Genomic DNA, 57,671 nt, shown 5'->3' on the forward strand with positions numbered 1-57,671 from the left:
GATGTGCTTGCTCAAGCAATGCTTCTAGGTCTTCAATCGTCACCATATTCTCATATGGGTAGTTCGACACGCCTGTACGACGTAAGTAAGTTACGTGCGCACCACAACCCAGCATTTCACCCAAATCATCAGTGATCGTACGAATGTAAGTACCTTTTGAACAATGTACTTCCATTTCTACTTCATGCCCTTCAAAACGGAGCAATTCAATAGAATAAACAGTGATCTTACGTGACTCACGAGGTACTTCAATGCCTTCACGTGCATATTCATACAAAGGACGACCTTGGTATTTTAATGCTGAAAACATTGATGGAATTTGATCCGTTGTACCACGAAATTTCGCAATACAACGCTCTAGCTGACCGCGATCCACTTTTACTTCACGAGTTTGAACCACTTCACCATCAGAGTCTGATGTATTCGTACGCTCACCTAGTTTAGCGACAACACGGTATCGTTTATCAGAGTCTAAAAGAAACTGAGAAAACTTCGTTGCTTCACCTAAACAAATAGGAAGCATACCTGTTGCTAGAGGATCAAGTGCACCTGTATGGCCTGCTTTTTCAGCAAAGTAAATGCGTTTAACTTTTTGCAGAGTATCGTTTGAAGTAATACCTGTTGGTTTATCAATTAAGATAACACCATTAACCGGACGACCCTTACGACGGCGAGCCATTACTCTTCACCTTCATCTGATTCGGTACGGCCTGATTCTGCCATTTTACGCTTATCTGTATTAACAACATCAGTTACTAAGTTAGACATACGCATACCTTCAACAAGTGTGTTGTCGTAAGTAAAACGAATTTCAGGAGTTAGACGTAAACGAATGCGCTTGCCAAGCATCATACGTAATGATGGCTCGTGCTCTTTTAGAGCGGCTAAGCTTGATTCTGGAGTTTGATCACCAACACAGAAGAAAGTCACGAATACTTTTGCATAAGCTAAGTCACGTGATACTTCTACATCAGAAATCGTCACCATACCGATACGTGAATCACGAACTTCACGTTGTAGCATAACTGCTAGTTCTTTTTGTAATTGTTGCGACACACGCTGTGTGCGGCTAAATTCTTTTGACATATCTTTTCTCTCTTAGAAAGATGGGGGGCTTGGTAATTACCAGCCCCCCATGGTGTATTCAACAACCGATTACTACTTACCTTTAAAAGATAACGTTAGTAATTATAGTCAATTAGTCAAGAGTACGTTTGATCTCAACGATTTCGAATACTTCGATTTGGTCACCAACGCGTACGTCGTTGTAGTTCTTAACGCCGATACCACACTCGTAACCATTCTTAACTTCAGCTACGTCATCTTTAAAGCGACGTAGTGACTCTAGCTCACCTTCGTAAATTACTACGTTATCACGTAGTACACGGATTGGGTTGCTACGCTTAATCGTACCTTCAGTAACCATACAACCAGCGATTGCACCAAGTTTAGGCGACTTAAATACGTCACGAACTTGAGCAAGACCAATGATTTCTTGTTTAAACTCAGGAGCAAGCATACCGCCCATTGCAGCTTTAACTTCATCGATCAATTGGTAGATGATTGAGTAGTAACGAAGATCTAGGTTTTCGTTTTCAACAGTACGACGAGCTGTTGCATCAGCACGAACGTTGAAACCAAGGATGATTGCATTAGACGCTGCTGCAAGAGTTGCATCAGTTTCAGTAATACCACCAACACCAGAACCTACGATGTTAACTTTAACTTCGTCAGTAGACAGTTTAAGTAGTGAATCAGCAATCGCTTCAACAGAACCTTGAACGTCAGCTTTAAGTACTACGTTTAACTCAGCTACTTCACCCGCTTCCATGTTAGCAAACATGTTTTCAAGCTTAGCTTTTTGTTGACGTGCTAGTTTAACATCACGGAATTTACCTTGACGGTAGTTTGCAACTTCACGAGCTTTACGCTCATCACGAACTACTGTTGCTTCGTCGCCTGATGCAGGTACACCTGAAAGACCAAGGATCTCAACAGGGATAGATGGGCCAGCTGATTCAATATCTTTACCGTTTTCATCGCGCATAGCACGAACACGGCCGTATTCTTGACCACAAAGAACGATATCGCCTTTGTTAAGAGTACCAGATTGAACAAGAACTGTTGCTACAGGACCGCGACCTTTATCAAGACGAGATTCAACAACAACGCCTGACGCCATGCCTTCTCTTACCGCTGTAAGTTCTAGAACTTCAGACTGAAGAAGAATTGCTTCTAGAAGACCGTCAATGTTAGTACCTTGCTTAGCTGAGATATGAACAAAGATATTCTCTCCGCCCCACTCCTCAGGAATAACGTCATATTGAGCAAGCTCATTTTTAACGTTATCTGGGTTAGCACCTTCTTTATCGATCTTGTTTACAGCAACAATCAGAGGTACACCAGCCGCTTTTGCGTGTTGGATAGCTTCGATTGTTTGTGGCATAACACCATCATCTGCAGCAACTACAAGAACAACGATATCTGTCGCTTGAGCACCACGAGCACGCATAGCGGTAAACGCTGCGTGTCCAGGAGTATCAAGGAAAGTGATCATACCGTTGTCAGTTTCAACGTGGTATGCACCGATGTGTTGTGTAATACCACCCGCTTCAGCGTCAGCAACGTGCGCACGACGAATGTAGTCAAGTGTAGAAGTTTTACCATGGTCAACGTGACCCATGATAGTAACTACTGGAGCACGACCTTCAGCTTCAGCGCTGTTGTCACGATCAGATAGTACAGCTTCTTCTAATTCATTTTCTTTACGAAGAATAACTTTGTGACCCATTTCTTCTGCTACAAGTTGTGCAGTTTCTTGGTCAATCACTTGGTTGATAGTCGCCATAGCGCCCATCTTCATCATAACTTTGATTACTTCTGTTGCTTTAACAGACATTTTGCTTGCTAGTTCAGAAACAACGATTGTTTCACCGATAGCAACGTCTTGCTTAGCAACTGTCGCTGACTTATCAAAGCCATGCTGCATTGAAGTAGGTTTGTTAACTTGTGCTTTCTTATTACGACCACCGCGTTGGTTACGACCACCACGAGGAGCAGCAGCTTCTGCAGGTTTTGCTTTTTTCTTACGACGACGAGGTTGTTGCTCTTCTTTACGATCAGCTGCATCTTCAGCTTCACGTGCATGAGAAGAAGTAGTTACATGGTAATCAGCGTCTTTTTCAGCAGCTGATTTCTTTTGCTCTTCTTCTTTCCAACGAGCTTCATTTTCTTCAGCCAGTTTACGAGCTTCTTCTACTAATTTTGCCGCTTCAGCTTCTGCTTTACGAGTCGCTTCTAGTTCCTGACGAGCTTTAAGCTCCTCAGCTTCTTTTTTCGCTTGTTCGTTTTTCTTAGTCATTTCTTTTTTAGCCTTATCAGCTTCAGCACGTTTCGCTTTCTCTTCAGCTTCACGTTTTGCATTGGCTTCCGCCTCAGCTTCACGTTTTGCCTGCTCTTCCGCTTCACGTTGTGCTTTTTGTTCAAGTTCGCGAACTGCAGCTTCCTCTGCATCGCGTTTGGCTTGTTCTTCAGCTTCTGCTTTCAGTTGCTCAGCTTTTTTCTCTTCTTCAAGTGCGCTTGCTTTTACATAAGTACGCTTTTTACGAACTTCTACTTGCACATCTTTACTTTTACCGCCGCTACCCGCAACACTTAATGTGCTACGAGTTTTACGTTGAAGAGTTAGACGCGTAGGCGATGCACTATCATCAGCACTACCATGCTCTTTCTTTAAGTGTACTAACAAAGATTGTTTTTCACCTTCAGAAACAGAGTCTCCGTCTTTTTTATTAATACCAGCATCCGAAAATTGCTGAAGTAAGCGGTCAACTGGAGTTCCAATTTCTTCACTAAGTGCTTTTACCGTAAGCTTTGTCATACCGCTTCTCCTTGCTTGCTATTATTATTCTTCGTCACTAAACCAACAGATGTTACGAGCAGCCATGATTAACTCACCAGCACGCTCTTCTGTTAGATTTTCAATATCAGACAGTTCATCAACACCTTGGTCTGCAAGGTCTTCAAGTGTAATAACACCTTTAGCTGCAAGTTTGAAAGCAAGCTCACGCTCTAAGCCTTCAAGAGCAAGTAGGTCTTCAGCTGGCTCAACACCATCTAATGATTCTTCTTGAGCTAGAGCTAATGTTGTTAACGCTTCTTTCGCACGAGTACGTAGAGCATCAACAGTATCTTCATCTAACTCTTCAATTTCTAGAAGCTCATTTACAGGTACGTAAGCGATTTCTTCTAGAGTTGTGAAACCTTCTTCAACTAATAGTTGAGCAAAGTCTGCATCGATATCTAAATGCTTAACGAATGCATCAATAGAACCTTGCGCTTCTTCTTGGTGCTTTTTGTTAAGATCAGCAACTGTCATTACGTTTAGTTCCCAACCAGTCAGTTGAGATGCTAGACGTACGTTTTGACCACTACGGCCAATTGCTTGTGCTAAGTTATCAGCTTCAACAGCGATATCCATTGTGTTGTTGTCTTCATCAACAATGATAGAGGCAACTTCTGCTGGAGCCATTGCATTGATAACAAATTGCGCAGGATTATCATCCCAAAGCACGATATCAATACGCTCACCACCAAGCTCACCAGATACAGCTTGTACACGTGCACCACGCATACCAACACACGCACCAACAGGATCAATACGTTTGTCGTTAGTTTTAACTGCGATCTTAGCACGAGAACCAGGATCACGAGCTGCACCTTTTAATTCAATTAGCTCTTCACCAATTTCAGGTACTTCTACGCGGAACAATTCAGTTAGCATTACGCCTTTTGAACGTGTCATGAATAATTGGAAACCACGTGCTTCAGGTTTAACGGCATATAGCAGACCACGAACACGGTCACCTGGACGGAAGTTTTCACGAGGAAGTTGATCTTCACGTAAAATTACCGCTTCAGCGTTGTTACCAAGATCAACGATGATTGCATCGCGGTTTACTTTTTTAACGATACCAGTGATTAGCTCACCTTCGTTATCAATAAACTGCTCAACGATCATTGCACGCTCAGCTTCACGTACTTTTTGTACGATAACTTGTTTCGCTGTTTGAGTTGTAATACGGTCAAATGTTACTGACTCGATATCATCTTCAATGTAACCACCAACTTCGATAGTTTCATCTTCAAACTGTGCTGCTTCAATAGAAATTTCAAGCGTTGGGTTTTCAACGTTTTCTACTGCAACCCAACGACGGAATGTTTCGAAGTCACCTGTTTTGCGATCGATCGCAACACGTACTTCAATTTCCATTTCAGATTTTTTCTTTGTTGCTGTTGCAAGCGCGATTTCTAATGCTTCAAAAATTCGCTCACGAGGAACAGCTTTTTCATTTGATACTGCTTCTACAACAGCTAAGATTTCTTTGTTCATTTTAGCCTCTTCAAGCCTTAAAATTTAGGAACTAAGTTCGCCTTTGAAATGTTGCTTAACGCAAATTCTTCATTGTTACCATCAACTGTAACCGTAACAATCTCACCGTTAACTTCAAGGATGTCACCTTTCCATTTACGACGGTTATTCATCGGCATCTTTAATACAAGGCTGACCTCGTGACCAACAAATTGTTGATAATGTGCTGCTTTAAACAGTGGACGTTCAAGACCTGGAGACGAAACCTCTAGGTTATATGCTACTGTAATTGGATCTTCTACATCCATTACTGCACTGATTTGACGACTGGCTTCTGCACAGTCTTCCACAAAGATGCCATTTTCATGGTCGATGAATACACGTAGTGTTGAGTGTTCACCCGCACGTACGAATTCTAAACCAACCAATTCATAACCTAAAGCACCAACAGGAGCCTCAAGCATTTCTGTTAGTTGTCTTTCTAATCCTGTCATTGATATCCCCTGAAAACAAAAAAAGGGCTCAAGGCCCAATTCTTAAAAAACAGTCTGTTTCAGATAGCAAAAAACCCCGTAATTGCGGGGTTTAATACTGCTGGACCCTGAATGCCACTTGCGTGACTTACTTAAATAATAGCAATAACTCTTATTTAAGTAATTGGTTGCGGGAGCCGGATTTGAACCGACGACCTTCGGGTTATGAGCCCGACGAGCTACCAAGCTGCTCCATCCCGCGTCCGAAAAGAACAAAGAAATTATAGTTTCTTTATGCTTTTATTACAAGAATCAGATTCTCGTCTGAATATGGTGCCGAGAGAGGGACTTGAACCCTCACACCATAAGGCACTAGCACCTCATGCTAGCGTGTCTACCAATTTCACCATCTCGGCTAAATTCTTTTAAAGAGGAACGTCGCTGTCTTCAGTTGCAGGAACATCGCTCGCGTTATCAGTTACTTGCTCTGTCGCTTGTTGATCTAGTTTAAGATCAAAACCTTCAGATTTATGCGTTGACATGTTGCCTAACGCTAAACTGATAACAAAAAATACTGTTGCACAAATTGCAGTCATTCGGGTTAAAAAGTTTCCAGAGCCACTAGAGCCAAATACAGTATTTGATGCCCCAGCCCCAAATGAAGCTCCCATATCTGCGCCTTTACCGTGTTGTACCAATACTAGGCCAATTACACCGACTGCGGCAATCAGATAAATCACAAGTAGAATCGTATGCATTCCGTCACCCATGTATCTAATTAATGTACCGGTAGCCTATTGGCAACACCAGCGCCCTCTCAATTAAGAGGCCGAAGGATATTAACCAAACTAGGCTACTATGACAAGTTAAAATTAACAAAAAACGTTCAATTTCATTTAATTGCTCAAATTAGCAGCTTTCTTTCACTGCATCCGCAATTTGCTGCGCATATTGTGTCACTAATTCCGCATCTTCACCTTCAACCATAACGCGAATTAAAGGCTCTGTACCTGACTTACGTAATAATACGCGGCCATTATCACCTAATTTAGCTTCCACATCAGCTTGAGCGGCTTTTACTGCTTCCGATTCAAGAGGATCATTATCTCCCACAAATCGAACATTTACTAAAATTTGTGGGAACATACTCATGCCATCACACAATTCTTTTAATGACATTTTACTACCAACAATAGATGCTATAACTTGAAGCGCTGCAACAATCGCATCACCCGAAGTTACTTTATCTAAAAGGATAACATGACCTGAATTCTCAGCACCAATTAGCCAATTGTTTTCTAAGAGTTTTTCCATTACGTAGCGGTCACCAACATCTGAACGAACAAATGGAATACCAAGATTACGTAAAGCAACCTCCATACCCATATTTGTCATCAATGTACCAACCACGCCACCTTTTAACTCACCACGACGTAGCGCGTCACGAGCGATGATATACGCAATCTGATCACCATCTACTTTTTCACCAAACTCATCAACCATGATGATACGGTCACCATCACCATCAAATGCCACACCAAAATCCGCTTTTTCTTCAACAACTTTAGCTTGAAGAGCACGAACATCAGTAGCTCCTACTTCATGATTAATATTGGTTCCGTTTGGCTCACAACCGATGGTTATGATCTCTGCACCTAGTTCTTTAAATACATTAGGAGCAATATGGTATGTTGCACCATTTGCACAATCGATAACGATTTTTAAACCAGCAAGACTTAATTCTTTAGGGAATGTACTTTTACAGAATTCAATGTAACGACCCGCGGCATCATTAAGACGAGAGGCTTTACCAAGTAAAGCGGATTCAACACATGTCATGGGCTTATCAAGCTCTGCTTCAATCGCCATTTCAACGTCATCAGGAAGTTTTGTTCCTTCTGATGAGAAGAATTTAATACCATTATCGTAGTATGGATTGTGAGAAGCTGAAATAACAATACCCGCTTCAGCACGGAATGTTTGTGTTAAATAAGCAACAGCAGGAGTTGGCATTGGACCTGTAAATTTTGCTTTTAAACCAGCTGCTGCTAAACCCGCTTCTAATGCTGACTCTAACATGTAACCAGAAATACGCGTATCTTTACCGATAATCACTTTTTTAGTGCCTTGTTGTGCAAGCACTTTTCCGGCAGCCCAGCCAAGCTTCATAACAAAATCAGGTGTGATAGGTGCTTGCCCTACTAATCCTCGAACGCCATCGGTTCCGAAATATTTACGTTCAGCCATGTTGTACTCCATGTTTTTTTTAATAATTTATTTAAATTGAACAATTCTTTAATGAGAAGATTGTTCTAAAGTTGCTTGGCAAACCTTTACGATATCCATCGTTTGTTCAAAATCATGAACACGAATAATTTGTGCCCCTTTCATGGCAGCAATCGTTGCACAAGCCAAGCTACCAGATACTGCCATTTTCGGCTCTACATCTAGTAACTTAAAAACCATCGATTTTCTCGACATTCCAGCGAGAAGCGGTAAACCGAATTGATGAAAACGCTCTAGCTCAGCAAGAAGCTGGTAATTATGCGCCAAGGTTTTACCAAAACCAAATCCAGGATCGAGAATTAACTTATCTTTTGCGATACCAACCGATTGGCATGCATCTATTCTTTCACTTAAAAAACTCGATATGTCGGTAAATAAGTCTTGATAAGAAGGATTAGTTTGCATAGTTCGAGGTTGCCCTTGCATATGCATTAAACAAACAGGAACATTTGCTTTTGCTGCGACTTCCAAGGCATTCGGCTCTTGTAGCGCTCGAACATCATTAATTAAATCAGCACCGGCTTTTACTGCCTCTTCCATAACAACAGCCTTACTCGTGTCGATTGATATCCATGTATCAAAACGTTGATGAACCGCTTCAATAATCGGTAATACACGGTCTAACTCTTGTTGCAATGAAACTTCTGGAGCACCTGGTCGCGTTGACTCACCGCCAATATCAATAAAACTTACTCCAGAATTGACCATTTTTTCGGCTTGCTTAAGCGCAGCATCTAAATGGGTAAACTGGCCACCGTCAGAAAAAGAGTCAGGTGTTACGTTAAGTATTCCCATGACATGAGAGCGATCTAATAAAAGGGATTTATTTTTACTTATTAGTTTCATTACTCTACACCTTTAATAAATACAAAAACCCCGAGCATAACTCGGGGTTTCATTTATCTTATTTCATCTTACTTTTCAGATGATTCAGAATCGTTTTTTGTTTCATCAGTTGAAGTTGGTTGCTCTTTTGTTTCTTCAACCTTCTCTTCTGCTTTTGATTCTGTTTCTTCTTTTTCTACTGGTGCTTCAGTCTTCGCTTGAGGTTGTGGGTTATTATCACCCCAACCCTGTGGTTCACGAATATCAGCTTTACGATCCATTAGATCATCAATCTGACCTGCATCAATGGTTTCAAACTTCATCAACGCATCTTTCATTGCATGCATGATATCCATGTTATCTTCAAGGATCTGTCTTGCACGAGCATAGTTACGATCAATGATAGTACGGATCTCTGCATCAATTAATTGCAGTGTTTCTGGAGAAACATGCTTAGATTGATGAGAACCACCGTGACCAGAGAACGGGTCGCCTTGATCTTCTGCATAAAGTAGAGGACCTAGAGCATCAGAGAAGCCCCATTGCGTTACCATTTTACGAGCAATATCTGTTGCTCGTTCAATATCGTTCGACGCACCAGTTGATACTTTATCAACACCGTAAATCAATTCTTCAGCTAAACGACCACCATATAAACTCGAAATCATCGATTCTAAATGTTGGCGGTTCATACTGATACGATCTTGCTCTGGTAAATACATAGTTACACCCAACGCTCGACCACGTGGAATGATAGATACTTTGTATACTGGATCATGTTCAGGAACTAAACGACCAACAATCGCATGGCCTGCTTCATGATATGCTGTTGATTCTTTAGTTTCTTCAGACATAACCATTGATTTACGCTCTGCGCCCATCATGATTTTATCTTTCGCTAATTCAAACTCAACCATTGAAACAACACGCTTATTGCCGCGCGCCGCAAACAAAGCCGCTTCGTTTACTAAGTTAGCTAGATCTGCACCAGAGAAGCCAGGAGTACCACGAGCAATCAACGATGGTTCTACGCCAGCACCTAGTGGTACTTTACGCATATGAACTTGAAGGATCTGCTCACGACCACGGATATCAGGTAGACCCACAACAACTTGACGGTCAAAACGACCTGGACGTAGTAATGCTGCATCAAGTACGTCTGGACGGTTAGTCGCAGCAATTACAATGATGCCTTCGTTACCTTCAAAGCCATCCATTTCAACTAGCATTTGGTTCAATGTTTGCTCACGCTCATCATTGCCACCACCAACACCAGCACCACGTTGGCGACCTACAGCATCGATTTCATCAATGAAGATAATGCAAGGTGATGATTTTTTCGCTTGTTCAAACATATCACGAACACGTGACGCACCAACACCAACAAACATCTCAACAAAATCAGAACCAGAAATTGAGAAGAAAGGTACTTTTGCTTCACCGGCGATCGCTTTTGCAATCAAAGTTTTACCTGTACCTGGAGGACCAACCAATAAAACACCCGTTGGAATTTTACCACCCAGTTTTTGGAAACGGCTTGGCTCACGTAAGTAATCAACTAACTCTTTTACGTCTTCTTTTGCTTCATCACAGCCAGCAACATCATCAAATGTTGTTTTGATTTGCTCTTCTGTCATCATCTTGGCTTTGCTCTTGCCAAAGGACATCGCTCCTTTGCCACCGCCGCCTTGCATTTGACGCATGAAGAAGATCCAAACACCAATAAGAAGAATCATTGGGAACCACGAGATGAAGATAGACTCAAGTAAGCTCTGCTCTTCTGGTGGTGTACCTTTAACGATTACATTTTGGTTAATTAGGTCATCAAGCAACTTAGGATCTTGGAATACTGGCATATATGTTACGTAACGAGTGCCGTCACGCTTCATTACCTTAATCTCACGATTATTAAAGGTTGCTTCTTGTACTTGACTATTACCTACTTCTTTAACAAAAGTCGTATAGTCAATTGAACGACCAGAGCTATCACCTGGTCCAAAACTCTGGAATACCGACATTAAAACAACAGCGATAACCAGCCATAATATTAGATTTTTTGCCATGTCACTCAAGGTGTTAACCCCGCGTTAACTAAATAGATGAAAGACAGAGTACTACAGTTTATATTCTGTATCTACTACGTAAAACTTATCCTTTGTAACCAGTCGCTACAATATATACTTCACGTGAACGAGCACGTGATGAATCAGGCTTTCTGATTTTTACTACTTTGAACATATTACGCACTTCTTGCAAGTACTGATCAAAGCCTTCGCCTTGGAATACTTTTACAGTAAAGCTACCATTTGGTGCAAGAACTTGACGACACATATCCAAAGCTAACTCAACTAAGTACATAGCACGAGGCTGATCTACCGCTAAGTTACCACTCATGTTTGGCGCCATATCAGACATTACTACATCAACCATATCAGGTTGAATTCGTTCTAATAGTGCATCCAATACTGCTTCTTCCCTAAAGTCCCCCTGTAAAAAACTTACGCCAGCAATAGAGTCCATTGGCAAGATATCACAAGCGATTACTTGCCCTTCATCACCAACTTGCTCTACTGCATATTGTGACCAGCCACCTGGAGCTGCACCAAGGTCAACTACCGTCATACCAGATTTTAAAAGCTTGTCTTTATTTTGAATTTCTTCAATTTTAAAAATAGCACGAGAGCGATAACCCCTTTTTTGAGCCTCAAGAACGTATTTATCATCAAAATGTTCTTTTAACCAGCGACCAGAGCTCGCTGAAACTTTATTCTTACTCATGCATTACCTAAAAATACTTAATTAAAATTAGAAGACTGCAACAAAAAATAGTCTTCCTGCTTAGATGGCGTTAGAATAGGCTGTTTTCAACCCTTAATATAGAAAAAATCGGGTATATATGAACCTAAGCACAAAACAGAAGCAATACCTTAAAGGTCTTGCTCACAACCTAAAACCCGTTGTATTGATGGGTGCAAATGGTCTAACAGAAGCTGTAGTAGCTGAGATTGAAATTGCACTTAATCATCACGAGTTAATTAAAGTTAAAATCGCTTCTGAAGACCGTGATACTAAACAACTGATTGTTGAAGCAATTATCCGTGAAACAGAAGCTGAAAAAGTTCAAGTTATCGGTAAAACACTTGTTTTATACCGTCCTAGCGAAGATCGTAAAATCGAAATTCCTAGAAAATAATTTCTTTCGTTTAGTCTAAAGAAATTAAAAAGGCCGTAGTAGTTATCTTTAAAGTAGAGTTAACTATGCGGCCTTTATGTTTCATACAAATAATAAATCTTAAATGTAATCTACAGCGTCAATCTCGAACTCTTTCGTACCACCAGGAGTTTGAATGTTTACTTCATCCCCTTCCATTTTACCAATCAAGCCACGAGCAATCGGTGAATTTACAGAAATTCGGCCTTCTTTAATGTTAGCTTCATCATCAGCAACGATTTGGTATTTCACTTCTTCGTCTGTATTCACATCAATTAAAGTCACTGTTGTACCAAAAATAACTTTACCAGTGTTTGTCATTTTAGTTACATCAATAACCTGCGCTACAGATAACTTATATTCAATATCACGGATCTGAGCTTCACAAATACCTTGTTCTTCACGCGCTGCGTGATATTCAGCATTTTCTTTTAAATCGCCTAGCTCACGAGCTTCACCGATCGCTTTTGAAATCAAAGGACGACGCTTTAATAATACTTCTAATTCATCACGCAGTAGCTTTTCGCCACGTACCGTCATTGGTACCTTATCCATATTTATATACCTCTAGAGCTGAAATCAGAAATTCAGCAAATAAAAATCCCACCAAAGGCTCTCAATAAACAGACTATTGAGCGTAGACCTTAAGTGTTTCTGTTAAATATTAATTTCCTCTAGTTTAAACAAAGAAAGTTTTTTTATCACCTATCTATTGTTTGTTTCTGCGAATTGTTTTCAAAAATGACGAGTACGCAAATTAAGAAGTCCGTCTCAAATATTGAATATCAACAATTTAAACCATGTAAATTTAAATAAAATGAGAAGATGCTCACATAAAGATTCAAAACAAAAATCAAAAAAACATAAATTTACATTTACTGCAAAAATCAGACAAACTTTCTTCCATTTACGTAACCAACTGAAAAATAACGATCAACATCACACAAAAATAATAAAAAACGCTGTTCAATTGCACTTTTTAGATTGTTTTACTAACCTTTTTGTGCCTTTACACATGAAAATAGTCTTATTGAAACAGTGAAGGTAACTGACGGTAATTCTTAGACATAAGAAGTTATAAACAGTTCGTTTCATTTAAAATGGAAATTAATCTCCTCCACCCTTATAGGAATTAGAATAATGATGAACAAAAAAGTATTAGCTCTAGCAGTAGCAGCAATTACTTCAGCTGGTGCAGTAAACGCAGCAGAACTTTATAAAGATGAAGCACAATCTATCGAAATGGGCGGCCGTGCAGAAGCACGTCTAGCTATGAAAGATGGTGACGCAGCAGATAACACTCGTGTACGTCTAAACTTTAAAGGTACTACTCAAATTTCTGACGGCCTATACGGTGTTGGTTTCTGGGAAGGTGAATTCACAACTAACGATGCTGTAAATCCAAACGGCAACCTTGAAAACCGTTACACATACGCTGGTATCGGCGGTAACTTCGGTGAAGTAACTTACGGTAAAAACGATGGTGCTCTAGGTGTTATCACTGACTTCACTGATATCATGGCTTACCACGGTAACTCTGCAGCATACAAACTAGCAGTAGCTGACCGTGAAGACAACGCAATTGCTTACAAAGGTCAATTTGGCGATTTCGCATTCAAAGCAAACTACCGTTTTGATGATGCTGCAGCTAACCAAGAAAGCAACGACGGCTTCTCTACTTCTGGTATCTACGCATTCGGTGACTCTGGTTTCAAACTAGGTGCTGGTTACGCTGATCAAGGTACAGACAACGAAGCAATGGTTGCTGGTTCGATGACTATGGGCGACTTCTACTTCGCTGGTACATTCACTACAGGTGAAGTTGTTGACCTAGACTACACAGGTTTCGAAGTAGCTGGTGCTTACACAATGGGTAAAACTGTATTCACAGCGACATACAACAACGCTGACCACGATACAAACGCTCTAACTGTTGCTAACAACAAAAACGCTGACAACTTTGCTGTTGATGCTACTTACTTCTTCAACGCAAACTTCCGTACTTACATCTCTTACAACCTGAACCTTCTTGATGACGATGCATCAAAAGGTATCACTAAAGCGATGACAGAAGACGAAGTTGCTCTAGGTATGCGTTACGACTTCTAATCAGTCTTAACCCTTACTTAAAAATAAAGCGCTCACCTCGGTGGGCGTTTTTTATTTGTGACTCCTTCTGAAATTTTTCTAATTCATTACACATCATTATCAACAGACGTTAAGATATCTCATTATTTTCAAATTGAGCTCATCATGTTTTTTTCTCGTTACTCCCTTATCGCACTCAGTCTTATTTCTTTTTCAAGTATTGCTGATATCAAAGAGACACTTTCATCTCTCCCTTCTGGTAGCAGAACCGCTATTACAGTCGAAAATCTACAATCAAATAAGATAGAGTTTCAACAAAAGCAAGATGAACTATTACCACCGGCAAGTACCTTAAAAATTGCCACGGCATTAGCGGCTCGTTTAGCTTTAGGGACTGAATTCACTTTTACAACAACATTATATAAAGCGGATAAAGATGTTGTTTTGACTTTCTCTGGTGATCCTTCCCTGTCACGAAAGCAACTTTCTGAACTATTTAATGATAGTGAACTAAAAGCCATTCAAGGTAATTTATGGCTCGATGGGAGTATCTTTACTGGATATGAGCGAGCTGTCGGCTGGCCTTGGGATATTTTAGGCGTCTGTTATAGCGCACCATCAAGTGCATTAAGTATTGATGAAAACTGCGTTCAAGCTTCAATCACCACTCATGAGGATGGAAGTACCAGAGTCTTTGTACCTATTCATCAACCTATCTCGTTTTCTAGCTATGCTAAAAGTGTGAGTAGAGAAGAACAAAAATCGACGTTCTGCGACTTAGAGTTAACCACTCAAGGTAACCATTATGAGCTAAATGGCTGTTTAGTTAAGCGCAATAAGCCTCTGCCATTGAAATTTGCGGTGCAAGATACAAGAGATTTCACAAAAAGAACCGTATCTAAAATCCTAGCTGAGCATAATATTAAACTTAATGGTGAAATTCGCTTTGGTGCACCAAATACTGAATTAACCAACTTAAATGTATTAGCACAACATAACTCTAAACCATTAATGGAATTGTTGGACCACATGCTCAAAAAGTCTGATAACCATTATGCTGATAACTTAACTAAGATGTTAGGCCATTTAAATTACCAGCAACCAGGTAGCTTCACTAATGGTACAGCTGCAATTAAAGACATCTTATTAAAACAAGCGAATATTGATTTAAGTAATGCCATATTAGTTGATGGTTCTGGCTTATCACGTAATAACCGTATGACCGCTAATCAAATGAAAAGCATTCTTCAATTCATTCATCAATACGATAAAGAGTTAGGTTTAATTAAACTATTACCAACCTCTGGAGTTGATGGGACCCTAAAATATCGTAATAGCATGCGTAAAGAGCCAATTAAAGGCAGCATGAAATCCAAGAGTGGCTCACTGTTTGGTAGCTACAATATGGCAGGATTTGTTGGTTTAAATAATAAAGAGCCTCAATTATTCGTTCAATTTGTTGCAGATTATCACCCTATTGCAGCAAAAGAAGGAGCAACTCCAGTTGAGCGACCAATAGATACCTTTGAGAAAAGCTTTTACCAAGAATTAATTGAATTATCAAAAGACTAAAGCTTTCTAGCAATCGTAGGAAACAAATAAAAAATCCCGAAGAACTCTCATTCTTCGGGATTTTTATCATTACTTAACTAATATTATGACTTAGTCTATTTCGCGATTAAGCGTATTTAGCTGCCACTTTTGCATGAAGCTCTTGAACAGAGTTAACCGTTTTACGGTCATCCGCTTCATGAGCTAAACAGCTAGCAAATGCTGCATTTAGCGTTGTTGTGTAGTTTACTTTCTCAGCCAGTGCACCACGACGTAATACTTTAGAGTCTTCAATCGCTTGACGACCTGCTGCAGTATTAACGATGTAGGTGTACTCACCATTCTTGATACGGTCAAGAATATGAGGACGGCCTTCGTGTACCTTGTTTACTAGACGTGGGTTAATACCTGCTTCGCCAAGAATAACCGCAGTACCGTGAGTTGCGTCCAACTGGTAACCCAATTTAACAAGATGTTTAGCTAAATCAACAACTCGTTTCTTATCGCCTTCACGAACTGAAAGCAATGCACGGCCGCCTTCTGGATATTCTTTACTACAACCTAGTTCAGCTTTAGCAAATGCTTCAGCAAACGTTGCACCCACCCCCATAACTTCACCTGTTGAGCGCATTTCAGGGCCTAACAGTGGGTCAACACCAGGAAACTTGTTGAACGGTAACACCACTTCTTTAACTGAGTAGTATGGTGGGATAATCTCTTTAGTAAAACCTTGAGACTCTAACGATTGCCCCGCCATTACACGCGCTGCAATCTTAGCTAATGGAGCACCAGTTGCTTTCGATACGAATGGAACCGTACGAGCAGCTCGAGGGTTAACTTCGATTAGATATACTTTGTTATCTTTAACAGCAAACTGTGTATTCATTAAGCCACGTACACCTAGCTCGAATGCCAGCTTACGTACTTGATCACGCATTACATCTTGGATTTCTTCGCTCAAGGTGTAAGCAGGAAGAGAACATGCAGAATCACCAGAGTGAACACCCGCTTGTTCGATGTGTTCCATGATACCGCCGATAACCACTTGCTCACCATCGCAAATCGCATCCACATCCACTTCAATTGCATCATCAAGGAAGCTATCAAGAAGTACTGGAGATTCATTTGAAACACTTACTGCTTCATTGAAGTAACGACGTAAATCTTGCTCGTCATATACGATTTCCATCGCACGACCACCAAGAACATAAGAAGGACGTACGACTAGTGGGAAGCCGATTTCTTTTGATTTATCAATCGCCTGCTCCATCGTAGTAACCGTTGCATTTTCTGGTTGAAGAAGCTCTAAACGGTCTACTGCAACTTGAAAGCGTTCACGGTCTTCTGCACGGTCAATAGCATCAGGGCTTGTACCAATAATTGGAACACCTGCCGCTTCAAGAGCACGAGCCAGTTTAAGTGGCGTTTGACCACCGTACTGAACAATCACACCTTTTGGCTTTTCAACACGAGCAATCGCTAATACATCTTCCAGAGTTACTGGTTCAAAGTATAGACGGTCAGATGTATCGTAATCTGTAGAAACGGTTTCAGGGTTACAGTTAACCATGATAGTTTCGTAGCCATCTTCACGTAGTGCTAATGATGCATGTACACAACAGTAATCAAACTCAATACCTTGCCCGATACGGTTTGGACCACCACCTAAGATCATGATCTTATCTTTGTCTGTTGGGTTTGCTTCACACTCTTCATCATAAGATGAGTACATGTAAGCCGTATCTGATGAGAACTCAGCAGCACACGTATCCACGCGCTTGTATACAGGGTGGATATCATGTTGGTCACGCAGGCGACGAATTTCACTCTCACCAACACCTAATAGTTTAGAAAGACGCGCATCAGCAAAACCTTTACGCTTCAGTTTACGAAGTGCATCTGCAGTTAAGTTAGCAAAACCGCCCGCTTTAACCGCTTCTTCTTCTTTTACTAAATCTTCAATTTGAACTAGGAACCAACGGTCAACATTCGTTAGATTAAACACACCATCAACAGACATACCCGCACGGAACGCATCAGCGATATACCAAATACGCTCAGCACCTGCATCCTTCAGTTCATGACGAATTTTTGTTAATGCATCAGGAGCATCTAAATCAACCATCTCATCAAAACCAGTCGCACCTACTTCTAGGCCACGAAGTGCTTTTTGTAGAGATTCTTGTTGGTTACGGCCGATAGCCATCACTTCACCAACTGATTTCATCTGTGTTGTTAGGCGATCGTTAGCCCCTGCGAATTTTTCGAAGTTAAAGCGAGGGATCTTAGTCACAACGTAGTCAATCGTTGGTTCAAATGACGCAGGCGTTGCACCACCAGTAATGTCATTCATTAACTCGTCAAGCGTAAAGCCGATTGCCAGTTTTGCAGCAATTTTTGCAATTGGGAAACCTGTTGCTTTAGACGCAAGTGCAGATGAACGAGATACACGGGGGTTCATTTCAATGATAACCATACGGCCATCTTTCGGGTTAATACCGAATTGAACGTTTGAGCCACCCGTTTCAACACCAATCTCACGTAATACTGCTAGAGAAGCATTACGCATTAATTGGTATTCTTTATCGGTTAACGTTTGTGCCGGCGCTACTGTGATTGAGTCACCCGTGTGAATACCCATCGCGTCAAAGTTTTCAATTGCACATACGATGATACAGTTGTCGTTCTTATCTCGAACCACTTCCATCTCGTACTCTTTCCAACCAATTAGTGATTCATCGATTAGAAGCTCATTGGTTGGAGAAAGATCCAAACCACGGCGACAGATTTCTTCAAATTCTTCTTTGTTATAAGCGATACCACCACCAGTACCACCCATTGTAAATGACGGACGAATGATACATGGGAAACCAACCATATCTAACACTTGATATGCTTCATCCATTGTTTTTGCAGTATCAGCACGAGGACATTCAAGACCAATTGATTTCATTGCTTTATCGAAACGAGAACGGTCTTCCGCTTTATCAATTGCATCAGCCGTTGCACCAATCATTTCAACACCGAATTCAGCAAGAACACCGTGCTTTTCTAAATCAAGCGCACAGTTTAATGCTGTTTGACCACCCATTGTTGGTAATACCGCATCTGGACGCTCTTTTTCGATGATGTTACGAACCACTTCCCAATGAATTGGTTCAATATAAGTTGCATCAGCCATATCTGGGTCAGTCATGATTGTTGCAGGGTTAGAGTTCACAAGAATAACGCGATAACCTTCTTCACGAAGAGCTTTACACGCTTGTGCACCAGAGTAGTCAAATTCACATGCTTGGCCGATTACGATTGGGCCTGCACCTAAAATTAGAACGCTTTTAATGTCAGTACGTTTTGGCATTTTATTACTACTCCGAATTAAGCTTTATGCTGCTGAATCAATTCAATGAAATGGTCAAACAATGGCGCTGCATCATGTGGACCAGGGCTTGCTTCAGGGTGACCTTGGAAGCTAAAGGCAGGCTTATCTGTACGATGAATACCTTGTAGCGTGCCATCAAATAATGATTTGTGTGTTGCACGTAGGTTTGTTGGAAGTGTTTCTTCATCCGCAGCAAAACCGTGGTTCTGTGCAGTGATCATAACAACATCACGATCTAAGTCTTTTACTGGGTGGTTAGCACCATGGTGACCAAACTTCATTTTTACCGTTTGTGCACCAGAAGCTAGAGCTAGAATTTGGTGACCAAGACAGATACCAAAAATTGGTAAGCCTTTTTCTAAAAATACTTTTGTTGCTTCAATTGCATATGTACATGGTGCAGGGTCACCAGGGCCATTTGATAGAAATACACCATCAGGGTTCATTGCGAGAACGTCTTCTGCTGGAGTTTGTGCTGGAACAACCGTTAGGCGACAACCGCGGTCTACTAACATACGTAAAATATTACGTTTAGCGCCGAAATCGTAAGCAACAACGTGGAATGGTAATTCACTGTCTGCTTTTTCTTCTGGCAAACCGCCAGTCAATGTCCAAGAACATTGCTTCCATTGGTAAGCTTCAGAAGTCGTTACTTCTTTTGCTAAATCCATGCCTTTAAGACCTGGAAACTCTTTTGCTTGAGCAAGCGCAAATGCTTCATCTAAATTAGTGCCCGCTACGATACAACCGTTTTGAGCACCTTTTTCACGAAGAATACGAGTCAATTTACGAGTATCAATATCAGCGATGCCGACGATATTTTGAGATTTAAGATATTCAGAAAGAGTTTGTTCACTGCGGAAGTTTGAAGCTAGGAGAGGGAGATCGCGAATTACAAGGCCTTGAGCGTGGATTGAAGAAGATTCTTCGTCTTCGGAATTGATTCCGGTATTGCCAATGTGGGGATAAGTGAGAGTAACGATTTGTTGAGAATAGGAAGGATCAGTGAGAATTTCTTGATACCCCGTCATCGAGGTATTAAAAACGACTTCACCAACGGCCGAGCCATCTGCTCCAATCGATTGACCGTGGAACACTGTCCCATCTTCTAGGACTAACAGCGCTGATTTACTCAAGACAACCTCCAAACATAATAATCATTCATTTCACATCAATATATATGCAAAACTATTTTTTTAAAACCCAAAAAACAAACTACAAGCTCGATTTTTGACAAATTGGCGAAATTCTAGAGATGTATAGATTAACTGTCAACCAAAAACACATTATTAAATAACTTTTTTGGCTAACTCAAGGTGAAATTCAAAATACAAGGCTAAAAACAGAACTTTCAAAGCTAAAATTGATGCTTTTTTATCCATAATGGATTTTTGCATCATAAAAGTGTTTTTTATAATGAGAAATTTAAATACAAGATCAAAGCAAACGATAAACAATAAAGAAAACACTCAAAAACAAGACACTCAGGTAAAATTAGCACCCAGAACCACAAAATAATAAATGTTATTTGTGTGGTTTATTTTAAAACAAGAAGAAGTTGTATTTATAAGAACAGAGTAAATAAAGATATACCGAGCATTACTCGTGAATAACAAGTGATTATAATAAATTAAAGACAATAATGAATATCATCAACCCAAATGATTAGTTATAAAATGATTTAGTTAAAAAAAAGCCCGAATCACATTGATTCGGGCTTAATAATAATTAAATCTGATCCAAATTTAATACATCATGCATAGTGTAAAAACCGGGTTCTTTTTTATGAAGCCAGTGAGAAGCCCTTACGGCACCATTTGCAAAGGTCATACGATCAGTAGCTTTGTGAGTTATTTCAACTCTCTCACCAATATCAGCAAACATAGCAGTATGCTCGCCGACAATATCACCAGCACGAATGGTAGCAAAACCAATTTCATCTTTGGTTCTTTCACCTGTAATGCCTTCTCTAGCATATACAGCCACATCTTCTAATTTGTTCCCCATGGCTCCAGCTATCGCCTCTCCCATTCCAATTGCTGTACCTGATGGTGCATCGACTTTATAACGGTGGTGAGCTTCAACAATTTCGATATCGCAATAATCACCCATGACTTTTGCTGCTTTTTCTAGCAGTTTAAAGACAAGGTTTACACCAACACTGTAATTTGGAGCCATAACTACTGGAATTTCTTTCGATGCTTGGTCAATAATTTCTTTACCAGGTTCGCTAAAACCAGTAGTACCAATAACAATCGCTTTATTATATTCTTGGCAAAGTTCTATGTTTTTTAATGTTGAAATAGGAAGTGTAAAATCAATAATGACATCAAAGTCATCGGTCACTTTAGCTAAATCATCAACAATAAGAATGCCTGATTTACCTAACCCAGCCATTTCACCAACATCAACCCCAATAAGGCTAGACTCTGGACGCTCACTCGCTGCTGCAAGTACAGCAAACTGAGAACCATTTACTGCTTTAATTAAGTTGCGACCCATTCTTCCTGCTGCGCCAGCAATTGCTACTCTTACCATTTTGATCTCCGCTTCTTTAAATTCGCATCCTTGCACTTTATCTTAAATTCTTATTCACGACTATGTGAAGTATTAAGATACCGTTTTGATTTGCAATTCTTTTGGTACTTCAAAAAACATATTTTCTTCACGACCTGTTAACTCTTCAACGGTCATGCCACCAAATGCTTTTACTTGTTCAATAATTTGATTAACCAATTCTTCAGGAGCTGAAGCTCCAGCAGTAACGCCAACTTTAGCTTGGTCTGTTAACCATTCTTCTTTAAGATCTTCAGGACAATCAATTAAATAACTCGTTGTCCCTAGTTTTTCAGATAATTCGCGTAAGCGGTTTGAATTTGAAGAGTTTTTAGAACCGACGACAATCATCACATCCACTTGGCTTGCCATATCACGCACCGCATCTTGACGATTTTGTGTTGCATAACAAATATCGTCTTTACGTGGCCCTTGAATGTCAGGAAATACTCGACGTAATTCATCAATCACATCAGCGGTTTCATCAACAGATAATGTTGTTTGGCTTACATAGTGAAGATTCGATGGATCTTTTACATTTAATTTAATTACGTCATCAGGTGTTTCAACTAAATACATTCCAGCAGAATCACTTGCATACTGCCCCATTGTACCTTCGACTTCTGGATGTCCTGCGTGGCCAATTAATACAACTTCAATATTTTTCTTACTTGCACGAGCCACTTCCATATGCACTTTTGTCACTAATGGACAAGTTGCATCAAACACAGTTAATGCACGTTCTTTCGCTTCTTTACGAACGGCTTGTGAGACACCATGAGCTGAAAAAATAACAATATTATCGTCAGGTACTTCATGCAATTCTTCAACAAAAATAGCACCGCGTTGTTTTAATCCTTCAACAACAAACCGGTTATGTACTACCTCATGACGAACATAAATAGGTGCTTCATATAACTCTAAAGCGCGTTCAACAATGCTAATGGCACGATCTACACCTGCACAAAAGCCACGAGGATTAGCTAATACTATTTTCATTTTTTATCTCTTTATTGTGTTGGATTAACCAACCGCTACAATCTCTACGTCAAAGATAACATCTTGACCTGCTAATGGGTGATTAAAATCAACCGTCACTGAGTCGCCAGCAATCTCTGTAATAATGCCTGGGATATCCATTCCATCAGGACCACTGAAAGCCATAATAGTACCGACTTCAGCCGCAGCATCACCAACAAAACGATTACGATCCATATGATGTATATTATCAGGATTTGGTAAACCAAATGCATCTTCAGCACATAATTCAATGCTTTTAGCTTGCTCGGCTTCTAAACCAAGTAAACATTTCTCAAAATTTTCACTTAAGCTACCATCACCCATAGTAAATTTTGCAGGTTTACCTGAACTGTGTGTACTATCCGCAACAGAGCCATCTTTTAATTTTATGGTGAAATGTAGGGTAACTTCACTGTTATTTTCTATTTTCATTTCAATCTTTCCTTGAAAAAAAACGCCACTCGACTGCTCGGGTAGCGTTCATTAATTATGCTTATGAGTTTTATTGCTCTTTTTTACCAGAGCGGAGGCCATCTAAAATGATCAACCCCGCACCGATGCATATGGCAGCATCTGCTAAATTGAATGCTGGCCAATGATAATTACCCCAATAAAAGTCAAGGTAATCAACAACAAAACCATGAACTAAGCGATCAAAAACATTACCAATTGCACCACCAATGATCAGTGCATAAGCAATATTATTTAATTTATCTTTTTGTGGTGCTTTACGCATCCAATAAACTAACAAACCACATACGCTAATAGCAATGCCAGTAAAAAACCAACGTTGCCAACCAGCTTGATCACTTAAAAAGCTAAATGCAGCACCATAGTTATGAACGTAAAGAAAGTTGAAGAAAGGCAATACTTCAATACGGTTTGCCCAACCATAACCCATCTCTTTCATCACAAATAATTTGATGCTGATGTCTGCCATAAAGATGATCCCCGCTAGCCATAGCCAGCGGAGTCCTGATTCTTTAAGCAGCGGTAATGTTTTCTTATCGCTAGTCATTATGCAAATTTACGCTCTTCGCCTTCGCCGTCAATGTTAGATACACAACGACCACATACTTCTTCGTGACCCTCGATAGTACCAACATCAGCAACATGGTGCCAACAACGCTCACACTTCGCAGCTTCAGAAGCAACAACGTCAACAAACAGACCATCTAATTCTGTTGCTTTCGCTGATTCTGTTTTTTCGCTAAATGGTTTAACCGTTGCCGCTGAAGTTAGAAGAACAAAACGTAGTTCGTCTTCTAATTTGTTGATTTTAGCAATTAATGCGTCATCAGCGTATAGCGTTACTTCTGCTTGAAGTGCACCACCAATCACTTTCTCACCGCGAGCCGCTTCAAGCAATTTATTCACAGAAGCACGAACCGCTTGGATTTCAGTCCAGAATTCATTATTGAACTCTTCGCCTTCAGTAAGATCAAACAGGCCTTGGTACCATTCACCTGTAAATACGAATTTCTCGCGCTCACCAGGCATTTCATTCCAGATTTCATCAGCGGTAAATGACATAATTGGAGCCATCCAACGAACCAATGCTTCTACAATGTAGTAAAGTGCAGTTTGACAACTACGTTGAGCGTGACCGCCCTTCTTCGCTGTGTATTGACGATCTTTAATTACATCTAAGTAGAAAGAACCCATTTCGATTGAACAGAAGTGCATCAAACGTTGAGTTACTTCATGTAGGTTGTATTCATCGTAAGATTTGATGATCTCTTGTTGCGCAGCAAATGCACGACCTACAGCCCAACGATCTAACGCTACCATTTCTTCTGCAGGAACAATATCTGTTGCAGGGTTAAAACCACTTAAGTTTGCTAAGAAGAAACGAGCTGTGTTACGAATACGACGGTATGCATCAGCTGAACGTTTTAGAATTTCATCAGAAACCGCAACTTCGTTAGTGTAATCAGTAGAGGCTACCCATAGACGAAGAATATCAGCACCTAGTTTGTTTGTTACATCTTTAGGTGCAACAACGTTACCAATAGATTTAGACATCTTACGACCGTTACCATCCACCACGAAACCGTGTGTTAGTACTTGACGGTAAGGTGCTTTACCTTTCATTGCTACTGATGAGATCAACGACGATTGGAACCAACCACGGTGTTGATCTGAACCTTCTAGGTAAAGATCTGCGCTGTGCGTTCTTTCTTCTTCTGGGAAGTTGTATTCTTCACGAGAATCAACAACTGAGAAGTGAGTAACACCTGAATCAAACCATACGTCTAAAGTATCTAGAACTTTTTCGTAGTTTGCAGCATCTTCTTCACCCATAAGCTCAGCGGCATCAACATCCCACCATGCTTGAATGCCTTTTTCTTCAACTAGTTTCGCTACTTTCTCAATTAGCTCTAGTGAATCAGGGTGTAATTCAGCTGTTTCTTTATGTACAAATAGAGCAATTGGCACGCCCCAAGTACGTTGACGAGAGATACACCACTCAGGACGACCTTCGATCATGCCTTCGATACGGTTTTGACCCCACTCTGGCATCCACTCAACACTCTTCACTTCTTCTAGCGCTTTTGCACGAAGACCCGCTTGATCCATTGAGATGAACCATTGTGGTGTTGCACGGAAGATGATTGGCGTTTTGTGTCTCCAACAATGTGGGTAGCTGTGTTCGTACGCATGATGATGCAGTAATGCACCTTTTTCTTTCAATACTTCAAGTACTGAATCGTTCGCTTTGAATACATGCTGACCAGCAAACAGTTCAGTATCAGGAAGGTATACACCATTTGAACCTACTGGGTTTGCGATTTCTAAATCGTATTTTTTACCAACCACGAAGTCTTCTTGACCATGGCCAGGTGCTGTATGAACAATACCTGTACCTGAATCAGTTGTTACGTGTTCACCTAAAATTGCAGGAACCGTAAAGTTGTAGAATGGGTGGTTAAATTGAAGAAGCTCTAAATCAGAACCTTTAGCAAAACCTAGGTTATGGTAATGTTCGATGTTTGCACGATCTAATACTGACTTAGCCAGTTCAGATGCAAGGATCAGACGTTGTGCTTTTTGCTCACCGTGTGCTTCTACTTGTACTAATACGTATTCAAGATCTGCGTGTAATGCCACAGCACGGTTTGCAGGAAGAGTCCAAGGTGTTGTTGTCCAGATAACAACAGATAATTCACCTTCACCTTGATGACCTTCAGGCGTACTGAATTTCGCTAATGTCGCGGCTTCGTCTGCTGCAACAAAACGTACGTCAATTGATGGAGATACTTTATCTTGGTATTCAACTTCAGCTTCTGCTAGCGCCGAACCACAATCTGTACACCAGTGAACAGGTTTGAAACCTTTCAATAAGTGGCCTTGGTCAGCAATTTTACCTAAAGAACGAATAATGTTTGCTTCAGTACCAAAATCCATAGTGCGATAAGGTTTATCCCACTCACCCATAACGCCTAAACGTTTGAAGCTTTCTTTTTGACCTTCAACTTGGCCTGCCGCATATTTACGACATTCTTCACGGAATTCAGCAGCTGAGATCTTTTGACCCGGCTTACCTTTTTTCTTTTCTACCATTAATTCAATTGGTAGACCGTGACAGTCCCAGCCTGGAACATATGGCGCATCGAAACCAGAAAGTGTTTTCGACTTAATAATAATGTCTTTAAGAATCTTGTTTAGTGCGTGACCAATATGAATGTCACCATTTGCATAAGGAGGGCCGTCGTGTAATACGAACGATTTCTTACCTTTTTTCGCTTTACGGATTTCACCGTAAAGATCTTCATCATACCAACGCTTAAGCATTTCTGGCTCACGATTAGCCAAGTTACCACGCATTGGGAATCCTGTTTCTGGCAGGTTCAAGGTATCTTTATAGTCACTCATTGATTCTTAATTCCGTTACTTGGGCGAAATGAAATGTTATCTATTTTCAGACAGCCACACCCGCGCTGCCTGAGAATCTAATTCTATTTGTTGTTTTAGAGCGTCAAAAGACTCAAATTTATGCTCGTCTCTTAATTTATAAAGCAATTCAACATCCAACTGTTGGCCATAAAGGTTTCCTTTATAGTCAAAGAAGTGAACTTCAAGTTGTTGACGAGCGCCATTTACCGTTGGGCGATGACCTATATTGGCAACACCACCTAATTGTTTCCCTTCGCTATCTTTAGCTTGCACAACATACACGCCAGAGACAGGAGAAACACAACGTTTTAATGGGATATTCGCTGTAGGAAAACCTATGGTTCGTCCTAACTTTCGACCGTGGGATACACGGCCAGTAATACTATAATGTCGCCCTAGCATGGTTGCGACATCATCGAGTTTATTATGTAAAAGTGCAGAACGTATTGCAGTACTGCTTACTCGTTGTTGCTGTAGGCAAAAACTTTGTGTGTTCACCACTTCAAAGCCATATTTTTTACCTGCTTCTTGCAACATGGTAAAATCTCCCTTGCGGTGTTTACCAAAACAGAAATCATCACCAACAACCAGAAACTTAACACCCAATAGCCTCACCAACAAGTCTTCGACAAACTCATCAGCACTTTGTTCTGCAAATTTCTGGTTAAAATTAATACATAATAAACGTTCTATTTCTAGCTTTTTAAGTTGAACAAATTTATCTCGTAAACGAGTTAATCGTGCCGGAGCCTTTTCTTTTGCAAAAAACTCCATAGGTTGAGGCTCAAAAGTCATTACGACAGACGGTAAGCCTAGCTCTTTAGCTTTAGACTTAACTTGTTGTAATACTTGCTGATGTCCTAAATGAACACCATCAAAATTACCTATCGTCATTACGCAGCCTTTATGGTCTGGCGTAATATTGTGAATACCTCGGATTAATTCCATTATCTCAATATCAATTTATTCGCTTAAAAAAACTGACGAATTATATACTAATGTACTCATTCAAACCACTGAACAAAAGCAATTCTTAATTTAGACCGATGCTCTTAAATGACGAGGACGCAATCCAAATACCACCGCAGTGATCAAGTAAGAAGTCGCACCTAAACCGATAAAGGCAAATAACATCATTACTCGCTTAGCCAAATCCCACTCTAACCAAATACTCATGCTTGGCATTAACCACAGTAAGATTGATACCATCACACCGCCTGACACAATTAACTTCAATACAAAAAATACCGTCTCTTTTGATAATTTATATACATTTGCTAAATGCAGTCCTCGATATAAGAGAACCATGTTAACTAATGCGGACAATGCTGTCGCCATAGCAAGACCAACATATCCATAAAAATAAGCAAAAATAGCATTAAAGAACATGTTCGTTATCATAGCTATAATGCCGTAACGTACTGGTGTTTTAGTATCTTGACGAGCGTAGTAACCAGGGGCTAATACCTTAATTAACATAAAGTTCAATAAACCAGATGCGTAAGCCAATAAAGACAGAGATGCTTGGTGTACATCATTTGGAGAAAACTCACCACGCATAAACAAAACCATAAGCATTGGTTTAGCCAATACCATCAAACCAAGCATGGCGGGAATGCCAAGTAAAATCACCATTCTCACCCCCCAATCCATGGTCTGTGAAAAACCATCACCTTCCGCATCAACATGTTTACGCGATAATGCTGGTAATATTACGGTTGCAATAGCAATACCAAATAACCCTAATGGAAACTCTAACAAACGATCTGAATAATATAGCCAACTGATCGAACCCGTGGCTAAAAAGCTAGCAATAAAGGTATCAAACAATAAGTTAATTTGGCTTACTGATACACCAAATAATGCTGGGATCATTAAGGTTCTTATTTTAACTACTCCAGGATCATTCCACCCCCATTGTGGGCGAACCAGCATCTTTGCTTTATATAAGAAAGGCAATTGAAACAAAAATTGAATTAAACCACCTAAAAAGACACCTATTGCTAAACCAATTTCTGGCTGCTCCAAATTAGGAGAGACAAAATATGCACACGCAATAATAGCTATATTAAGGAAAACAGGTGTAAAAGAAGAAACGGCAAACTTACCAAGAGTGTTTAAAATTGCGCCCGACAAGGCTACGAATGTAATAAACCATAAATAAGGAAAGGTAATTTTTAAAAGAAAGCTGGCCAACTCAAATTTAGGTGCTGCTGGACCATCATTTAACCAATCCATAAACCAACCTGCACCAAACAATGCAGTGACAACGCCCGAACCAATAATACCAAAGAAGGTAACTATGGTAACAAGAACCCCAAGCGTTCCCGAGGCTTTTGCGATTAATTCTCGCGTCTTATCATCGTCTCCACTGGCATGATATTCAGTTAAAACAGGGACAAATGCTTGAGAAAAAGCACCCTCTGCAAATAGACGACGTAAAAAGTTGGGGATCTTATTTGCAAAGAAAAAAACATCAGCCGATGCTCCTGCGCCCATAAGATTTGCAACCACGACATCACGGACTAAACCGAGAACTCGAGACACTAAAGTCATTATACTGACGATTAAGCCAGAACGTAAAAGTCGTTTACTCACAAAAAAAACCTCATAAAGATGGTAATGATGACCATAAAGAGCTTACTAACTGGAAAAAATGCTGTTAGAATGCACGTCATCTTAACCGTGTTTTGCCAGTTTCATCAAACTTTTGTTTGAGACAGCTTGGTTTTTACACAAATCATTTGACATTTGGGTTCAAAGGGTGCATATTTCCCGACCTTAAATTGTCACCGAACTACGTTTTTGGGAGTTAGACCCTTGGCAAATAGTAAATCTGCTAAGAAGCGCGCAACTCAAGCTGAAAGACGTCGCCAGCACAACGCTAGCCGTCGTTCAATGATGCGCACTTACATGAAAAAAACTATCGCAGCTATCGAAGCTGGCGATAAAGAAGCTGCAACTGCTGCATTAGCAACTGCAACTCCACTTCTAGACCGCATGGCGACTAAAGGCCTTATTCATAAGAATAAAGCTGCACGTCATAAAGCGCGTTTCACTGCTGCAATCAAAGCTCTTTAATAGAAATTTGATTCTCAGTTAGAAATAAGAAAAAACCGACTTAGGTCGGTTTTTTTATATCTGCAATTTGAAGAAAAAAGAAAAAGTCCTGCTTTCCCTTCTCTCTCCCTATCTATAATTTACTTTTGACAATATAAATCGTGTAGTAACTGAATTACAGATCTTACTTCTTGACTATTTAATGAGTAAAAGACCGTTTGAGATTCTTTTCTTGTTGATACTAACTCATCACGACGTAACCATCCTAAATGTTGCGACAGTGCAGATTGGCTTAATTCTAATTTCTCTGCAATTTGCCCTACCGATAATTCGCCATCCAATAGCAAGCATAAAATGAACAATCTACGTTCGTTAGCCATCGCTTTTAATAATGTCACTGCTTGTGGTGCATTATCTTCCATCATTTGTAAGTCCATATGGATACCTATCATCTAATTTAGCTCTGGCTAATTTAGCTTGTTACTTACTGTAATTGCAAATTAAAAATCAAATAAATGAGAGAAGTCTGCTTCACAAATACTTTTTACGGCTGGATGCTGTATCATCCTTTCTGCAAAAATGACGTAATACTCTTCTTTAAGATCTCTTACATCAGCAATCTTATGTAGTGATAAATCAGAGTCCGCTTCATTCATATATACTGAAGGAGCTAAAAAAACGGCATTATTTTCCCGAGCAAATGCTTTCATTAATGCAACATCATCAAATTCTCCTAAAATATTTGGAGTCACACCTTGTTGATCACACCATTGAACCACTTTTCTTCCCATTGAAGTACGGCTACCTGGAATTAACACTTTATGTTTTTCCAATACTTCAGGAAAGGTCACCCCTTTAAGCTCTTTTGAACAAAAGAAGCTCATTTCACATTCACCCAACTTCTTACTGAATAACCCTGAATTTTGGCTTGAATCTACAGGACAGTCTGAAAGGATCATATCCAATTTATGTTGAGATAATTGTTCTAGTAATAGTTCGTGTGTTGATTCAAAACAACGTAAGTGAATAGATGCATCTTCAGGAACGGTTGTTGAAAGCACCTTACTAACCAACCTTTTAGAAAGCGCATCAGCAACACCAACATCAAACAGTACGTTTGCTTGCTGACTATAATTTACGATATCTAGCATTTCATAACTTAAACCAAACATACGATCTGCGTATTTATAAATAAGTTGACCTAGCTCTGTAGGTTCAATATTACGTCCATTACGCTTAGTTAGCTTTCCATCAAGCCTATCTTCTAGTGCTTTAATCTGACCCGTTACCGTTTGAGGGGTCAGAAATAATGCCTCAGCCGCTTTAGTTACAGAGCCTTGTTTACATACCATCCAGAAGTAATACAAATGGTTATAGTTTAAATGAGACATTACGATTCCTTTTATTACTCATGTTCTGAATTACTGCAATAATCGTTAATACTGTTTTGCTCTAAGCAAGATACGTCATTTATTACAGTAATAGCAAATACTTCGTAAAAAACACAACAAATAGCAAAATAACTCGATTTTTCCGCATCCAGATTCTTCAAAGCGTCATACAAACGCAACATAGAACAAAATAATCCCAAAAAATAATTTATATTCCATTTTCTAATAACGCATGTAAACCATTAAATATCAAAAACTTAAAATCAACAAAAATCACGCATTCACTCAAACAATCGAATATGACGCATTTATTACAGTTTTATCTTCCACTGTAATATTTCTGAAATATTCGTTATCTACTATCGCAGCAGATTAAATAAACCGACAACATAATTTCTCGGTACGGAGCTTTACTATGAATACCCAATCAATTTCTGCAGCAACAATGAGCAATACCTCGCGCATGCTGCGTTGGGCAAACTTAGCATTTATGCTTTACCTTCTTCTTTTAGCGGTTTCGATGGTTGGCACAGGCTTTAAATGGTCTGTAGGTGAAGAAGCTAAAGTTCTTTTTGAATTTGCTGCTCACCCAATTGCTGGCTTAATGATCGGCTTAGTTGCAACGGCATTAATTCAATCATCTTCAACAGTAACATCAATCATTGTTGGATTAGTTGCTGGTGGTTTACCTGTTGAAACTGCAATCCCTATGGTTATGGGTGCAAACATTGGTACAACCGTTACGAATACACTAGTAAGTCTTGGTCATGCTCGTTGTAAAAACGAATTTAGACGTGCTTTTGCTTGTGCGACAGTTCATGACTTCTTTAACCTACTGGCGGTAACTATTTTCTTACCACTAGAGATGATGTTTGGTATTTTCCAAAAACTATCCGCATGGTTAGTATCTCCACTATTAAACGCTGGTGATATGAGCATGAAAGGTTTTGATTTTATCAAGCCAATTACAAAGCCGGTAATCAGTGCGATTCAAGAGCCACTATCAAACTTTGGTAGCATGACTGGTGGTCTACTAATGATTGCTCTTGGTATTACTATTTTGTTCATCGCAATTACCTTGATGGGCAAACTAATGAAGAGCCTAATGGTTGGTCGTGCAAAAGAACTACTTAAAAGCGCAATCGGTCGCGGCCCTCTACACGGTATTGCATCAGGTACTGCGGTTACGGTTCTTGTTCAATCATCATCAACAACAACAAGTCTAATGGTTCCACTGGTTGGTACTGGTGTGCTTAAAGTTCGTGATGTGTATCCTTTTACTCTAGGCGCTAATATCGGTACTTGTGTAACAGCTTTACTAGCAGCGACAGCGGTATCTGGTGAATACGCAGTATTTGCACTACAAATTGCATTAGTTCACCTATGTTTTAATGTTATCGCAACATTGGTTATCTTCGGTACTCCGTTCCTACGTGAGTTACCAATTAAAGGTGCTGAGTGGATTGCTGAAATGGCTAACCGTAACAAAAGCGTTGTTGCTGGATATTTAGGTTTTGTATTTATTATCCTGCCAGGTAGTGTATTAGCACTAACGGTTTAAGACTAAAAACACGAATAAAAAAAGCCCCGAAGTTATGCTTCGGGGCTTTTTTATTATATCTAATACATAATATTAAACAGAGAAAGGATACTTAATTGCCTCGTGACTTTCGTAACCAATCACTTCAAAATCATCCATTGTTACCCATGTTTCTAAATCTTCTAATGACTTAATCTCTGGGTTTATTTTAAAGATCGGCGCTTGTAGCGGGTCACGTTTTAACTGCACATTTTGCATTAACTCAAGTTGGTCTTCATAAATATGCGCATTCACAATCTTATGATATGCCTTACCAGCTTTGTGCCCTGTAATTTGCGCCACGATAGCTAATAGAAAATAGACTTGAACCATATTGAAGTTTAGACCTAGAGGCACATCACAAGAGCGTTGAGTACTATTTAGGTATAACGTATCACCTAATAATGAAAAATGGTGTGAGTACATACACGGACGCAAACAACCCATATCAAACTCACCAGGGTTATAGAAATTTAAAATTTCGCCACGATCATCAATTCCCTGACTTAAATCATCAATAATTTTTTTCAGTTGATCGACAAACTCACCATTTGGTTTTGCCCATGAACGACCTTGCACACCATATACTCGGCCCATGTCATCATCACCTTTACGATGAGGGTTATTTAACCAAGCATCATTTAAGTTCGCATTCGCATCCCATGTTTTAGTACCAATCTTACGGAAGTCTTCTGCGTTATCGTAACCACGAATATAGCCAATCATTTCAGCTACTGCCGCTTTCCAAAAACTCTTACGCGTTGTAACAAGAGGAAATACACCATTTTCTACATCATAAGTTAAATCCGCATTAATCACCGTTAAACAACGCTTTCCTGTGCGCTCGTTTTCAATCCAAGTCCCTTCATCAACGATGCGTTGGCATAAATCTAAATACTGCTTCACAGGCCTGCTCTCTTAAAATTAGTTAAAAAAATGGCCTCAAACGAGAGGCCATTACTATAAATCGTCATTAACGCTATTCTAGCTTATTTTGCTTTCTGTTTCGATTTCTTTGATTTAGCCTCATTTTGCTCTATATCAGCCGCAAAAAGATTACGTTTAAATGCCCAAAGCATCATTAATAAGCCACCAATCACCATTGGTAATGACAAAATTTGTCCCATTGAAATCCAATCACCAAATAAGCCTAACTGTGCATCTGGTTGGCGTACATACTCGACCAAGAATCGGAATGTACCATATCCAAATAAGAATAAACCTGAAACTGCACCTAATGGACGAGGCTTACGAATAAACCAGTTTAGAATGAAGAATAAAACAACACCTTCAAGGGCAAATTCATATAGTTGCGAAGGATGGCGAGGGAAAGGTCCACCCGTTGGGAATACCATAGCCCAAGGCACATCGGTAACACGTCCCCACAACTCACCATTCATAAAGTTACCTAAACGGCCTGCACCCAAGCCAAATGGGACTAATGGCGCAACGAAATCTGCAATCGTAAAGAAGCTACGGTTATTCTTATATCCATACCAAAGCATCGCTGAGATAACACCCAATAAACCGCCATGGAAGGACATACCACCTGTCCATACTTCAAATAAGTACAGTGGGTTATCTAAGAAGTAGCCGAAATTATAAAACAGCACATAACCAACACGGCCACCGATCACTACACCTAAAAACCCTGCAAACAATAGATCGCTAACCTGATCTCGTGTCCAACCACTATTTGGCTTATCTGCACGCTTATTAGCAAGCCATAATGCAAACATAAAACCAAATAAATACATTAATCCATACCAACGAACTGCTAGCGGACCGATCTCAATTAATACAGGATCTATATGTGGGAAGTTCAAATACCCCTGACTCATGACTACTCTCTTCTATCCTAAAAACATTTTGCTGCCAATAAATACTAGAAATACGGCAAAGATTTTTTTTAACGTTGATGTCGGCAAATGCGATGTTAACTTTGCGCCAATTCTGGTGGTCAAAATAGACGTAACACCAATACCACATAATGCAGGTAAATAAACATACCCTAAACTCATTGAAGGCAAGTTAGTTACTTGTACTCCATGAAGAATAAAACCTATCATTCCAGCAAGTGCTATCAAGGTTCCGCATAAAGAAGAACTGCCAATGGCTTTTCTCATTTCTACGCCATGAAAACTTAAATAAGGTACTGTTAATGAACCACCACCAATTCCAGCTAAGCTTGATACAACACCAATAACCCCACCAGAAGCAACAATTTTAAGCGGAGATGGCATGGTTCTCGTTGCTGTAAACTTAAGTGCTAATAACATTTGTAAAGCAAGCAAGAGCACAATTATACCGAATACCTTTGGTAAATATTGGCTTGGAATTAATTCGGCAACGTAGCTGCCAAAAAAACCACCAGCAATAACCCCAGGAGCTAAACTACGAATAAGCGCTACTTCGACATTACCTAAACGCAAATGGTTCAATGCTGATGAACTTGAGGTTAAAATAATCGTTGCAAGTGAAGTACCTAATGCCATTTGCATTACGATAGAGTGATCAATTCCTGCTTGAGGTAATAACCACAATAAAGCGGGAACAACTAACAAACCACCACCAATTCCAAGTAATCCAGCCATTACGCCAACGATACTACCTAGCAAAAGATATAAAACAAAAAGCGAACCAAAATCCACTGTCATTACCTGCCTGCTCGAATAAACCCTGAGAGTTCTTTCTCTTCAAAGAAGCTAATCATATCAGTTAAAATTTGCTCTGCATCATCGTGATGTAAAAGAGTCGCAACTAATTGTTCAACTTCTTGCTGCGATACCTGTCTAATAATGTATTTTACTTTGGCTACGTTAGAGGTATTCATGCTTAAACTTTGATAGCCCAAGCCAAGCAGTAATAAGCAACCAATTGGATCCCCCGCAAGCTCCCCACAAACACTAACAGGTAATTTATATTGATTTGCTGTATCAATAATTTGCTTTAAAGCAAGTAACACTGCGGGATGATAAGACTCATAGACATGTGAAACTCGTGCGTTATTTCGATCTACCGCTAAAAGGTATTGAGTTAAATCATTAGTACCAACAGAAATAAAATCCACTAATCCAACAACTCTTGGTAACAAATAGAGCATAGAAGGCACTTCTATCATCATACCTATACGAGGTTGTGAAAAGTCTCCTTCAGATTCACCAAGTACTTCTTCATAGGCTTGATTAATGAGCTTTCTTGCTTGCTTTAATTCGGGTAAGCCTGAAATCATAGGTAACATAATGGATAAATTACCATTACCTATATTTGCTCTTACCATCGCTTTTAATTGCAAAAGAAAGATATCAGGATGATCTAAAGTAAAACGAATACCGCGCCAGCCTAAAAATGGATTTTCTTCTTCAATAGGCAAATAAGGCAATGGTTTATCACCACCAATATCTAACGTCCTCATAATGACTGGCTTTTTCGGATACGTTTCTAAAATAGTTTTGTATTGTAGATATTGTTCTTCTTCCGATGGGAATCGTTGTTGTAATAAAAAAGGAATTTCAGTTCGATACAACCCAACACCATCAACGCCCTGATTAACGGCAATACTCGTATCTGCACTTAACCCTGCATTCAAATAAATTTTCATTTGATGCTCATCACGTGTAAATGTAGGTTTATCAAGATCCTGAGTGATTAATTCAGAAAGGGCTAACTCCTCATTTTGTAGTTCTGTATATTCTTGAATTAGCGCTTCTGTCGGCTTGATATATAAAGCGCCACTATAGCCATCAACAATCGCTAATTTTTGATGATAGTGAGTTGGGTTAAACTCCACCCCCATAATGGCAGGGATACCAAGTGCTCTTGATAAAATGGCTGCGTGAGAGTTTGCCGCACCTTCAAGCGAAATAACGGCTTTTAATTTATCTTGAGGAACACTCGCTAACATAGAAGCGGTCAGCTGAGTCGTAACTAAAATCACGGGATGAGCTAAATCCAGATCTAACTTACCTTCATAATTTAAAAAATAAAGTAATCTCTGCCCTAGCTCACGAACATCATTCGCTCGTTCACTGAGGTATGAATCACTCATTTTTTCAAAACGCCCTGCATATGACTCAATAACTTGACGCAATGCCCACTCGGCAGAATCACCTTGGTTGATCTGTTTTTTCAGATCCCCCTTCAACATAGGATCATTTAATAAGTGAGTGAAAAGATCAAAAATAGCCAAAGTCTCGGTATTTAGTTCTTGTTCAAAGCGTTTTTTAGCTCGGCGGAAATCCTTTAAAGCTAGCTCAACAGCAGTACCTAAACGATCTTGCTCTTGCTCTGTATCAAGACATGAACTTGGTAGAATGGATTCTATTCTTGGTTGAGCATCATCAAACCATAATGGAGCAATAGCCACACCATTTGATGCTGAAATACCTTTGAATTGTTTTTGTTCAATCGATTGAGGTTGTAATTGAATCGACCAACTTTCATGAGCTTTAGCATGAGCAAGTACAACTGCAAGTTGCGCAGATAAGGTGACTAAAAAGGATTCTTCAACTTCAGTAAACTGACGTTTTTCCTTTTGTTGTACAACAAGCACACCAAGGTTTTGGCGTCGGTAAATAATTGGGGTTGCTAGGAAGGAGTTAAACTTATATTCAGCAATGCTAGGAATGTATTTATATGAAGGGTGTACAGAAGCATTCGCTAAGTTTAGCGGTTCACAACTACGCGCAACCAATCCAACTAAACCTTCATCAATCCCCAATGAAACGGTTTTTGGTTTCGCTTTTAGTCCTTCTGTCGCCATTAATTCTAAGCGCAGGTTATCATTACTCATCAAATAGACTGAGCAACACTCTGTATGCATAGAGTGACGAGTATTTTTCACGAGCAACGCTAAAGCATCATCAAGAGACTCCGCTTTAGCTACGTGATCAACTATATCCCTGAGTTGAGTAAGCATGCTTGCCAATCCTTAAGGTTATATAAGGTATCGACCGCTTAACCTTTTTTACCTTTCCTTTTAAATTTTCGTTCCTTAAACGGCATAGCGATCACCGCGAACTCTTTTAGTGCTCGACGATAAACATCACGCTTAAATGAAACCACTTGTCTTACAGGGTACCAGTAGCTTACCCATCGCCACCCATCAAATTCAGGCGAGCGATCTCTTTGCATATTAACCTTGGATTCATCACATTCTAAGCGTAACAAAAACCATTTTTGTTTTTGTCCGATACAAACAGGTTTAGAGTCCCATCTAACTAGACGTTTCGGTAATTTATATCGTAGCCAATGACGGCTGCTTGCTAAAATACGAACATCATTTTTTGTCAGACCTACCTCTTCGTATAATTCACGGTACATGGCTTGTTCTGGAGTCTCTCCATCATCAATACCACCTTGCGGAAATTGCCACGAATGCTGTCCGTATCGCTTCGCCCAGAATACTTGACCATGGCTATTACATATCACTATCCCGACGTTCGGGCGGAAACCATCGCCATCTATCACTGGATGACCTCATCATAAACTTATATTGACTCTGATTTTTTCACAGATCGGCTCTTTGAGCAAACAGGATCACGCTTTCTTGTCACGTTTTACCAAAATAACCTAATTTTCTGAATAACTTTTAATCACTGCTTAACTTATCAACACAACAATGAGATATAAGCCACATTTATTCACCTTTTCTGTGTATAACTTTGTGTAGAAGCTAAAAATAAATCACAAACGGTAAAAGTTAGCTCTTTAAACACAAAATAAAAACAAAGGCAGTAAATAAACAAAAAACAATAAAACCAATAAGTTAAACAAAAGATCTTTGCTTTGATCTTTTGTATTAAAAAGTGATTGGATAATATAAACACAGATCGGTTAAAGATCCACCAACAACCTAATTACCCACAATTAAGGCCATCTGATTAAGTATAAGAACTAAAAGTCAATGAGTTATTCAAAATTAAAGCACTGTATATGGATCCAGAAAAATAAGTAACGGATAAAATATATACACCATTGTGGATAACTTACTAAGATCCAAATTAGGTCAAAAAATAATGTTGATAATATGATAATCTATTCATTCAATCATGTTGAAGAGTCTTTATGAGCTTACCACCACCAAATACTATTGATGAATTATTACAACGAGCAGAAAGCATTGCAGGCTATACGCTATCTGAGTTGGCAGAGCAGGCCGGTATCCCTGTGCCTGAAAATTTAAAGCGAGATAAAGGCTGGGTTGGTCAATTATTAGAATGGCATTTAGGAGCTTCAGCTGGCAGTAAACCTTTACCTGATTTCATCGATCTTAGTGTAGAACTAAAAACCATTCCAATCAGCTACACAGGTAAACCATTAGAAACAACTTTTGTTTGTGTCGCTCCATTAACAGGCGTACACAGCTTACAGTGGGAAGAGTCTCATGTTCGTCATAAACTGGCTCATGTATTATGGATCCCTGTAGAAGGCGAGCGAGAGATCCCTGTCGGTGATCGTCATGTCGGATATCCAGTTTTATGGCAACCTTCTTTGGAAGAAGAACGACAATTAAAACAAGATTGGGAAGAGTTGATGGATTTAATTGTGCTCGGTAAGGTTGAGTCAATTACAGCAAAACATGGCGAAGTTCTTCAATTAAGACCTAAAGCAGCAAACAGCCAAGCATTAACTGAGGCTTATGGTGAAAATGGGCAACCGATAAAAACGCTACCTCGCGGTTTTTATTTAAAAACTCAATTTACTCATTCTATATTAACTTCATTCTTCAGCTAAAAAAATAGGCCTACCTAATTCAAGGTAAGCCTATTTTTTCAATCAAAAGCTCGGTTAGCTATAGCTTCTCGGCTCTGAAATTAAATTATGTTTATTCAATAAACGATACATAGTTGCTCGTGAAACACCCAGCTCTTTTGCCGCTGAAGATACTTGACCATCATGAGATTCTAATACCATCAATAATGCATCTCGCTCAGAGTTTTCACGGATAACACGTAAACTACGTTTAGTTTCACTGCGTTGTGGTAAATCTAAATGTTCAAGATCAATTGTCATGCTATCGGCAAGTAATACAGCACGTTTCACTTGGTTTACCAATTCACGAACATTACCTGGCCATTGATAATGTAGCATAGTTTGTAATGCTTCTTCAGAGAACGTTCTTGCTTGTGTATTGTATTCTTTTGCATAACGCTGTAAGAAATGCTCTGCTAAAACCGAGATATCTGAACTTCTCTCTTTTAAAGACGGAACATGAATACGTAATACATTTAAACGATAATACAACTCTTCTTTAAAGCTGCCTTCTTCAATCGCTTTTTCTAAATCAATGTGGCTTGCAACAATTACACGAACATCTAAATCAACAAAACCTTTTTCAGTCTCAATATTACCTTCTTGTAGGAATCGTAATAAATGCTGCTGCTGACTAGCTGGCAAATCATTAATATCATTTAAAAATAATGTACCACCATTGGCTTGGAATAATTTTGATTCTTCCGGTGACGAAGAATGAGAACCAAACAGCTCCTGCTCAATCTTGCTTTCAGATAACGAACCACAATTTAATGAAACAAATGGACCTTTATTACGGCCTGATGATTCATGAACTGCTTTTGCTACCGCATCTTTACCTACACCGCTTTCACCAGAAATAAGAATAGAAACATCTGTTGGAGCAACACGGCGAATTTGATCTCGTAAACGTTTCACCGCAGGTGCTTCACCTAAAATACCTAGATCCGATTTATTACCCATATTAGGCCATACTTTACGCTCTAGCTTAAGCATACCTAGCTGGTGACCAATCGTACTTAATAATTGAGCATCTGGAATCGGTGCAGTGAAGAAATCAATACAGAAGTTTACAATGAACTGGCAAATAGTATCTGAACTTAGCTGAGACTCACGGATGAAAGCCATCCAACGAACTTGCTTATTGTTATTTACTAATGTTGCAATGCCATTAAGACTAAAATCATCTTGGCTTAAATCAACAATACCAATACATGGCCCAATCTCGTCAAACAGAGCTTGAGCTGCTCGAAGATCATAGCAACGATGACAACGCCAACCTACTTGTTCTAAAACGGCTAACCAAGGTTCATAGCTGCCACCAACAACAACTAAAGAGCCTGGAACCGAATCCATACGAAATTGAGTACCCATAACACTACCTCTAAATTCTTATTTCTAAACCAACTAAAAATGTTTCTTAGATGCAACTATACAGGTTTTAAGACCTTATCTCGTCTCACAAATGAGATGCGCGTCATCCTTTTAACAAAAAAAATACATCTCGAGCATAATAAATAAATGACAGTTAACATATTAAAGAAATAGTTGAATCAAATATGAGATTGGAGAAGATTTATTGCATAAAAAAAAAGGTTTTTATTACTTTTTAACCGTTACATGACTATTAATTTGAATTGTAAAAATTAAGTCAATTGATAAAAAAGTGTAGTTATTTTCTCATTTTTAGTGCTTTGAGTAAGATAAATAAAAAAAGAGCGGCTATTTAGCCGCTCTTTCATCATCTTTATTTATTCTTTATTACGCTTGTGGACGCATTGATGGGAATAAAATAACGTCACGAATTGTGTGCGTGTTAGTTAATAGCATAACTAAACGGTCAATACCAATACCCTGACCAGCTGTTGGTGGTAAACCATGCTCAAGAGCTGTGATGTAGTCTGCATCGTAGTACATAGCTTCATCATCACCAGATTCTTTAGCATTAACTTGCGCTTTAAAACGCTCGTCTTGATCTTGTGCATCATTCAGCTCAGAGAAACCATTCGCAACTTCACGACCACCAATGAAAAATTCAAAACGGTCTGTAATGAAATCATTGTCATCGTTACGACGTGCTAATGGAGAAATATCAGCTGGGTATTCTGTAATGAATGTTGGTTGCATTAACTTAGGTTCAGCAGTTTCACCGAAGATTTCTTCAAGAAGCTGACCACATGTCCAGAAGCTTTCAACTTCAACATGTACAGATTTAGCAATAGATACCATTAGATCGCGATCTTTAACGCCTTCGTATGTTAGCGCTTGGATCTCAGCGTGATCTGGGTTGTATTGTTTGATCGCATCTAACATGCTCATACGAGCGTATTTGCCACCAAAATCAACCGTGTGTTCACCGTAAGGCATTTTGTCACTACCTAAAACAGATGTTGCTACTGTAGATAGCATTTCTTCTGTAAGGTCCATTAGATCGTTGTAATCTGCGTACGCCATGTAGAATTCCATCATTGTGAATTCTGGGTTATGACGTGGAGATAGACCTTCGTTACGGAAGTTACGGTTAATTTCGAATACACGTTCAAAACCACCAACAACTAAACGTTTTAAGTAAAGCTCTGGAGCGATACGTAGGTACATATCAACATCAAGTGCATTATGATGTGTTACGAATGGACGAGCAGAAGCACCACCTGGGATAACGTGCATCATAGGAGTTTCAACTTCCATGAAGCCTTTATCAACCATGAAGTTACGGATAGCAGCAACCACTTTAGAACGAACGATAAATGCATGACGTGAGTCATCATTTACGATTAGATCTACGTAACGTTGACGGTAACGCATCTCTTGGTCTGTTAAACCATGGAATTTTTCTGGTAATGGACGTAATGCTTTTGTTAGCAGTACATACTCTTCCATGTTCACGTAAAGGTCACCTTTACCTGACTTATGAAGTGCACCTTTAACACCGATGATGTCACCGATATCCAAACCTTGGTATTTGTCTTTTAGTTCTTTTTGAACTTCTTTTGCTGCGTAAGCTTGGATCTTACCAGACACTTCTTGAATCAATAAGAAAGGACCACGCTTAGCCATAACACGGCCAGCAATTGCAACAACGTGGTTCAGTTCTTCTAGCTCTTCTTTGGTCTTTTCACCAAATTCAGCTTGAAGATCACCCGCTAGGCTATCACGACGGAAGTCATTTGGGTGGCCATTAGCTTTACATGCTTGACGAATATGGTCTAATTTACCACGACGTTCAGCAATCAGTTTGTTTTCATCTAGTTGTACTTGTTCAGTCATAATGAACCCTTTCTTATAATCCAGATTTTAAGCTGGCTTCGATAAATTTATCTAAATCACCGTCTAGAACGGCTTGCGTATTACGGTTTTCAATGCCGGTACGCAAATCTTTAATGCGTGAATCATCTAATACGTATGAGCGAATTTGACTGCCCCATCCGATATCAGATTTAGCGTCTTCATTGGCCTGTTTTTCAGCATTTTGCTTTTGCAACTCATATTCAAACAATTTCGCACGTAACTGCTTCATTGCTTGATCTTTGTTTTTATGCTGAGAACGGTCATTCTGACACTGAACAACGATATTTGTTGGTACGTGAGTAATACGTACAGCAGATTCGGTGGTGTTTACGTGTTGACCACCCGCACCAGAAGCACGGTAAACATCAATACGTAAATCAGAAGGGTTGATATCAATCTGAATGTTGTCATCAATCTCTGGATAAATAAATGCAGATGCAAATGAAGTATGGCGACGACCACTAGAATCAAATGGCGATTTACGAACTAAACGGTGAACACCGGTTTCTGTACGTAACCAACCATAAGCATATTCACCAGCAATACGAACTGTTGCGCCTTTAAGACCTGCAACTTCACCTTCCGATACCTCGATAACTTCTACTTTAAAGCCTTTCGCTTCTGCCCAACGTAAATACATACGCAGCATCATAGAAGTCCAATCTTGAGCTTCTGTACCACCAGAGCCTGATTGTAGATCGATATAACAGTCAGAAGCATCGTGATCACCAGAGAACATACGGCGAAATTCAAGTTTAGCTAACTTAGCTTCTAGCTCAGCCAGTTCAGGTTCAATTTCGTCAAATGTTTCTTGATCTTCTTCTTCAACCGCAAGCTCTAGTAAGCCATCTACGTCTTCAACGCCTTGATCTAAAAGATCAATAGTTTCAACAACAGCTTCTAGTGATGCACGTTCTTTACCTAGTGCTTGCGCACGCTCAGGTTCATTCCATACATCAGGTTGTTCTAGCTCTGCATTTACCTCTTCTAAACGCTCTTTTTTAGCGTCATAGTCAAAGGTACCCCCTCAGGATATTTGTGCGTTCAGACACATCCTGGAGACGGTTTTTAATAGGATTAATTTCGAACATGGTGTTTTATCATCGCCGAATAAAAAATAACCGAGAGATTTTAACCAAAAGTGTGATAGAAATCGAGGTATTTCACCCTCTGAAAGCAAGAACAATAAAGATTGAGAAAATGGTGTAAAAAACATCACACCAAAACGTTTTTTATTTAACTTTCACAAGGAAAATAAGGCCTATCTGTTTTCAACTAAACCATAAAAATAACAACTCATTAAGTCTTTTTTAATGAGTTGTTCAGTGAAAATTAACGTGTTTTACGGATTATTCATGAATTAAAGTGGTTCAATATTCTCAACCATAAGCTGTAAGGTCTGATTTCCACGAAATTCATTAATATCGAGTCGGTAAGCTAACTTTACTTTTTGAACAGAGGCATCTGGCCAACGACGAACATCAATATTAAATGCAATGGCATCAACCATTTTATTGGTTGGAAAATCACGGTGAATAGGTTCTAACATTAATTTAAGATGTTTCTCACCCACCAAACGTTGATTTAATACTTTAAATTCACCGTCAAAAATAGGTTCAGGGAAAGCTTGTCCCCATGGTCCACCCGCTCGAATAATTTCAGCGGTACCTAATGTAAACTCTTCTGGTGTAAGCGCGCCATCAGATAAAATGATCCCCTTAAGAGCCTCTTCTTCTACCGACTCACGAACAACATCATCAAAAGCTTGACTGAATTTTTTATAATCCACCTCTTTAATGGTTAAGCCAGCAGCCATAGCATGCCCACCAAATTTCAAAATAAGGCCTGGATTTCTAGTATCAATCAAATCTAATGCATCACGCATATGAAAGCCTGCAATAGAACGGCATGATCCTTTAATAAAACCATCACCACCGTCAGCAAAAGCAATGACAGGACGATGATATTTTTCTTTTATACGCGAAGCCAAAATACCAATAACACCTTGGTGCCAATCACGCTGAAACAGCACCAATCCAAAAGGCAATTCACTTTGAGCACCAAACTCTAATCGCTCACAAATAGCCATGGCTTCTTCTTTCATGCCCTGCTCAATTTCTTTTCGAGTTTGATTTAATGAATCTAATTCTGCCGCCATACGACGAGCTGCATGAATATTATTTGACATTAAAAGCTCAACGCCAAATGACATATCATCCAAACGACCCGCTGCATTTATTCTGGGACCTAAAGCAAAACCAAAGTCAGAAGCAACAATACGTGATGGAACTCGGTTAGCAACTTCAATTAATGCTTGGATCCCTGGTCGACACTTACCTGCACGAATACGCTGAATACCTTGATGAACAAGAATCCGATTATTTTCATCCAAAGCAACTAAGTCAGCAACCGTTCCTAATGCTACTAAATCAAGCAAATCAGCTAAATTCGGGATGGCTATATTTTGTTTTTCAAACCAATTTATTTCACGAAGACGAGCACGAATAGCAAGCATCAAATAAAAGGCAACACCAACCCCTGCTAATGATTTCGATGGGAATGCACACGCTTCTAAATTAGGGTTTACAATCGCATCAGCTAGAGGTAAATGAGCACCAGGTAAGTGATGATCCGTTACAACAACTTGCATACCATATTCTTTTGCTTTCAAGACCCCATCAATGGATGAAACACCATTATCAACGGTCATGATGATCTCAGCCCCCATATCTTTTGCTTGATCCACAACATCAGGACTCAAACCATAACCATCTTCAAAGCGGTTAGGTACTAAGTAATCAACATTTTGACTTCCCATCATACGAAATGCCATCACTGATAATGCTGAACTGGTTGCTCCATCGGCATCAAAATCACCAACGACGATAATACGAGTTTGCTTTTGGATCGCCTCAACTAGGATATCAACGGCTTTAGAAATACCATGCATAGATTGAAATGAGAGTAAGAATTTTGCGCCACGTTCAAGCTGTGAGCTTGATGTAATACCTCTTGCAGCATAAATTCGCTGCAAAATTGGAGGTATCGAATCCGGAAGTTGAATAGAGGTTGGAACAATTCGACGTTTCACTTCAATCATGAATTTCACCTAGTTTTTCAATAAAAAAATCCCCGCATATACGGGGATTATAGTGAATAGCTTTACTTAATTATCGTTCTAAATCAGATAGAAGCTCACGAGCTGGTTTATATCCAGGAACAAGATCACCACTTGGAAGAACAATTGCAGGCGTTCCATTTACACCCATTTTTCTACCCAATAAGTATTGTTCTTTAATGATATTTTTACATTCAGCGGTTGCTGGTTTTGAACCATTAATTGGACGATTTGATTTTGCATCTTCCATCGCTTGCTGTTTATCATCAGCACACCAAATTTGAGCCATTTTATCAGCAACTGAACCTTGGTAGCCTTGACGAGGGTATGCTAAATAACGAACAGTAATACCCGCATCATTATAGTCTTTCATCTCTTTGTGCAGTTTTGTACAGTAACCACAAGTGATGTCTGTAAAAACAGTAATTACGTGTTTTTCATTTTTAGCAGGGAACACAATCATATTATCGCTTTGGCTATCCACCAATTTAGCAAAACGCGCGGCTAATAAATCTTTCATGTTGCCGTTTTCATCAAACTCAAAAATTCGGCCTTGGATGAAATGCTTACCATCAGAAGATACGTAAAAAATACCAAACGGAGTTTCAACTTGTTTAAAGCCGTCAACTTCTGAGTCATGAATAGCTTCTACAGGCAAACCTAAAGTCGTTAGTCGCTGAGTAATAGCTTGTTCTGAATCAGGTTGAGCAGTCTCAACTGCAGAAGGTGATGCATCCTGTTTTTTTGCTTGTTCATCTGAACATGCAGTAAAAGAAACTACGCTCATTAAAGCAATAATCATCGCACTAGTTCGGCGAATAAATGACATAAGGGTACCTATAAAAAATGTAATTGTAGAAGATTTGAAGTTTAGAGTTTTTAAACCACCAGAAGTTCCCTTAATTATGAACGAGGGTGATGCTCTTGGTGGATTTGCTTCAAACGTTCCGTTGCTACGTGAGTATATATTTGTGTTGTAGAAAGATCACTATGTCCTAACAACATTTGTACAACACGGAGATCTGCGCCATAGTTTAAAAGATGCGTAGCAAATGCATGGCGTAATACGTGAGGTGATAATTTATCAGAATCAATACCAGCAATAACCGCATAATGCTTAATTCGATGCCAAAATGTTTGACGAGTCATTTGCTTTGCTCGTTTACTAGGAAACACCACATCCGAACTTTTTTCACCAAGTAACATCGGACGACCATGAGTTAAAAACTGCTCAATCCAATCTACGGCATTCTCTCCCATTGGGACTAAACGTTCTTTATCCCCTTTACCAGTAACTCGTACGACACCTTGGCGTAAACTTACATTTTCCATAGTTAAGCTAACTAACTCAGTAACGCGTAAACCTGTAGCATAAAGCAGCTCTAACATTGCTCGATCTCGAAGTTCTAGTGGATCTTCAACGTTAGGAGCATTAAGCAATGCATCTACCTGCTCTTCACTTAAATCTTTTGGTAAACGTTGAGGTAATTTAGGGCTAGCGAGTAATGCAGTAGGATCATCTCCACGAATTTTTTCACGATGTAAATACTGAAAAAAACGACGCAATGCAGATAACATTCGAGCTCGAGAAGTTTGTTTATATTCTTTATCGACCAAATAAGCTTGAAACTCATTAAGTCCCATTGCTGAAATAGAAGCACATTTATAGTGATTATCCTCTAACCACTGTAATAACTTCACCAAATCATTTCGATATGAAGCCAACGTATTTTCAGACAAGCCTCGCTCCATCCACATGGTATCTAAAAAACGCTCCATTAGTGCCATATCATTATTCATCTGCTTACCACTTAAACTTACATTCCAGAAAATACTGGTTAGAATTACAGTATTAAACAATTTTACCCACTTTAAATGCAAGTTTAATTTTCATAATCATTTACGGTAAACTAACGCTATATTTATTCATCATTAAGGTAATGAAAATGAAAATCGGTTTGTTTTATGGTTCTTCAACCTGTTATACCGAAATGGCATCTGAAAAAATCAGAGCTTTTATCGGAGAGGATCTTGTTGATGTCTTTAATATTAAAGAGACGCCAGTAAAAACTATGAATGATTACGACCTTTTATTACTTGGGATCTCTACATGGGATTTTGGTGAAATCCAAGAAGATTGGCAGAATGTTTGGGATGAGTTAGATGGCTTATCTCTAGATGGAAAAACAATTGCGTTATTTGGCCTTGGCGATCAAGAAGGCTACGGTGAATGGTTCCTAGATGCAATGGGTTTACTGCATGACGAATTAAAAGCAACGAATGCTAAATTCATTGGCTATTGGAAAAATGAAGGCTATCAGTTCGACGCATCAAAAGCATTGACTGAAGATGAATCTCACTTTGTTGGTTTAGCGTTAGATGAAGACAGTCAGTATGATAAAAGTGATGAGCGTATTGAGCAGTGGTGTGAGCAGGTTTTAGTAGAATATCACGAGTCACTTTAGAACTAGAAACGATACGCTTTGCTAGCTAGAGCACTGCGTTATTATAAAAGAAAAGAGCGAGTGAACTTAAACAGTTATACTCGCTCTTATAGTCTCTAATTTCTAGTCCCTAGTCCCTAGTCCCTAGTCCCTAAAATTATGCATTTTCAGTCACTAATTCGTCTTCTTTCTTACCGACAAAACGAACAATGATCATCGAAGCAAATGTTGGAATTACCCAAGCCATACCATGGTCAAACATTGGCAACATCGAGAAAGCAGACATATCGGCGCCCGCAACTTTCGCAGCATCTAATATTGCAAAACACGTCGCTACAGAAATAACTACACGGTAAGCCAATTGTGGGTTTGGCATCATTTTACGAATAAAAGCTAGAACAACTAACGCAATCGCAACAGGATAAAGTAAGAATAGTACAGGTACAGAAAGCGTAATTAGCTGACTCAAACCAACATTAGCCACTACAGCACATGCCACACCAACAATAATAACCCAAGACTTGTAGGTCACTTTACAGATAGAGCTAAAGTAATCTGCACAAGCTGAAATCAAACCAATCGCCGTTGTTAAACAAGCAATCAATACAATAACAGATAATACCGTCTGTCCAGATGTACCAAACAATGCATGAGTGTATGCAGTTAGGATTGCACCACCATTCTCAGCCCCTGCTGCAACTACACTTGACGTTGCACCTAAGTAGAATAATGAGATATAAACAAAAGCCAAACCTGATGCCGCAATTAAACCAGCAATCGTTAAATACTTAGTTGTCGCTTTATGCTCTGTAATACCTTTGCTCTTTAATGCATCAATGATCAAAATACCAAACATTAAAGCACCAAACGTATCCATTGTATTATAGCCTTCAAAAAAGCCTGTTGTGATTGGACTATCAACATACTTACCCGTAGCTGCAACAATCTCGCCTTGAGGATTAACAAATACCGCAATAGCTAATACGATTAAACCAATGAACAATGCTGGTGTTAAAAACTTACCAATAGTGTCAATCAATTTTCCTTGAGACCATGCAAAAAACATTGCTATAGAGAAGAATGCAATTGAAAATAGAGTTAGTGAAAATTGACCAGCATCCGCTCCAATAAATGGTTTCGCTGCCATTTCATATGCTACTAGCCCAGTACGAGGAGCAGCAAAAGCAGGACCGATAATAACAAACATGAGAATTGCCATTATCATTGCTACTTTAGGAGGTAGATCACGTGTAAGGTGCTGCCAAGAACCACCAGAGACACCAATCGCAATGATCGTTAATAATGGTAAACCAACAGCGGTGATAAGAAACCCACTCATAGCACCAAAAACATGCTCACCGGCCATTTGGCCAGCAATTGGTGGAAAAATAATATTACCTGCGCCTAAGAAAAAGGCAAAAAGCATAAAGCCAACGGCAATGATATCGGCTAGTTTTAATGACTGTTTCACAATAAAACCCTTGTATAATGTTGTGTGTATTTAATTTTATGTTTTATATCTATATATGATATATCTCCCAGAATAATGAACAAATTATCACAAGTTCGCAATACCTTAGCGTAAAACACCACAATCTAGTTAAATAATGGTTAAAAACCAGATTATTCATCTATTTTGGTAAATCAAAACAGAATGATTGGTAAGTATAAAAACATTTAACAATAGATCCCAAATAGAACAATACACCAATTAACAATTAAATTACAAAATTAACAACCATAACTCAAATAGGCCCCTTATGAGCAAAAGCTTTACTTTCAAACAATTTCATATCGATATTGGCTCATGTGGAATGCCAGTTAGTACTGATGGCGTGTTATTAGGTGCCTGGGCAAATATTAGTGAATGTGGCCAAATATTAGATATAGGCGCTGGAACGGGGTTATTAAGCCTAATGAGTGCGCAAAGAAACTCAAATGCACACATTGATGCCATAGAATTAATGCCAATAGCCGCAGAAGTTGCTCGTTTAAATTTTTGTCAAAGCCCATGGAAAGAGCGCTTAGCCCTTATTCATCAAGACTTTCTTACTTATCAAACGGCTTATGAATATGACGCTATTATTTGTAACCCCCCTTATTTCAATAATGGGGAGCAATCATTAAAAGGAGAACGCTCTACTGCTCGCCATACAGACAGCCTTCCTTTTGATAAACTATTGCTACACTGTAAAACTCTAATTTCATCAACCGGTCGTGCTAGCTTTATCCTTCCTATTTTTGAAGGCGAGATTTTTATTAAAGTTGCTAAAAGCTGTGATTTTCATTTAACCAAAATAACAAAAGTGAAAACTACTGAAAAAAAATCACCGACTCGCCTTCTTATCGAGCTATCTCTTTTTCCTCATATTTATCAAGAGAGTACACTCACAATTCATGATGGAAATGGATATAGCGACGACTTTATTAAGCTAACTCGAATGTTTTATCTCAATATGGACTAAAAGATCGGTGATTTATTAGAGATGGATCACTATAATGTCCGGCTGACACTATATTTTTAAAATTTCATACCTGAACGGAGAATCAACAGTGATCAAAACGTTTGCTGACCTCGATCTATCACCTAACCTATTGCGTGCTCTTGAGGAGATAGATTATCAACGTCCAACTCAAGTTCAGGCTATGACTATCCCTGAAGCATTAGAAGGTAAAGATATTCTTGCTTCTGCACCAACAGGAACAGGTAAATCTGCTGCATTCCTATTACCAGCTCTTCAGCACTTAGATGATTTCCCTCGCCGTGAGCCGGGACCTGCACGTATTCTTATCTTGACGCCTACGCGTGAATTAGCGATTCAAGTTGCTGATGAAGCTCGTCAATTAGCAAAATATACTCGTCATAAAGTATTTACGATTACAGGTGGTATTAGCTACCAAGATCACGCTGATATTTTAGCTACTACTCAAGATATTGTTGTAGCAACCCCTGGTCGTTTAATGGAGTACATCGAAGCTGAGCGTTTTGATTGTCGTGCTATTGAAACCCTTATTCTTGATGAAGCAGACCGCATGCTAGACATGGGTTTTGGACCTGTTGTAGATCGTCTATCTAAAGAATGCCGCTGGCGTAAGCAAACCTTCTTATTCTCAGCGACATTAGAAGGTCGTGGCGTAGAAGGTTTTACTGCTGACCTACTGAATGAACCAGCAGAAATTAACGCTGAACCATCACGTCGTGAACGTAAAAAGATCACTCAGTGGTATCACCGTGCTGACAACATGGCGCATAAAATTGATCTGTTAAAAAATATCTTAACAGAGCAAGCTGAGCGTTCAATTGTGTTCGTAAAAACTCGTGAACGTTTAGCGGAACTTCGCGGCCACTTAGAAACAGCGAAAATCCCTTGTGCTTGGATTCAAGGGGAAATGGCTCAAGAAAGTCGTAATAACGCTATTGCTCGATTCCGTGACGGTACAGTAAACGTACTTATCGCAACCGATGTTGCTGCTCGTGGTATTGATTTACCTGACGTTTCACACGTAATCAACTTTGATATGCCACGTACAGCTGATGTGTACTTACACCGTATTGGTCGTACCGCTCGAGCTGGTAAAAAAGGCAATGCCGTTTCTCTAATTGAAGCGCATGACCAACCAATGATGGAACGTGTAGGTCGCTACATTAAAGAAGATGAAATCATTAAAGAACGCTTTATTGAAGGCCTAAAGCCTAAGCATAAAAAACCTGTTTTCAAAAACAAACAGAAAAAAAATGCGAAGAAAAAAGCCGCTCTAGCGAAGAAAAAAGCACCAAAGAAAAAGAAGAAGTAATTTCTGTACGCTTAGCTAGAATGCTTGGCTCAAGAAACGATAAAAGCAGTCTGTATTGCAGGCTGCTTTTTTATTAGAAGTCACTTAGGTACTAGGGACAAGAACGCTTCGCTTCGAGTAAAAACCAGGGCTAAAAACCCGTCCCTAGTCCCTTATAACAGGCATAAAAAAACCCGCTAATCAGCGGGTTTTTTATTAACTCAATTCGAGCTGTCTATAATAAAAATTATAGTACGTCGATTGCGTTAAGGTCAGCAAATGCTTTCTCAAGACGAGTAACCATAGAAGCTTGACCAGCACGTAGCCATACGCGTGGATCGTAGTACTTCTTGTTTGGCGCAGATTCGCCAGTTGGGTTACCGATTTGACCTTGTAGGAAATCGCGATTTTCAGCTTCGTAAGTACGGATACCGTCCCAAGTAGCCCATTGTGTATCAGTATCGATGTTCATTTTGATAACACCGTAACCGATAGACTCTTGGATTTCAGCTTCAGAAGAACCAGAACCACCGTGGAATACGAAGTTTAGAGCGTTAGGTGCGATACCGAACTTCTCTGCACAGTATGCTTGAGAGTCACGTAGGATAGTTGGAGTAAGTACAACGTTACCAGCTTGGTAAACACCGTGTACGTTACCGAAAGATGCAGCGATAGTGAAACGTGGGCTGATAGCGCTTAGTTTCTCATATGCGTATGCAACATCTTCAGGAGAAGTGTAAAGCTCAGAAGCGTCCATATCAGAGTTATCAACGCCGTCTTCTTCACCACCAGTACAACCTAGTTCGATTTCTAGAGTCATGCCCATCTTAGCCATACGCTCAAGGTATTTGCCAGAGATTTCGATGTTTTCTTCTAGAGACTCTTCAGAAAGGTCGATCATGTGAGAAGAGAATAGAGGCTTACCAGTTTCAGCGAAGAATGCTTCACCAGCGTCTAGTAGACCGTCGATCCATGGAAGAAGTTTCTTAGCAGCGTGGTCAGTGTGAAGAATAACTGGAACACCGTAAGCTTCAGCTACAGCGTGAACGTATTTAGCACCAGCTACAGCACCAAGGATTTGAGCACCTTGACCTTCAAGTTTAACGCCTTTACCAGCGAAGAAACCAGCACCGCCGTTAGAGAATTGAACAACAACTGGAGCTTTAACTTTAGAAGCAGCTTCTAGAACACCGTTGATTGAATCAGTGTTAACTACGTTTACTGCAGGAAGAGCAAATTTGTTTTCTTTTGCTACTTCAAATACTTTCTGTACGTCGTCGCCAGAAATAACACCAGGTTTTACAAAATCGAAGATCTTAGACATGGAAATAGTCCTATTTATTCTATCGTTTTAAAAATTAAAAAACTTACGTTTAAACTTTTGCAAACGTTTGCTCACAACTGTCGGTATTGTATCAATAAACCTTGCCATCAACAAACGTAAAAAGCGGGAATGATTAGATTCCCGCTCTTAAATAATTATGCTTTAGCACGCTCTTCAAGCATTGCTACTGCTGGAAGTACTTTACCTTCAACGAACTCAAGGAATGCACCACCACCTGTAGAGATGTAAGATACGTCAGCTTTAATACCGAACTTGTCGATAGCTGCTAGTGTATCACCACCACCCGCTACAGAGAAACCTGCAGATTCAGCGATTGCTTTAGAGATACCTGCTGTACCCGCTTCGAAGTTTTTGAATTCGAATACGCCAACTGGGCCATTCCAAAGAATTGTTTTCGCATTGCCGATGATTTCAGCAAGTGCCGCTGTTGAATCTGGACCAAGGTCGAAAATCATATCGTCATCTTGAACTTCAGAAACGTGTTTGATTTCAGCTTCAGCGTTTTCGTCAAATGCTTTCGCACATGCAACGTCAGTAGCAACTGGAATTGCACACTCTTTCATTAGCTTTTGAGCAGTTTCAACTAGATCAGCTTCGTATAGTGATTTACCTACGTTGTGACCTTCAGCTGCGATGAATGTATTCGCGATACCACCACCAACAACAAGTTGGTCAGCAATTTTAGATAGAGACTCAAGAACCGTTAGCTTAGTAGAAACTTTAGAACCACCAACGATAGCAACCAGTGGACGCTCTGGGTTATCCATAGCTTTACCAAGTGCTTCAAGTTCAGCAGCTAGTAGAGGACCAGCACACGCTACAGGAGCGTTCATGCCAACACCATGAGTAGATGCTTGTGCACGGTGAGCAGTACCAAATGCATCCATTACGAAGATGTCACATAATGCTGCGTATTTCTTAGAAAGCTCTTCTTCGTTCTTTTTCTCGCCTTTGTTGAAGCGCACGTTTTCAAGAACAACTAATTCACCAGCGTTCAGTTCAAGACCATCTAGGTAATCTTTTGCTAGCTTAACGTCACAATCTAGTGCGTCATTCAAGTAGTTAACTACAGGAGCTAGAGAGAACTCTTCGTTGTACTCGCCTTCCGTTGGACGACCTAGGTGAGAAGTAACCATTACTTTAGCGCCAGCTTCCAAGCAAAGCTTGATAGTTGGTAGAGATGCAAGGATACGTGCATCAGAAGTTACTTTACCATCTTTAACTGGTACGTTTAGGTCAGCACGGATAAATACGCGTTTACCTGCAAGTTCCAGGTCAGTCATCTTGATTACAGACATGTTTTGTCCTCTCAATTAAATAATAAAAAGTTTTCAAGCTCGGCGTCATTGCCAAACCGATTAAATTCTTACTGCATTATTCAGTAAATAGGGATGCAGTTCACTTTTTTCAAGATAAAAATTCATCTTTTTTATCTTTTCATCACAAATTTACTGATTACTGAGTTTATTTACTCATTGCTAATGCGGTATCTAGCATCCGATTAGCAAACCCCCACTCGTTATCGCACCAAACTAGCATTTTAACTAAATGCCCATTACTCACCCTTGTTTGTGATCCATCGACAATGGCGCTATGGGGATCATGATTAAAGTCGATAGAAACAAGCGGCGCTTCAGTATAGTCAACAATGTTATGTAATGTACACCGAGATGCGTTAACAATGGTTTGATTTATGTCATTAACTTTCACATTTGTATTAATTGTTACACTTAAATCCATTGCAGTTACGTTTACCGTTGGTACTCGCACAGAAATCGCTTCAAACTTGTTAGAAAATTTCGGAAATATTCTTTCAATACCTTTATGCAACTTAGTATCAACAGGAATAATAGATTGGCTAGCGGCTCTAGTACGACGTAAATCAGAATGGTAAGCATCAATAACTTGTTGATCATTCATTGAAGAATGGATGGTGGTAATGGTGCCAGAATCGATACCAAACGCATCATCAATCGCTTTAATAACAGGAATAATGCAATTGGTAGTACATGATCCATTAGAAACAATTCGATGTTCTGGTAATAACGTATCGTGATTCACACCATAAATAATAGTGTTATCTAAATCAGTACCACCAGGATGAGAAAACAGAACTTTTTTAGCGCCTGCTTCGATGTGTTTTTCACCATCAGATTTAGAACCGTACACTCCCGTACAATCCAAAACTAAATCAACCTCTAACGATTGCCATGGTAAAAGAGAAAGATCCGCTTGATGTAATATGCGAACCTTATCTTGAGAGCCGTCAGGTAAATCAATATAAAGGTATTCTTGATCGTGGGTGACTTTGTATTGAAAGCGTCCGTGAGTTGAATCATATTGAAATAAGTGTGCCATCGCTTCAGGCTGTGATAACTCGTTAACCGCCACCACTTCTATTTTATCGCGCTTATCACTCTCGTATAACGCTCGAAGTACACTACGACCAATTCGGCCAAATCCATTTATTGCCACTCTCAACATAATACATAACTCTCTTTTTCCATTTGCGGTTATTGTACTCTTTTCGTTTTTTTCTTAAAGGATCAAAAAAGCGAAGTTACCTTTCAATAACTTCGCTCTTCATCTTATTTTTACTTATCGCTAAATTAAGCTAATGCTTTTTTAATTAAGCTAAAAGTTCTTTCGCCGTGTTTACTACATTTTCAGTAGTGAAACCAAACATTTTGAATAGCTCATCAGCAGGCGCTGACTCACCAAATGTTGTCATGCCGATGATCTTGCCACCGAAACCAACATACTTGTACCAGAAATCAGCAATACCCGCTTCAATTGCGATACGTTTAGTTACCGCTGATGGAAGTACTGCTTCACGGTATGCTTCGTCTTGCTTATCAAATGCATCTGTTGATGGCATTGAAACAACACGCACCGCTTTACCTTCTGCTGTCAATTGTGCTGCCGCTTCAACTGCTAGCTCAACTTCTGAACCTGTTGCGATAAGGATAAGTTCAGGTTGGCCTTCACAATCCTTAAGGATGTAAGCGCCTTTAGCAATATCCGCAACTTGCTCTTGTGTACGCTCTTGCTGTGCAAGGTTTTGACGAGAGAAGATTAAAGAAGAAGGACCATCTTTACGCTCGATAGCCAGTTTCCATGCTACAGCAGACTCAACTTGGTCACATGGACGCCATGTGCTCATGTTTGGTGTTAAACGTAGCGATGCGATTTGCTCAACTGGTTGGTGAGTTGGACCATCTTCACCAAGACCGATAGAGTCGTGTGTGTACACTTGGATGTTTTGCACTTTCATTAGTGCAGCCATACGCATTGCGTTACGAGCGTATTCCATGAACATTAGGAACGTTGCGCCGTATGGTACGAAGCCACCGTGCAGAGCAATACCGTTCATGATTGCTGTCATACCGAATTCACGCACACCGTAGTGAATGTAGTTACCAGAGAAATCATTTGCTTCAAGTGACTTAGAACCAGACCACATGGTTAGGTTAGATGGTGCAAGGTCAGCAGAGCCGCCCATGAATTCAGGTAACATAGCACCAAACGCTTCTAGTGCATTTTGAGATGCTTTACGTGATGCGATATTTGCAGGGTTAGCTTGAAGATCAGCAATAATTGCATTTGCTTTTTCTTCCCATTCTGCAGGTAAGTCACCATTTACACGGCGTTTGTATTCTGCTGCTAATTCAGGGTATGCCGCAGCGTATGCATCGAATTTTGCATTCCAAGCCGCTTCTTTTTCAGAACCCGCTTCTTTTGCATCCCACTCGCCATACACGTCTGCAGGAATTTCAAATGCACCGTGTTCCCAACCCAATTGAGCTTTAGTTGCTGCAATTTCTTCAGCGCCTAATGGAGCACCGTGACAGTCATGTGTACCTTGTTTATTTGGAGAACCAAAACCAATTACTGTTTTAGTACAAATTAAAGAAGGACGAGGATCCGCTTTAGCCGCTTCAATTGCTGCATTGATAGCGTCTGAATCGTGACCATCAACCGCTGGAATTACGTGCCAACCGTATGCTTCAAAGCGCTTAGGCGTGTCATCAGAGAACCAGCCTTCAACTTCACCATCAATAGAGATACCGTTGTCATCCCAAAATGCGATTAATTTGCCTAGACCTAACGTACCAGCAAGTGAACACGCTTCGTGAGAGATACCTTCCATTAAACAACCGTCGCCCATGAACACGTATGTGTTGTGATCAACGATATCGTGGCCTTCACGGTTAAATTGTGCAGCTAATGCTTTTTCAGCCATCGCCATACCAACACCGTTA

At 39.7% G+C, this 57,671-nt stretch carries 47 protein-coding genes and 2 tRNA genes (2 of these 49 cut by a window edge); 9 read left to right on the forward strand and 40 right to left on the reverse strand.

The window, feature by feature from the left end; all coding sequences use genetic code 11:
• The 12 genes from truB to rlmE all read right to left on the reverse strand — a co-directional run.
• Positions 1-679, reverse strand: the 5' portion of a protein-coding gene (truB, locus tag GNP81_RS10950; RefSeq protein ID WP_005417681.1) for a tRNA pseudouridine(55) synthase TruB. The gene continues 272 nt to the left of window position 1, outside the view; only the first 679 of its 951 coding nucleotides appear in the window; it begins with the start codon at positions 677-679; its stop codon lies beyond the left edge, outside the window.
• Entirely contained in the window at positions 679-1,086 is a 408-nt protein-coding gene (rbfA, locus tag GNP81_RS10955) for a 30S ribosome-binding factor RbfA (protein ID WP_005417680.1), read from the reverse strand. Before rbfA ends, truB begins: the two co-directional genes overlap by 1 nt.
• Positions 1,087-1,198: 112 nt before the next feature.
• Complete coding sequence (gene infB, locus GNP81_RS10960) at positions 1,199-3,880, reverse strand: translation initiation factor IF-2 (RefSeq protein WP_005417679.1); 2,682 nt, start codon at positions 3,878-3,880, stop codon at positions 1,199-1,201.
• A 24-nt stretch (positions 3,881-3,904) separates the two neighbouring features.
• Positions 3,905-5,392, reverse strand: coding sequence for a transcription termination factor NusA (gene nusA / locus GNP81_RS10965; protein WP_005417678.1), 1,488 nt, complete (start codon positions 5,390-5,392; stop codon positions 3,905-3,907).
• A 17-nt stretch (positions 5,393-5,409) separates the two neighbouring features.
• Positions 5,410-5,865, reverse strand: a complete 456-nt coding sequence (gene rimP, locus GNP81_RS10970; protein WP_005417676.1) for a ribosome maturation factor RimP — start codon at positions 5,863-5,865, stop codon at positions 5,410-5,412.
• Positions 5,866-6,029: 164 nt separating this feature from the next.
• Positions 6,030-6,106 (reverse strand) — tRNA-Met (locus tag GNP81_RS10975).
• 69 nt (positions 6,107-6,175) lie between these two features.
• Positions 6,176-6,260: transfer RNA gene (locus GNP81_RS10980), tRNA-Leu, on the reverse strand.
• 9 nt (positions 6,261-6,269) lie between these two features.
• Complete coding sequence (secG, locus tag GNP81_RS10985) at positions 6,270-6,602, reverse strand: preprotein translocase subunit SecG (RefSeq protein ID WP_005417674.1); 333 nt, start codon at positions 6,600-6,602, stop codon at positions 6,270-6,272.
• Positions 6,603-6,753: 151 nt separating this feature from the next.
• A complete protein-coding gene (gene glmM, locus GNP81_RS10990) occupies positions 6,754-8,091 on the reverse strand; it encodes a phosphoglucosamine mutase (protein WP_155674744.1) in 1,338 nt (445 codons plus the stop codon).
• A gap of 48 nt (positions 8,092-8,139) precedes the next feature.
• Positions 8,140-8,976 carry a dihydropteroate synthase gene (gene folP, locus GNP81_RS10995; protein WP_155674745.1) on the reverse strand — a complete coding sequence of 279 codons (837 nt, stop codon included), beginning with the start codon at positions 8,974-8,976 and terminating at the stop codon, positions 8,140-8,142.
• A gap of 68 nt (positions 8,977-9,044) precedes the next feature.
• The gene (ftsH, locus tag GNP81_RS11000; protein WP_155674747.1) at positions 9,045-11,018 is read right to left on the reverse strand and encodes an ATP-dependent zinc metalloprotease FtsH; all 1,974 of its coding nucleotides are present in this window, start codon (positions 11,016-11,018) and stop codon (positions 9,045-9,047) included.
• 85 nt (positions 11,019-11,103) lie between these two features.
• Positions 11,104-11,733: a 23S rRNA (uridine(2552)-2'-O)-methyltransferase RlmE gene (gene rlmE / locus GNP81_RS11005; RefSeq protein ID WP_005417666.1), complete on the reverse strand. Its 630-nt coding sequence runs from the start codon at positions 11,731-11,733 to the stop codon at positions 11,104-11,106.
• A 118-nt stretch (positions 11,734-11,851) separates the two neighbouring features.
• Here rlmE and yhbY point away from each other — a divergent pair, with 118 nt between their 5' ends.
• Positions 11,852-12,148, forward strand: coding sequence for a ribosome assembly RNA-binding protein YhbY (gene yhbY, locus GNP81_RS11010; RefSeq protein ID WP_155671999.1), 297 nt, complete (start codon positions 11,852-11,854; stop codon positions 12,146-12,148).
• A gap of 99 nt (positions 12,149-12,247) precedes the next feature.
• Here the strand turns inward: yhbY and greA are convergent, their stop codons facing one another.
• Positions 12,248-12,721 (reverse strand): transcription elongation factor GreA, encoded by a 474-nt coding sequence (greA, locus tag GNP81_RS11015; RefSeq protein WP_011261251.1) that lies wholly within the window; start codon positions 12,719-12,721, stop codon positions 12,248-12,250.
• Positions 12,722-13,309: 588 nt separating this feature from the next.
• Here greA and ompU point away from each other — a divergent pair.
• On the forward strand, positions 13,310-14,275 hold the full coding sequence (gene ompU / locus GNP81_RS11020; RefSeq protein ID WP_196587438.1) for a porin OmpU: 966 nt from the start codon (positions 13,310-13,312) through the stop codon (positions 14,273-14,275).
• Positions 14,276-14,419: 144 nt separating this feature from the next.
• Entirely contained in the window at positions 14,420-15,826 is a 1,407-nt protein-coding gene (dacB, locus tag GNP81_RS11025) for a serine-type D-Ala-D-Ala carboxypeptidase (RefSeq protein WP_155674750.1), read from the forward strand.
• Positions 15,827-15,932: 106 nt separating this feature from the next.
• On the opposite strand, the gene carB is transcribed toward dacB, so the two are convergent.
• From carB to murJ, 9 genes are all read right to left on the reverse strand, one after another.
• Positions 15,933-19,163 (reverse strand): carbamoyl-phosphate synthase large subunit, encoded by a 3,231-nt coding sequence (carB, locus tag GNP81_RS11030; RefSeq protein ID WP_012533127.1) that lies wholly within the window; start codon positions 19,161-19,163, stop codon positions 15,933-15,935.
• Between the two features lie 17 nt (positions 19,164-19,180).
• Positions 19,181-20,320, reverse strand: a complete 1,140-nt coding sequence (gene carA / locus GNP81_RS11035) for a glutamine-hydrolyzing carbamoyl-phosphate synthase small subunit (protein WP_155674752.1) — start codon at positions 20,318-20,320, stop codon at positions 19,181-19,183.
• Between the two features lie 592 nt (positions 20,321-20,912).
• A complete protein-coding gene (gene dapB / locus GNP81_RS11040) occupies positions 20,913-21,722 on the reverse strand; it encodes a 4-hydroxy-tetrahydrodipicolinate reductase (protein WP_155674754.1) in 810 nt (269 codons plus the stop codon).
• Positions 21,723-21,794: 72 nt separating this feature from the next.
• Positions 21,795-22,739 carry a 4-hydroxy-3-methylbut-2-enyl diphosphate reductase gene (gene ispH, locus GNP81_RS11045; RefSeq protein WP_155672004.1) on the reverse strand — a complete coding sequence of 315 codons (945 nt, stop codon included), beginning with the start codon at positions 22,737-22,739 and terminating at the stop codon, positions 21,795-21,797.
• A gap of 24 nt (positions 22,740-22,763) precedes the next feature.
• Positions 22,764-23,192 carry an FKBP-type peptidyl-prolyl cis-trans isomerase gene (gene fkpB, locus GNP81_RS11050; protein WP_011261245.1) on the reverse strand — a complete coding sequence of 143 codons (429 nt, stop codon included), beginning with the start codon at positions 23,190-23,192 and terminating at the stop codon, positions 22,764-22,766.
• Between the two features lie 70 nt (positions 23,193-23,262).
• Complete coding sequence (gene lspA / locus GNP81_RS11055; RefSeq protein ID WP_005417644.1) at positions 23,263-23,778, reverse strand: signal peptidase II; 516 nt, start codon at positions 23,776-23,778, stop codon at positions 23,263-23,265.
• Entirely contained in the window at positions 23,778-26,636 is a 2,859-nt protein-coding gene (ileS, locus tag GNP81_RS11060) for an isoleucine--tRNA ligase (protein WP_155674756.1), read from the reverse strand. Before ileS ends, lspA begins: the two co-directional genes overlap by 1 nt.
• 36 nt (positions 26,637-26,672) lie before the next feature.
• Positions 26,673-27,605, reverse strand: coding sequence for a bifunctional riboflavin kinase/FAD synthetase (gene ribF, locus GNP81_RS11065; protein WP_155674757.1), 933 nt, complete (start codon positions 27,603-27,605; stop codon positions 26,673-26,675).
• 90 nt (positions 27,606-27,695) lie between these two features.
• Positions 27,696-29,255 (reverse strand): murein biosynthesis integral membrane protein MurJ, encoded by a 1,560-nt coding sequence (gene murJ, locus GNP81_RS11070; protein WP_336495449.1) that lies wholly within the window; start codon positions 29,253-29,255, stop codon positions 27,696-27,698.
• 222 nt (positions 29,256-29,477) lie between these two features.
• On the opposite strand from murJ, the gene rpsT reads away from it, so the two are divergent.
• Positions 29,478-29,738 (forward strand): 30S ribosomal protein S20, encoded by a 261-nt coding sequence (gene rpsT / locus GNP81_RS11075; protein WP_005417629.1) that lies wholly within the window; start codon positions 29,478-29,480, stop codon positions 29,736-29,738.
• Positions 29,739-29,857: 119 nt separating this feature from the next.
• Here the strand turns inward: rpsT and GNP81_RS11080 are convergent, their stop codons facing one another.
• Together GNP81_RS11080 and nhaR are read right to left on the reverse strand one after the other, a co-directional pair.
• Complete coding sequence (locus GNP81_RS11080) at positions 29,858-30,154, reverse strand: ArsR/SmtB family transcription factor (RefSeq protein WP_005417627.1); 297 nt, start codon at positions 30,152-30,154, stop codon at positions 29,858-29,860.
• Positions 30,155-30,217: 63 nt separating this feature from the next.
• Positions 30,218-31,108 carry a transcriptional activator NhaR gene (gene nhaR / locus GNP81_RS11085; protein ID WP_011261240.1) on the reverse strand — a complete coding sequence of 297 codons (891 nt, stop codon included), beginning with the start codon at positions 31,106-31,108 and terminating at the stop codon, positions 30,218-30,220.
• Positions 31,109-31,523: 415 nt separating this feature from the next.
• Here nhaR and GNP81_RS11090 point away from each other — a divergent pair, with 415 nt between their 5' ends.
• Positions 31,524-32,669: a Na/Pi symporter gene (locus GNP81_RS11090; protein ID WP_054775644.1), complete on the forward strand. Its 1,146-nt coding sequence runs from the start codon at positions 31,524-31,526 to the stop codon at positions 32,667-32,669.
• Between the two features lie 72 nt (positions 32,670-32,741).
• On the opposite strand, the gene GNP81_RS11095 is transcribed toward GNP81_RS11090, so the two are convergent.
• From GNP81_RS11095 to rppH, 5 genes are all read right to left on the reverse strand, one after another.
• Positions 32,742-33,593, reverse strand: a complete 852-nt coding sequence (locus tag GNP81_RS11095; protein WP_146864389.1) for a thymidylate synthase — start codon at positions 33,591-33,593, stop codon at positions 32,742-32,744.
• A gap of 83 nt (positions 33,594-33,676) precedes the next feature.
• Positions 33,677-34,528, reverse strand: coding sequence for a prolipoprotein diacylglyceryl transferase (lgt, locus tag GNP81_RS11100; protein WP_146864391.1), 852 nt, complete (start codon positions 34,526-34,528; stop codon positions 33,677-33,679).
• A 12-nt stretch (positions 34,529-34,540) separates the two neighbouring features.
• Positions 34,541-35,344: a sulfite exporter TauE/SafE family protein gene (locus GNP81_RS11105; protein WP_155674759.1), complete on the reverse strand. Its 804-nt coding sequence runs from the start codon at positions 35,342-35,344 to the stop codon at positions 34,541-34,543.
• Positions 35,344-37,605: a phosphoenolpyruvate--protein phosphotransferase gene (gene ptsP / locus GNP81_RS11110; protein WP_155674761.1), complete on the reverse strand. Its 2,262-nt coding sequence runs from the start codon at positions 37,603-37,605 to the stop codon at positions 35,344-35,346. The genes GNP81_RS11105 and ptsP overlap by 1 nt, the downstream gene beginning before the upstream one ends.
• A gap of 38 nt (positions 37,606-37,643) precedes the next feature.
• A complete protein-coding gene (rppH, locus tag GNP81_RS11115) occupies positions 37,644-38,156 on the reverse strand; it encodes an RNA pyrophosphohydrolase (protein ID WP_005417607.1) in 513 nt (170 codons plus the stop codon).
• Positions 38,157-38,753: 597 nt separating this feature from the next.
• Here rppH and mutH point away from each other — a divergent pair.
• Positions 38,754-39,422, forward strand: a complete 669-nt coding sequence (gene mutH, locus GNP81_RS11120; RefSeq protein WP_063644850.1) for a DNA mismatch repair endonuclease MutH — start codon at positions 38,754-38,756, stop codon at positions 39,420-39,422.
• A gap of 54 nt (positions 39,423-39,476) precedes the next feature.
• On the opposite strand, the gene GNP81_RS11125 is transcribed toward mutH, so the two are convergent.
• From GNP81_RS11125 to xerD, 6 genes are all read right to left on the reverse strand, one after another.
• Positions 39,477-40,814: a sigma-54-dependent transcriptional regulator gene (locus GNP81_RS11125; RefSeq protein ID WP_012533698.1), complete on the reverse strand. Its 1,338-nt coding sequence runs from the start codon at positions 40,812-40,814 to the stop codon at positions 39,477-39,479.
• 387 nt (positions 40,815-41,201) lie between these two features.
• Positions 41,202-42,707, reverse strand: a complete 1,506-nt coding sequence (gene lysS / locus GNP81_RS11130; RefSeq protein WP_005417603.1) for a lysine--tRNA ligase — start codon at positions 42,705-42,707, stop codon at positions 41,202-41,204.
• A gap of 13 nt (positions 42,708-42,720) precedes the next feature.
• Positions 42,721-43,819 (reverse strand): peptide chain release factor 2 gene (prfB, locus tag GNP81_RS11135; protein ID WP_011261232.1). Its coding sequence is split into 2 segments (ribosomal slippage): positions 42,721-43,743 and positions 43,745-43,819, totalling 1,098 coding nucleotides; the frame shifts between segments, so codons are not numbered across the junction.
• Positions 43,820-44,088: 269 nt separating this feature from the next.
• Complete coding sequence (recJ, locus tag GNP81_RS11140) at positions 44,089-45,828, reverse strand: single-stranded-DNA-specific exonuclease RecJ (protein ID WP_155674763.1); 1,740 nt, start codon at positions 45,826-45,828, stop codon at positions 44,089-44,091.
• 70 nt (positions 45,829-45,898) lie between these two features.
• Complete coding sequence (dsbC, locus tag GNP81_RS11145) at positions 45,899-46,675, reverse strand: bifunctional protein-disulfide isomerase/oxidoreductase DsbC (protein ID WP_065596612.1); 777 nt, start codon at positions 46,673-46,675, stop codon at positions 45,899-45,901.
• A 74-nt stretch (positions 46,676-46,749) separates the two neighbouring features.
• Entirely contained in the window at positions 46,750-47,646 is an 897-nt protein-coding gene (gene xerD, locus GNP81_RS11150; protein ID WP_011261229.1) for a site-specific tyrosine recombinase XerD, read from the reverse strand.
• 146 nt (positions 47,647-47,792) lie between these two features.
• Between xerD and fldB the strand changes: the two genes are divergently transcribed.
• Entirely contained in the window at positions 47,793-48,311 is a 519-nt protein-coding gene (gene fldB, locus GNP81_RS11155; protein ID WP_155674765.1) for a flavodoxin FldB, read from the forward strand.
• Between the two features lie 136 nt (positions 48,312-48,447).
• Here the strand turns inward: fldB and brnQ are convergent, their stop codons facing one another.
• Positions 48,448-49,761, reverse strand: coding sequence for a branched-chain amino acid transport system II carrier protein (gene brnQ, locus GNP81_RS11160; RefSeq protein WP_336495450.1), 1,314 nt, complete (start codon positions 49,759-49,761; stop codon positions 48,448-48,450).
• 289 nt (positions 49,762-50,050) lie between these two features.
• Here brnQ and GNP81_RS11165 point away from each other — a divergent pair, with 289 nt between their 5' ends.
• Positions 50,051-50,755 (forward strand): tRNA1(Val) (adenine(37)-N6)-methyltransferase, encoded by a 705-nt coding sequence (locus GNP81_RS11165; RefSeq protein WP_155674767.1) that lies wholly within the window; start codon positions 50,051-50,053, stop codon positions 50,753-50,755.
• Between the two features lie 88 nt (positions 50,756-50,843).
• Positions 50,844-52,085, forward strand: a complete 1,242-nt coding sequence (srmB, locus tag GNP81_RS11170) for an ATP-dependent RNA helicase SrmB (protein ID WP_336495451.1) — start codon at positions 50,844-50,846, stop codon at positions 52,083-52,085.
• A 226-nt stretch (positions 52,086-52,311) separates the two neighbouring features.
• Here srmB and fbaA read toward each other — a convergent pair whose 3' ends face one another.
• From fbaA to tkt, 4 genes are all read right to left on the reverse strand, one after another.
• Positions 52,312-53,388 (reverse strand): class II fructose-bisphosphate aldolase, encoded by a 1,077-nt coding sequence (gene fbaA / locus GNP81_RS11175; RefSeq protein ID WP_012533692.1) that lies wholly within the window; start codon positions 53,386-53,388, stop codon positions 52,312-52,314.
• A gap of 155 nt (positions 53,389-53,543) precedes the next feature.
• On the reverse strand, positions 53,544-54,707 hold the full coding sequence (locus tag GNP81_RS11180) for a phosphoglycerate kinase (RefSeq protein ID WP_005417586.1): 1,164 nt from the start codon (positions 54,705-54,707) through the stop codon (positions 53,544-53,546).
• A gap of 166 nt (positions 54,708-54,873) precedes the next feature.
• The gene (gene epd / locus GNP81_RS11185) at positions 54,874-55,893 is read right to left on the reverse strand and encodes an erythrose-4-phosphate dehydrogenase (protein ID WP_155674771.1); all 1,020 of its coding nucleotides are present in this window, start codon (positions 55,891-55,893) and stop codon (positions 54,874-54,876) included.
• Positions 55,894-56,038: 145 nt separating this feature from the next.
• Positions 56,039-57,671: the 3' portion of a transketolase gene (tkt, locus tag GNP81_RS11190; protein WP_012534052.1), read on the reverse strand. The gene runs 362 nt beyond the window's last position; 1,633 of the gene's 1,995 nt are visible here — the last part of the coding sequence; the start codon falls outside the window, past its right edge; its stop codon occupies positions 56,039-56,041.

The organism is Aliivibrio fischeri, from assembly GCF_009727955.1.
Lineage (GTDB): Bacteria > Pseudomonadota > Gammaproteobacteria > Enterobacterales > Vibrionaceae > Aliivibrio > Aliivibrio fischeri_A.

What these genes read in the sequence shown, in the direction of transcription:
- rlmE (WP_005417666.1), bottom strand. Translation starts at nt 11,733, where the DNA reads ATGAGTAAGAATAAAGTTTCAGCGAGCTCTGGTCGCTGGTTAAAAGAA.
- epd (WP_155674771.1), bottom strand. Translation starts at nt 55,893, where the DNA reads ATGTTGAGAGTGGCAATAAATGGATTTGGCCGAATTGGTCGTAGTGTA.
- folP (WP_155674745.1), bottom strand. Translation starts at nt 8,976, where the DNA reads ATGAAACTAATAAGTAAAAATAAATCCCTTTTATTAGATCGCTCTCAT.
- ftsH (WP_155674747.1), bottom strand. Translation starts at nt 11,018, where the DNA reads ATGGCAAAAAATCTAATATTATGGCTGGTTATCGCTGTTGTTTTAATG.
- dapB (WP_155674754.1), bottom strand. Translation starts at nt 21,722, where the DNA reads ATGGTAAGAGTAGCAATTGCTGGCGCAGCAGGAAGAATGGGTCGCAAC.
- GNP81_RS11080 (WP_005417627.1), bottom strand. Translation starts at nt 30,154, where the DNA reads ATGGACTTACAAATGATGGAAGATAATGCACCACAAGCAGTGACATTA.
- GNP81_RS11105 (WP_155674759.1), bottom strand. Translation starts at nt 35,344, where the DNA reads ATGACAGTGGATTTTGGTTCGCTTTTTGTTTTATATCTTTTGCTAGGT.
- GNP81_RS11165 (WP_155674767.1), top strand. Translation starts at nt 50,051, where the DNA reads ATGAGCAAAAGCTTTACTTTCAAACAATTTCATATCGATATTGGCTCA.
- lgt (WP_146864391.1), bottom strand. Translation starts at nt 34,528, where the DNA reads ATGAGTCAGGGGTATTTGAACTTCCCACATATAGATCCTGTATTAATT.
- ispH (WP_155672004.1), bottom strand. Translation starts at nt 22,739, where the DNA reads ATGAAAATAGTATTAGCTAATCCTCGTGGCTTTTGTGCAGGTGTAGAT.
- dacB (WP_155674750.1), top strand. Translation starts at nt 14,420, where the DNA reads ATGTTTTTTTCTCGTTACTCCCTTATCGCACTCAGTCTTATTTCTTTT.
- fbaA (WP_012533692.1), bottom strand. Translation starts at nt 53,388, where the DNA reads ATGTCTAAGATCTTCGATTTTGTAAAACCTGGTGTTATTTCTGGCGAC.
- ileS (WP_155674756.1), bottom strand. Translation starts at nt 26,636, where the DNA reads ATGAGTGACTATAAAGATACCTTGAACCTGCCAGAAACAGGATTCCCA.
- recJ (WP_155674763.1), bottom strand. Translation starts at nt 45,828, where the DNA reads ATGATTGAAGTGAAACGTCGAATTGTTCCAACCTCTATTCAACTTCCG.
- carB (WP_012533127.1), bottom strand. Translation starts at nt 19,163, where the DNA reads ATGCCAAAACGTACTGACATTAAAAGCGTTCTAATTTTAGGTGCAGGC.
- infB (WP_005417679.1), bottom strand. Translation starts at nt 3,880, where the DNA reads ATGACAAAGCTTACGGTAAAAGCACTTAGTGAAGAAATTGGAACTCCA.
- GNP81_RS11125 (WP_012533698.1), bottom strand. Translation starts at nt 40,814, where the DNA reads ATGGGTACTCAATTTCGTATGGATTCGGTTCCAGGCTCTTTAGTTGTT.
- dsbC (WP_065596612.1), bottom strand. Translation starts at nt 46,675, where the DNA reads ATGTCATTTATTCGCCGAACTAGTGCGATGATTATTGCTTTAATGAGC.
- fldB (WP_155674765.1), top strand. Translation starts at nt 47,793, where the DNA reads ATGAAAATCGGTTTGTTTTATGGTTCTTCAACCTGTTATACCGAAATG.
- greA (WP_011261251.1), bottom strand. Translation starts at nt 12,721, where the DNA reads ATGGATAAGGTACCAATGACGGTACGTGGCGAAAAGCTACTGCGTGAT.
- mutH (WP_063644850.1), top strand. Translation starts at nt 38,754, where the DNA reads ATGAGCTTACCACCACCAAATACTATTGATGAATTATTACAACGAGCA.
- nusA (WP_005417678.1), bottom strand. Translation starts at nt 5,392, where the DNA reads ATGAACAAAGAAATCTTAGCTGTTGTAGAAGCAGTATCAAATGAAAAA.
- nhaR (WP_011261240.1), bottom strand. Translation starts at nt 31,108, where the DNA reads ATGTCTCATTTAAACTATAACCATTTGTATTACTTCTGGATGGTATGT.
- GNP81_RS11180 (WP_005417586.1), bottom strand. Translation starts at nt 54,707, where the DNA reads ATGTCTGTAATCAAGATGACTGACCTGGAACTTGCAGGTAAACGCGTA.
- lspA (WP_005417644.1), bottom strand. Translation starts at nt 23,778, where the DNA reads ATGACTAGCGATAAGAAAACATTACCGCTGCTTAAAGAATCAGGACTC.
- lysS (WP_005417603.1), bottom strand. Translation starts at nt 42,707, where the DNA reads ATGACTGAACAAGTACAACTAGATGAAAACAAACTGATTGCTGAACGT.
- secG (WP_005417674.1), bottom strand. Translation starts at nt 6,602, where the DNA reads ATGCATACGATTCTACTTGTGATTTATCTGATTGCCGCAGTCGGTGTA.
- GNP81_RS11090 (WP_054775644.1), top strand. Translation starts at nt 31,524, where the DNA reads ATGAATACCCAATCAATTTCTGCAGCAACAATGAGCAATACCTCGCGC.
- fkpB (WP_011261245.1), bottom strand. Translation starts at nt 23,192, where the DNA reads ATGAAAATAGAAAATAACAGTGAAGTTACCCTACATTTCACCATAAAA.
- ompU (WP_196587438.1), top strand. Translation starts at nt 13,310, where the DNA reads ATGAACAAAAAAGTATTAGCTCTAGCAGTAGCAGCAATTACTTCAGCT.
- ribF (WP_155674757.1), bottom strand. Translation starts at nt 27,605, where the DNA reads ATGGAATTAATCCGAGGTATTCACAATATTACGCCAGACCATAAAGGC.
- xerD (WP_011261229.1), bottom strand. Translation starts at nt 47,646, where the DNA reads ATGAATAATGATATGGCACTAATGGAGCGTTTTTTAGATACCATGTGG.
- rbfA (WP_005417680.1), bottom strand. Translation starts at nt 1,086, where the DNA reads ATGTCAAAAGAATTTAGCCGCACACAGCGTGTGTCGCAACAATTACAA.
- ptsP (WP_155674761.1), bottom strand. Translation starts at nt 37,605, where the DNA reads ATGCTTACTCAACTCAGGGATATAGTTGATCACGTAGCTAAAGCGGAG.
- glmM (WP_155674744.1), bottom strand. Translation starts at nt 8,091, where the DNA reads ATGGCTGAACGTAAATATTTCGGAACCGATGGCGTTCGAGGATTAGTA.
- rimP (WP_005417676.1), bottom strand. Translation starts at nt 5,865, where the DNA reads ATGACAGGATTAGAAAGACAACTAACAGAAATGCTTGAGGCTCCTGTT.
- yhbY (WP_155671999.1), top strand. Translation starts at nt 11,852, where the DNA reads ATGAACCTAAGCACAAAACAGAAGCAATACCTTAAAGGTCTTGCTCAC.